The sequence below is a fragment of the Caulobacter sp. GW821-FHT09H08 genome (assembly GCF_059415885.1).
The window spans coordinates 340,389-397,398 of record NZ_JBWKOC010000005.1 but is presented as its reverse complement, the minus strand read 5'-3'; the positions used below and the strand labels follow the sequence as shown (position 1 = coordinate 397,398).

At 67.9% G+C, this 57,010-nt stretch carries 50 protein-coding genes (2 of these 50 only partly in view); 17 read left to right on the top strand and 33 right to left on the bottom strand.

Annotation, left to right across the window (positions count from 1 at the left end; translation table 11 throughout):
- The 8 genes from AC07NN_RS19705 to rhmD form a co-directional block, all read right to left on the bottom strand.
- Positions 1-673, bottom strand: the 5' portion of a protein-coding gene (locus tag AC07NN_RS19705) for an MFS transporter (protein ID WP_494644911.1). The gene continues 896 nt to the left of window position 1, outside the view; the window shows 673 of its 1,569 coding nt (coding positions 1-673); its start codon is at positions 671-673; its stop codon lies beyond the left edge, outside the window.
- A gap of 179 nt (positions 674-852) precedes the next feature.
- Positions 853-1,962, bottom strand: a complete 1,110-nt coding sequence (gene bglB / locus AC07NN_RS19700; RefSeq protein WP_494644909.1) for a beta-galactosidase BglB — start codon at positions 1,960-1,962, stop codon at positions 853-855.
- Positions 1,963-2,005: 43 nt separating this feature from the next.
- Complete coding sequence (locus tag AC07NN_RS19695; protein ID WP_494644907.1) at positions 2,006-5,770, bottom strand: beta-galactosidase; 3,765 nt, start codon at positions 5,768-5,770, stop codon at positions 2,006-2,008.
- 2 nt (positions 5,771-5,772) lie between these two features.
- Positions 5,773-6,108, bottom strand: a complete 336-nt coding sequence (gene rhaM / locus AC07NN_RS19690) for an L-rhamnose mutarotase (protein WP_494644905.1) — start codon at positions 6,106-6,108, stop codon at positions 5,773-5,775.
- Positions 6,109-6,136: 28 nt separating this feature from the next.
- Positions 6,137-7,045 (bottom strand): amidohydrolase family protein, encoded by a 909-nt coding sequence (locus AC07NN_RS19685; RefSeq protein ID WP_494644903.1) that lies wholly within the window; start codon positions 7,043-7,045, stop codon positions 6,137-6,139.
- A 15-nt stretch (positions 7,046-7,060) separates the two neighbouring features.
- Entirely contained in the window at positions 7,061-7,813 is a 753-nt protein-coding gene (locus AC07NN_RS19680) for an SDR family NAD(P)-dependent oxidoreductase (RefSeq protein WP_494644901.1), read from the bottom strand.
- Positions 7,810-8,673: a 2,4-didehydro-3-deoxy-L-rhamnonate hydrolase gene (locus AC07NN_RS19675; RefSeq protein ID WP_494644899.1), complete on the bottom strand. Its 864-nt coding sequence runs from the start codon at positions 8,671-8,673 to the stop codon at positions 7,810-7,812. The genes AC07NN_RS19680 and AC07NN_RS19675 overlap by 4 nt, the downstream gene beginning before the upstream one ends.
- 25 nt (positions 8,674-8,698) lie before the next feature.
- Positions 8,699-9,877 carry an L-rhamnonate dehydratase gene (gene rhmD / locus AC07NN_RS19670; protein ID WP_494644897.1) on the bottom strand — a complete coding sequence of 393 codons (1,179 nt, stop codon included), beginning with the start codon at positions 9,875-9,877 and terminating at the stop codon, positions 8,699-8,701.
- 232 nt (positions 9,878-10,109) lie between these two features.
- Here rhmD and AC07NN_RS19665 point away from each other — a divergent pair, with 232 nt between their 5' ends.
- The 6 genes from AC07NN_RS19665 to AC07NN_RS19640 all read left to right on the top strand — a co-directional run bounded on the left by AC07NN_RS19665 (position 10,110) and on the right by AC07NN_RS19640 (position 18,190).
- Complete coding sequence (locus AC07NN_RS19665; RefSeq protein WP_494644895.1) at positions 10,110-10,937, top strand: IclR family transcriptional regulator; 828 nt, start codon at positions 10,110-10,112, stop codon at positions 10,935-10,937.
- A 28-nt stretch (positions 10,938-10,965) separates the two neighbouring features.
- The gene (lra1, locus tag AC07NN_RS19660) at positions 10,966-11,727 is read left to right on the top strand and encodes an L-rhamnose 1-dehydrogenase Lra1 (protein WP_494644893.1); all 762 of its coding nucleotides are present in this window, start codon (positions 10,966-10,968) and stop codon (positions 11,725-11,727) included.
- Positions 11,728-11,731: 4 nt separating this feature from the next.
- Positions 11,732-12,874: an FMN-dependent L-lactate dehydrogenase LldD gene (gene lldD, locus AC07NN_RS19655; RefSeq protein WP_494644892.1), complete on the top strand. Its 1,143-nt coding sequence runs from the start codon at positions 11,732-11,734 to the stop codon at positions 12,872-12,874.
- Complete coding sequence (locus AC07NN_RS19650; protein ID WP_494644890.1) at positions 12,871-13,641, top strand: rhamnogalacturonan acetylesterase; 771 nt, start codon at positions 12,871-12,873, stop codon at positions 13,639-13,641. The genes lldD and AC07NN_RS19650 overlap by 4 nt, the downstream gene beginning before the upstream one ends.
- Positions 13,642-13,676: 35 nt before the next feature.
- Complete coding sequence (locus AC07NN_RS19645; RefSeq protein ID WP_494644888.1) at positions 13,677-14,927, top strand: SGNH/GDSL hydrolase family protein; 1,251 nt, start codon at positions 13,677-13,679, stop codon at positions 14,925-14,927.
- A gap of 224 nt (positions 14,928-15,151) precedes the next feature.
- A complete protein-coding gene (locus AC07NN_RS19640; RefSeq protein ID WP_494644886.1) occupies positions 15,152-18,190 on the top strand; it encodes a DUF4982 domain-containing protein in 3,039 nt (1,012 codons plus the stop codon).
- Positions 18,191-18,456: 266 nt separating this feature from the next.
- Here the strand turns inward: AC07NN_RS19640 and AC07NN_RS19635 are convergent, their stop codons facing one another.
- Complete coding sequence (locus AC07NN_RS19635; RefSeq protein WP_494644884.1) at positions 18,457-19,797, bottom strand: oligogalacturonate lyase family protein; 1,341 nt, start codon at positions 19,795-19,797, stop codon at positions 18,457-18,459.
- On the bottom strand, positions 19,794-21,761 hold the full coding sequence (locus AC07NN_RS19630; RefSeq protein WP_494644882.1) for a rhamnogalacturonan lyase: 1,968 nt from the start codon (positions 21,759-21,761) through the stop codon (positions 19,794-19,796). Before AC07NN_RS19630 ends, AC07NN_RS19635 begins: the two co-directional genes overlap by 4 nt.
- 301 nt (positions 21,762-22,062) lie before the next feature.
- Between AC07NN_RS19630 and AC07NN_RS19625 the strand changes: the two genes are divergently transcribed.
- The gene (locus tag AC07NN_RS19625) at positions 22,063-25,710 is read left to right on the top strand and encodes a TonB-dependent receptor (protein ID WP_494644880.1); all 3,648 of its coding nucleotides are present in this window, start codon (positions 22,063-22,065) and stop codon (positions 25,708-25,710) included.
- A 118-nt stretch (positions 25,711-25,828) separates the two neighbouring features.
- Here AC07NN_RS19625 and AC07NN_RS19620 read toward each other — a convergent pair whose 3' ends face one another.
- The 9 genes from AC07NN_RS19620 to AC07NN_RS19580 all read right to left on the bottom strand — a co-directional run bounded on the left by AC07NN_RS19620 (position 25,829) and on the right by AC07NN_RS19580 (position 34,581).
- Complete coding sequence (locus tag AC07NN_RS19620) at positions 25,829-26,506, bottom strand: DUF6250 domain-containing protein (RefSeq protein WP_494644878.1); 678 nt, start codon at positions 26,504-26,506, stop codon at positions 25,829-25,831.
- On the bottom strand, positions 26,503-27,894 hold the full coding sequence (locus AC07NN_RS19615; protein ID WP_494644876.1) for a rhamnogalacturonidase: 1,392 nt from the start codon (positions 27,892-27,894) through the stop codon (positions 26,503-26,505). The genes AC07NN_RS19620 and AC07NN_RS19615 overlap by 4 nt, the downstream gene beginning before the upstream one ends.
- Positions 27,891-28,853 (bottom strand): alpha/beta hydrolase, encoded by a 963-nt coding sequence (locus AC07NN_RS19610; protein ID WP_494644874.1) that lies wholly within the window; start codon positions 28,851-28,853, stop codon positions 27,891-27,893. The genes AC07NN_RS19615 and AC07NN_RS19610 overlap by 4 nt, the downstream gene beginning before the upstream one ends.
- Positions 28,843-30,066: a rhamnogalacturonan acetylesterase gene (locus tag AC07NN_RS19605; protein ID WP_494644872.1), complete on the bottom strand. Its 1,224-nt coding sequence runs from the start codon at positions 30,064-30,066 to the stop codon at positions 28,843-28,845. The genes AC07NN_RS19610 and AC07NN_RS19605 overlap by 11 nt, the downstream gene beginning before the upstream one ends.
- A gap of 95 nt (positions 30,067-30,161) precedes the next feature.
- On the bottom strand, positions 30,162-30,995 hold the full coding sequence (locus tag AC07NN_RS19600; protein ID WP_494644870.1) for a helix-turn-helix transcriptional regulator: 834 nt from the start codon (positions 30,993-30,995) through the stop codon (positions 30,162-30,164).
- Positions 30,996-31,002: 7 nt separating this feature from the next.
- A complete protein-coding gene (locus tag AC07NN_RS19595) occupies positions 31,003-31,974 on the bottom strand; it encodes an alpha/beta fold hydrolase (protein ID WP_494644868.1) in 972 nt (323 codons plus the stop codon).
- 18 nt (positions 31,975-31,992) lie between these two features.
- Positions 31,993-32,145, bottom strand: a complete 153-nt coding sequence (locus AC07NN_RS19590) for a hypothetical protein (protein ID WP_494644866.1) — start codon at positions 32,143-32,145, stop codon at positions 31,993-31,995.
- Between the two features lie 232 nt (positions 32,146-32,377).
- Positions 32,378-33,382: a flippase-like domain-containing protein gene (locus tag AC07NN_RS19585; RefSeq protein WP_494644864.1), complete on the bottom strand. Its 1,005-nt coding sequence runs from the start codon at positions 33,380-33,382 to the stop codon at positions 32,378-32,380.
- On the bottom strand, positions 33,379-34,581 hold the full coding sequence (locus AC07NN_RS19580; protein ID WP_494644862.1) for a glycosyltransferase family 4 protein: 1,203 nt from the start codon (positions 34,579-34,581) through the stop codon (positions 33,379-33,381). The genes AC07NN_RS19585 and AC07NN_RS19580 overlap by 4 nt, the downstream gene beginning before the upstream one ends.
- A 385-nt stretch (positions 34,582-34,966) precedes the next feature.
- Between AC07NN_RS19580 and AC07NN_RS19575 the strand changes: the two genes are divergently transcribed.
- The 3 genes from AC07NN_RS19575 to AC07NN_RS19565 are packed head-to-tail and all read left to right on the top strand — an operon-like array spanning position 34,967 to position 36,276.
- Positions 34,967-35,728: a phosphocholine cytidylyltransferase family protein gene (locus tag AC07NN_RS19575; protein WP_494644860.1), complete on the top strand. Its 762-nt coding sequence runs from the start codon at positions 34,967-34,969 to the stop codon at positions 35,726-35,728.
- A gap of 42 nt (positions 35,729-35,770) precedes the next feature.
- Positions 35,771-36,025: a type II toxin-antitoxin system Phd/YefM family antitoxin gene (locus tag AC07NN_RS19570; RefSeq protein WP_494644858.1), complete on the top strand. Its 255-nt coding sequence runs from the start codon at positions 35,771-35,773 to the stop codon at positions 36,023-36,025.
- The gene (locus tag AC07NN_RS19565) at positions 36,022-36,276 is read left to right on the top strand and encodes a Txe/YoeB family addiction module toxin (protein WP_494644856.1); all 255 of its coding nucleotides are present in this window, start codon (positions 36,022-36,024) and stop codon (positions 36,274-36,276) included. The genes AC07NN_RS19570 and AC07NN_RS19565 overlap by 4 nt, the downstream gene beginning before the upstream one ends.
- A gap of 3 nt (positions 36,277-36,279) precedes the next feature.
- On the opposite strand, the gene AC07NN_RS19560 is transcribed toward AC07NN_RS19565, so the two are convergent.
- From AC07NN_RS19560 to AC07NN_RS19540, 5 genes are read right to left on the bottom strand one after another with little or no spacing between them, the layout of a single operon-like run.
- Complete coding sequence (locus AC07NN_RS19560; protein ID WP_494644854.1) at positions 36,280-37,152, bottom strand: nucleotidyltransferase family protein; 873 nt, start codon at positions 37,150-37,152, stop codon at positions 36,280-36,282.
- On the bottom strand, positions 37,056-38,210 hold the full coding sequence (bcerS, locus tag AC07NN_RS19555) for a ceramide synthase (RefSeq protein WP_494644852.1): 1,155 nt from the start codon (positions 38,208-38,210) through the stop codon (positions 37,056-37,058). Before bcerS ends, AC07NN_RS19560 begins: the two co-directional genes overlap by 97 nt.
- Positions 38,210-39,271 carry an LptF/LptG family permease gene (locus AC07NN_RS19550; protein ID WP_494644851.1) on the bottom strand — a complete coding sequence of 354 codons (1,062 nt, stop codon included), beginning with the start codon at positions 39,269-39,271 and terminating at the stop codon, positions 38,210-38,212. Before AC07NN_RS19550 ends, bcerS begins: the two co-directional genes overlap by 1 nt.
- On the bottom strand, positions 39,268-40,488 hold the full coding sequence (locus tag AC07NN_RS19545; protein ID WP_494644849.1) for an LptF/LptG family permease: 1,221 nt from the start codon (positions 40,486-40,488) through the stop codon (positions 39,268-39,270). Before AC07NN_RS19545 ends, AC07NN_RS19550 begins: the two co-directional genes overlap by 4 nt.
- The gene (locus AC07NN_RS19540) at positions 40,485-40,922 is read right to left on the bottom strand and encodes an HIT family protein (protein WP_494644847.1); all 438 of its coding nucleotides are present in this window, start codon (positions 40,920-40,922) and stop codon (positions 40,485-40,487) included. Before AC07NN_RS19540 ends, AC07NN_RS19545 begins: the two co-directional genes overlap by 4 nt.
- Positions 40,923-41,151: 229 nt before the next feature.
- Between AC07NN_RS19540 and AC07NN_RS19535 the strand changes: the two genes are divergently transcribed.
- A complete protein-coding gene (locus AC07NN_RS19535; protein WP_494644846.1) occupies positions 41,152-41,601 on the top strand; it encodes a DUF2141 domain-containing protein in 450 nt (149 codons plus the stop codon).
- On the opposite strand, the gene AC07NN_RS19530 is transcribed toward AC07NN_RS19535, so the two are convergent.
- On the bottom strand, positions 41,594-42,493 hold the full coding sequence (locus AC07NN_RS19530) for a metallophosphoesterase family protein (RefSeq protein ID WP_494644844.1): 900 nt from the start codon (positions 42,491-42,493) through the stop codon (positions 41,594-41,596). The genes AC07NN_RS19535 and AC07NN_RS19530 overlap by 8 nt on opposite strands.
- 77 nt (positions 42,494-42,570) lie before the next feature.
- Here AC07NN_RS19530 and AC07NN_RS19525 point away from each other — a divergent pair, with 77 nt between their 5' ends.
- The 3 genes from AC07NN_RS19525 to AC07NN_RS19515 are packed head-to-tail and all read left to right on the top strand — an operon-like array spanning position 42,571 to position 45,487.
- Positions 42,571-43,698 (top strand): CDP-alcohol phosphatidyltransferase family protein, encoded by a 1,128-nt coding sequence (locus tag AC07NN_RS19525; protein WP_494644843.1) that lies wholly within the window; start codon positions 42,571-42,573, stop codon positions 43,696-43,698.
- A complete protein-coding gene (locus AC07NN_RS19520; protein ID WP_494644842.1) occupies positions 43,617-44,609 on the top strand; it encodes a diacylglycerol/lipid kinase family protein in 993 nt (330 codons plus the stop codon). The genes AC07NN_RS19525 and AC07NN_RS19520 overlap by 82 nt, the downstream gene beginning before the upstream one ends.
- A complete protein-coding gene (locus AC07NN_RS19515; RefSeq protein ID WP_494644840.1) occupies positions 44,606-45,487 on the top strand; it encodes a hypothetical protein in 882 nt (293 codons plus the stop codon). The genes AC07NN_RS19520 and AC07NN_RS19515 overlap by 4 nt, the downstream gene beginning before the upstream one ends.
- A gap of 66 nt (positions 45,488-45,553) precedes the next feature.
- Here the strand turns inward: AC07NN_RS19515 and spt are convergent, their stop codons facing one another.
- The 7 genes from spt to lptC all read right to left on the bottom strand — a co-directional run bounded on the left by spt (position 45,554) and on the right by lptC (position 52,853).
- A complete protein-coding gene (gene spt, locus AC07NN_RS19510) occupies positions 45,554-46,768 on the bottom strand; it encodes a serine palmitoyltransferase (protein WP_494644838.1) in 1,215 nt (404 codons plus the stop codon).
- Positions 46,769-46,771: 3 nt separating this feature from the next.
- Positions 46,772-47,023, bottom strand: coding sequence for an acyl carrier protein (locus AC07NN_RS19505; protein WP_494644835.1), 252 nt, complete (start codon positions 47,021-47,023; stop codon positions 46,772-46,774).
- Between the two features lie 77 nt (positions 47,024-47,100).
- Positions 47,101-48,042 carry a ceramide reductase gene (cerR, locus tag AC07NN_RS19500; RefSeq protein WP_494644833.1) on the bottom strand — a complete coding sequence of 314 codons (942 nt, stop codon included), beginning with the start codon at positions 48,040-48,042 and terminating at the stop codon, positions 47,101-47,103.
- Between the two features lies 1 nt (position 48,043).
- A complete protein-coding gene (locus tag AC07NN_RS19495) occupies positions 48,044-49,762 on the bottom strand; it encodes a fatty acyl-AMP ligase (protein ID WP_494644831.1) in 1,719 nt (572 codons plus the stop codon).
- Positions 49,725-51,098: a lipopolysaccharide biosynthesis protein gene (locus AC07NN_RS19490; RefSeq protein WP_494644829.1), complete on the bottom strand. Its 1,374-nt coding sequence runs from the start codon at positions 51,096-51,098 to the stop codon at positions 49,725-49,727. Before AC07NN_RS19490 ends, AC07NN_RS19495 begins: the two co-directional genes overlap by 38 nt.
- A complete protein-coding gene (locus AC07NN_RS19485; protein ID WP_494644827.1) occupies positions 51,095-52,219 on the bottom strand; it encodes a glycerophosphotransferase in 1,125 nt (374 codons plus the stop codon). Before AC07NN_RS19485 ends, AC07NN_RS19490 begins: the two co-directional genes overlap by 4 nt.
- A gap of 1 nt (position 52,220) precedes the next feature.
- Positions 52,221-52,853, bottom strand: a complete 633-nt coding sequence (gene lptC, locus AC07NN_RS19480; protein WP_494644825.1) for an LPS export ABC transporter periplasmic protein LptC — start codon at positions 52,851-52,853, stop codon at positions 52,221-52,223.
- 268 nt (positions 52,854-53,121) lie between these two features.
- Between lptC and AC07NN_RS19475 the strand changes: the two genes are divergently transcribed.
- Genes AC07NN_RS19475 through AC07NN_RS19465 form a run of 3 tightly spaced genes read left to right on the top strand, consistent with a single transcriptional unit; the run spans position 53,122 to position 56,149 of the window.
- Entirely contained in the window at positions 53,122-54,186 is a 1,065-nt protein-coding gene (locus tag AC07NN_RS19475; RefSeq protein WP_494644823.1) for an LLM class flavin-dependent oxidoreductase, read from the top strand.
- 2 nt (positions 54,187-54,188) lie between these two features.
- The gene (locus AC07NN_RS19470) at positions 54,189-54,818 is read left to right on the top strand and encodes a cysteine hydrolase family protein (protein WP_494645035.1); all 630 of its coding nucleotides are present in this window, start codon (positions 54,189-54,191) and stop codon (positions 54,816-54,818) included.
- Positions 54,818-56,149: a zinc-binding metallopeptidase family protein gene (locus AC07NN_RS19465; RefSeq protein ID WP_494644820.1), complete on the top strand. Its 1,332-nt coding sequence runs from the start codon at positions 54,818-54,820 to the stop codon at positions 56,147-56,149. Before AC07NN_RS19470 ends, AC07NN_RS19465 begins: the two co-directional genes overlap by 1 nt.
- Here AC07NN_RS19465 and AC07NN_RS19460 read toward each other — a convergent pair.
- A protein-coding gene (locus AC07NN_RS19460) for a DsbA family protein (RefSeq protein WP_494645034.1) crosses the window boundary here: on the bottom strand, positions 56,146-57,010 show its 3' portion. Its footprint extends 443 nt past the window's final position; the window shows 865 of its 1,308 coding nt (coding positions 444-1,308); its start codon lies off the right edge, out of view; the stop codon is at positions 56,146-56,148. The genes AC07NN_RS19465 and AC07NN_RS19460 overlap by 4 nt on opposite strands.

Below are 57,010 nucleotides of genomic sequence, written 5' to 3'. Positions count from 1 at the left end.
AGTCCATGGGCTCGGGCTGGATCAGCTTCTCGGCCTCGGTGTAGGGGCGCTCCCACGACAGCAGCACCACGATCGTCACGACGATGCTGAACAGCACGCCGAAGATGGCGGCCATGATGAAGAAGGTGTTGGGCGAGTCCTTGCCGCCGAAGTGGCTGATGATCAGGGTCGGCAGGTACGAGGCCAGGATCGCCGAGGTCTGGGCGATCAGCATGCGCGCGCCGGCGAACTTGGCCTTCTCCTTGTAATCCTTCGTCATTTCCGCCGCGAGGGTTTCCCACGGGATCAGGAACATCGTGTAGACGAACTCGAAGAAGATGAAGGTCGTCAGGTAGTAGGCGAAGGTTTGGCCCGTCACGAAGATCAGGGCGAAGGCCGGCAGCAGAGGGATGGTGATGATCAGGAAGATCTTCCGCCGCCCGATCTTCCGCCCCACCCAGGTGTGGCGCAGGTTGTCGGAGATGTAGCCGATCAGCGGGCAGGTGATGGCTTCCAGTAGGCGCGGCAGGCCCAGGATCAGGCCCGTCTCCACCGGCGACAGCCCGCAGAAGGTGATGAAGAAATAAGCCAGCCAGCCGGTGATCACGGCTTGCGCGCCTGCCCCCAGCATGTCGCCGGAGCCCCAGCCCCAATAGCTGACCCAGGAGGGTTTGCGGATGTCCGGCGTGGCCATGGTCGTCTTTCGTCCCTGAATTTCGAAGGGCCTCTTCCGGGCCTTTGATGTGTTGGTTCCGATCCCGCCATCCGCTCATCCCCGCGAAGGCGGGGATCCAAGCCGAGTTTCCAGAAATGGTTCTGAGCGTCAGCTTGGGTCCCCGCCTTCGCGGGGATGAGCGGTGAAAGAAAACCTCGTTAGATGAAGGCGCGCTGGAACTCGCCGAGCGCCAGCATGGCCAGCGACTGGCCGTACGGCATCGAGGTCAACGGGATGTCCTTGTAGCCCTGGATCGTGTCGAACACCGGGGTGCCGAACGAGACCTGCTGCAGCTCGCCCTTGTCGTCGATATTGGCCAGCACGCCCTTGATCGCGCGGATGGCGACGGCCTCGTATTCCTTGCCGATGTAGCGCTTGCGCACGGCCTTCAGGATCCCGTAGGCGAAGCCAGCCGTGGCCGAGGCTTCCAGGTACGAGGTCTTGTCGTTGATGATCGTGTGCCAGAGGCCGGTCTCGGCGTCCTGATATTCGGTCAGGGCCTTGATCTGGGCTTCCAGCGCATCGATCAGGAAGGCGCGCAGACCGTCGCCCGGCTTGAGGTCCAGGAGCTCGATGAACTCGGGGATGGCGATCGTCACCCAGCAGTTCCCGCGCGCCCACAGGGCGTCGGCGAAGTTGTGGCGGCCCAGGAACGTCCAGCCGTGGAACCACAGGCCGGTCTTGCGATCGGCCAGGTACTTGATGTGGACCATGAACTGGCGCTTGGCCTCCTCGACGAAGTCGGGGCGGTCGAGCAGCAGGCCGATCTTGGCAAGCGGCAGCACGCTCATCATCAGCGTGTCGTCCCACAGCTGCTGCGGGTTCTCGCTGTTGAAGACGATGTGCTGGAAGCCGCCTTCCTCGGTGCGCGGACCCTCGTACATGACGTAGTCGGCCCAGGTCTCGAGATAGGGGATGTAGGTGTGGTCGCCCGTGGCCTCGTACAGATAGGCCAGGGTCAGGAACGGCGAGACCGTGTTGATGTTCTTGGTCGGGGTGCCGGCCTCGAAGCGGTCGGCGAACCACTGGGTCATGATGTCGAAGGCGCGCTCGTCGCCGTGCATCTCGTACTGCTTCCACAGGCCGTAGAGGCCGACGCCGTGGGTCCACTCCCAGTCGTTCCAACCCTTGGTGTCGATCACCCGGCCGTCGTCGAGGCGCAGCAGGAACTCGCCGGTCTCGTCGGTGATGTCGACGATGTTGCTGATCAGCGAGGCGATCTTGGCCTTGATGTCCTTGGCGTCGAGGCCGTGGGCGAGATTGGGCACGGGAGTCTCCAGTCGTAGTCGGGATCGGCGGGGAGGCCGGTCTTTAGGGTTTGAAATCGGGCGCCGGGACGCGGGCGATGGGAATACCGCCGCGCACGCTGCGCAGGTTGACGAGCTTGACCGCCTCCAGCGCGTCGCCGGGGGCGCCGTCGCTGGTCACCGCCAGGGCGAGCGTGTTCTTGCCCTGCAGATCAACGATACCGCTGGGCAGGACGAACGTCCGCTGCGGGCCGACATGGGCGATGAACTGACCCATGTTCCAGCCGTTGACGAAGATCAGCACGCGGTAGCGCTTGTTCGACGAGCGCGGCTTGTCCGGATCGCCGATGGTCAGGCCGAGCGTCGTGTCCTGGTCCTTGGGCAGGGCCAGGTCGAAGCTGGTGCGGTACCAGGTCGTGCCCGTGTAGGGCTGGGTCGCGGCCATGTCGGCCTTGGCCCAAGCGGCGTCGGGGAAGCCCGGCAGGTGCCAGCCTTCGCGCTCGCCGAACTGGCCGCCGTTATTGGCGTTGCCGCGCACCGGGTCCTGGATGTCCTCGCCGCCCTTGTTGCCCTGGATCTTCCAGGCGATAGGCACGGCGAAGCTGTAGGTCCCCGGACCCGACAGCGAGGCCGAGACCAGGCCTCGGGCTTCCTTGTGGAAGTCGTCGGCGTCGAGGTCCCAGTTGTGGCCGTTGTTGCGGACCATGACCGAGATCAGGTGCTCGCCAGTCCCACGGAGGTCTTCGGGCAGCTTGAAGGTCGCCACGCCGGTGGTGATCGGGCGGGGCAGGCCGCCGTCCAGTTCGTGTTCGCCCAGGAAGCGGCCGTCCAGCCAGACCTGCATCATCCCCGCGCCGCCGGCGCCGTAGTGCAGGGTCAGGGTGTCGATATCGGCCTGGCCCTTGTAGCGGCCGCGATACCAGACGTCGCCCTGGTGGAAGCCGTAGGCGCTCATGTCCAGCGCCGGTTGGCCGGTGGGGCCGCGCACCGTCGAGCCGCTGCGGCGGCCTTCGGTCTTGGGCCAGGCGCTGTCGTCGAACTTCGGATCGGCCTCGGGCGTGCCGGGGGCGGTCTTCCAGGTCAGTTTGGTCAGGTCGGGCAGAGTGATCGCGCCCGGACCGGCCAGAGCCCTGTCGGCCAGCAGGCTGCCCGAGGCGGTGGCCTTGGCGGCGACCTTGGCGCCGTTCCAGCGGATCGACGTCACGGTCTTGGGCGCGAAGACTTCCAGCGGGCTGTCGGCTTCGGTGTCGCCAGTCAGGCTCAGCACGCCGCCCTTGGTCGCGTCGCTGCGGACCAGGCCCGGACCCCGGATCAAGACGTTCTCGCGCTTCCAGAAGGTCTGGCCGGTCTCGGCGTCAGCCAGCAGCAGGATCAGGGGCGGGCGGTTGCCGCCAGTGATCCGCGCGCGGGCCAGGCCTTTGTGCGTGTAGGTCAGTTTCAGGTCGCCCTTGGCCGTGTCGAAGGCCGAAGCGACCTCGCCTTCCAGCACCTCGACCTTCGGCGCGGACCCGTAGCGCAGCACCGTCTCGCCCGCCTCGCCGGCGCGGCCGTAGAGCAGGGCGACGTCGCCGCCGTCCTGCTTCAGATGCGTCTGGATTTCGGACGTCGAATAGACCAGCCGCTGGCCGCCCAGGTCGTAGCTGGCCATCAGCATCTTGCTGTCCTGGCCCTTGATCCGCGAGGGGACCACATACTCGCCGTCGCGGGTCTTCAGCTTGAAGGTGAAGGCCTCGTCGCCGGTGGCGCTGCTGGGATTGTGGACCACCACATAGAGGTGGCTGCCGGTCTCGGCGTTGACGTTGTGATAGACGCGGACCTTGTCGTTCGACGGGACGACGGCCTCGCCCTTGTCCATGCGGGTCAGGTCGGGAACGGCGGCGATGAACTCGCCCATCTGCTTGATCGAGCGGATCTTGTCGCGCAGGCCGCGCGCCTCGTCGATGGCCGAGCCGTAGTCGTACGAGCTGAACACCACCGGGGCCGGCAGCCAGCCCCAGCTGGTGCCGCCATAGGTCATGTAGAAGCTTTGCAGCGTGATGCCGTTGGCGATGTTGGTCGCGTAGAACACCCGCTGATAGCCGACGCCGCGATGGATGGCGGTGCAGTCGTAGTCGCCGTTGCTGCCCCAATAGTCGAACCAGCCGCCGCCGAACTCGGCCACGAAGCCGGGCGTGTTCGGGCTGGCCGAGGCCCCGCCCTTGGCGCCACCGGGACCGTAGAGACCCCAGTCCGGCGCGACGCCGGGGCTGGAAGGCTTGGAGTCCACGCGGCAGCTGCCGCCGGGATAACCGTCGAAGGCGTAGAGGTCGTTGGGGCCTTCCACCGTGCCCGGCACGTCCGAGCCCTTGGGGACCCAGTAGCCGTTGCGGCCCTTGTCGTTGTGGAAGATCGGGACGGTGATCCCGTCGGCCTTGGCCTTGTCGGCCAGCCATTTCATGTAGCGCTGCTGCGGGGCGCCGACGACATCGAGCTCGTTCTCGATCTGGTGAGCGATGACCGTGCCCTGGCCGGTGGTCAGCTGGTGGCGGGCGATGACGGCGTTGATCTGGGTCAGCCATTCATCGGCCGCCTGGATATATTCCGGCGCGTCGGTGCGAGCGCGAGCCTGCTGGTTGACCAGCCAGCCCGGGAATCCGCCGCGGGTCAGCTCGGCGTTCACGTAGGGCCCGGCGCGGGTGATGACGTAGAGGCCTTCTTCCTTGGCCATGGTCAGCACGCGATCCATGTCGCGCACGCCCTGGAAGTCGTAGACCCCCTGTTTGGGCGAGTGGTAGCCCCAGTCGAAATAGATCGCGACCGTGTTGTAGCCGCTGGCCTTCATCTTCTGGAGGATGTCCCGCCACAGATCCGGATTGGGCGTGCGGAACGGGTGGAACTCGCCGCCCCACGAGAAGAGGCGCTGGCCGTCGACCTTCAGGGAGTACTTGTCCCAGGTGATCTTGTGGGCTTCCGTGGGCTTGGCCGAGACCGCCTGGTCGCCGCCTTCCTTCAGCACCGTGAAGTGGCGAACCGTGCCGGAAAGCTCAGGCAGTTCAGCCTTCTGGCTCCAGGTCCTGAAGCCGTCCTTGCTGTCAGAGTACCAATAGCGCTTGGCCATGTACTCGTCGAAATAGATCCGCCACGCGCCCTCAGGCGTGCGGGCCATGGCCGGGCCTTCCAGGAAGCGGCCCCAACCGGCCCAGTCGCCCGTGCCCTTGGCCTGCCACGGCCCGTCCAGCGATGGGGCCGTGTAGAGCTCGATGAACTTGGTCGTCTCGTTCTTGGCGAAGGCTTGATAGAGCCCGTCCTGGCGCACGACGAAGGTGTCGATGAAGTTGGGTCCCAGGCCCGACAGCGGTTTTGGCGCGCTCCAGTCGGCCAGCGCGGCGTCGCTGGCGACGATGCGATAGGGCTGGAACTGGCCGGCGATGCCCGTCGTCGAGACCGACAGGATCAGGTTCACAGAGCCGTCCTGATCGACGAACCACTCCGGCGCCCAGCTGTTGGTCGCGCCCGGGATGGCGATCTTCACGTCGCGCAGGAAGGTCCAGTCGACCATGTCCTTGCTGCGGGCCAGGCCGATCGTGTCGCCGGTCCAGCCGGTGGTGTAGGCGACGTAGTACCAGCCGTCCGTATGCTTCATCACGCTGGGATCGCGGATGAGGCCCTTGGGCGGTGTGTAGGCCAGGGGCTTTTTGAGGGTGAAGCGCGTGCCGTCGGCCGAGTCGTACACGCTCATGTTCGACTGGCTGGCGTTGGTGAACGCCGTCATCGTGTAGCGGACAGGCTCGGCGAGAGCCGTGGTCGCCATCAACGCGGCGGCCAGTCCCAGGACAGGGGCGAAACGCATTCTCAGCCCTCGAAGTAGAAGACGGGCTTCAGCGGCCACTCGACGGGCTTGTTGTCCGGATGGACCTCCATCAGGTCCGCCATGAAGTCCCACCAGCGCTTCATCACGGGCTGCAGCGGCAGGGCGTCCTTCTTGTTGTCGGGGCGCAGGCGCAGCACGGCGAAGAGGCTCATGGTCTCCTCGTCCAGAAAGATCGAATAGTCGTGGATGCCCGCGTCGTGCAGGGCTTCGGCGAGATCGGGCCACAGCTCGTCGTGGCGGCGCTCGTACTCGGCGGCGACGCCTTGCTTCAGCTGCATGCGGAAGGCGAGGGGGCGGCTTTCCGTCGTCGTGCTCATCGTCTTCCTCCCGGAATTCTTTTTCTTGTTAGTTCGACAGCCGGTAGACCCGCCGGGCGTTGCCGGCGAACAGCGCTTCGCGCTCGTCGTGGCTGAAGTCGGCCGTGATCGCGTCATAGGCCGCGTAGAAGGCGCCGAAGCTTCCGTACGGCCGCTCGACCGGGAAGTTGCTGGCGAATAGGCAGCGCTCGATCCCGAAAGCCTCGATGACCCGCAGGATGAAGGGCCTGAAGCTGGCGCTGGTCCACGACCGGTCGACCATGGCCAGGCCCGAGATCTTGCACGAGACGTTCGGACGCTGGGCCAGGGTCGCCAGGCCTTCGCGCCAGGCGGCCAGGCCCGCCTCGTCGCGATCGGTCGGCATGCCGGCGTGGTTGACGATCAAGGGGATGTCCGGATGGGCGTCCGCCAGTTGGGCGGCCGTCGCCATCTGCGAGGCGTAGAGCTGCAGGTCGAACGACAGGCCGTACTTGGCCAGCAGGGCAAAGCCCTTTTGCCATTGCGGGTCCTGCAGCTTGTCGGTCGGGCCGTAGGTCTTGGCCGGGTCGACGTGCCAGTTGACGATCTGGCGGATGCCTCGGACGTTCTTGCGTGAGGCGTGGGCCGCCAGCATCGCCTCGACGTCGGGGTCATCCAGATTGGCCCCGGCGACGATGCCGCCGATCACGCCGCGCTGGTCGGCGATCGATTGCAGCCAGTCAGTCTCGGACAGCTGGTCCTTGGGCGGCAGGCCGCATTCGACATGCACGACCTGGACGACGTTCCAGCCCTTGGCGTTGGCCAGATAGTCGTCCAGTCCATAAGACTTGTAGGCGATCGAGGACATGTCGCCGGCCGGATTGTTCGGCAGCGGCGTGTCCTGGAGCCAGGCGTAATAGTGCCGATCGAGGTCCCACAGATGCATGTGGGGATCGACGATGGGGCCCGTGTACGCCATGGCCTCAAGCTCTCCCTAGAACGTGGTCCGGCCGCCGGAGGTGTCGAAGGTCGCGGCGGTGGTGAAGCTGCACTCCTCCGACGCCATGAAGCAGACCATGGCGGCGCTCTCGTGGATTTCGCCGAGGCGACCCATCGGGATCTTGCCGCGCATGTAGTCGACCTGGCTCTGGGGCAGTTGCTCCAGGATCGGGCTCTCGAAGGTGGCCGGGGTGATGCTGTTGGCGATCACGCCCTTGGTTGCCAGTTCCTTGCCCAGCGACTTGGTCAGGCCGATCACCGCCGCCTTCGACGCCGAATAGGCGCCGGCGTTGGGATTGCCTTCCTTGCCGGCCACCGAGGCGACGTTGACGATGCGGCCGTAGCCCTGGGCGATCATGAACGGCGCCAGGGACTTGCAGCAGTAGAAGACGCCGTTGACGTTGATGTCGAAGACGCGCTTCCAGCTGTCGGTCGGGTATTCGTAGACCGTCGCCGTGGCGCCGGTGATGCCGGCCGAGGCGATCAGAATGTCGATGCCGCCGAGGGCCGCGTTGGCGGCCTGGCCCGCGGCCATGACGGCATTCTCGTCCGAGACGTCCAGGGCGACCGTATGGGCCGCGCCGACTTCCTCGGCCGCGGCCTTCAGGCCGTCGGCGTCCAGGTCCCACAGCGAGACCTGGCCGCCTTCGGCGACGATACGCGCGGCGACCGCGCGGCCCAGGCCCGAGGCCCCGCCAGTGATCACCGCGCGGCGGTTTGCGAAACGGTTGGAATAGGGAGTGCTCACGCGACGCCTTCCTTGGTCCAGGCGATGACGTTCTGGCGCTGGCTGCCCAGCTTCTCGATGCCCAGCTCCATGACGTCGCCGGCCTTCAGGAAGATCTTGTCGGGCTTCTGGCCTTCGCCCACGCCGGGCGGGGTGCCGGTGGTCAGGATGTCGCCCGGCTCCAGGGTCACGAAGCGGCTCATATAGGCGATCAGTTCGGCGACGCCGAAGATCATCGTCTTGCTGTTGCCGGTCTGCATGCGCTTGCCGTTCAGGTCGAGCCACATGTCCAGGTCCTGGCAGTCGCCGACCTCGTCCGGGGTGACCAGCCACGGGCCGACCGGACCGAAGGTGTCGCAGCCTTTCCCCTTGTCCCACTGGGTGCCAAGTTCCTTCTGGAAGGCGCGTTCCGAGACGTCATTCACCAGCACGTAGCCGGCGACGTAGTCCAGAGCTTCGGCCTGCTCGACATAGCGGGCGCGCTTGCCGATCACGACGCCCAGCTCGACTTCCCAGTCACCCTTCAGGGCGTCCTTGGGCAGCATGACGTCGTCGTTCGGACCGTTCAGGCAGCTGATGGCCTTGGTGAAGAAGATCGGCTCGGGCGGCGGCTCCAGGCCGGCTTCCTTGGCGTGGTCGGCGAAGTTCAGGCCGATGGCCAGGAACTTGCCGACGCTGCCGACCGGAACGCCATAGCGCGGCGAGCCTTCGACGACGGGCAGGGTGGTCGGGTCGATCTTGGCCAGTTCAGCCAGCTTCTCGGGCGACAGGACAGCGCCGGTGATGTCGGCCACGTGGCCCGACAGGTCGCGGATCTTGCCCTCGGCGTCGAGGAGGCCGGGCTTCTCGGAGCCCTTGGGGCCGTAGCGGAGCAGTTTCATAGGTCTTGATGCCTTGGGAGGAGGTCTAGCGGGCGTAAGGACGGTGGAGACCGACCTCGCGATTGAGTTCGACGCCGAAGCCGGGCGCGTCGGAGAGCTTGAGCTTGCCGTTCACCGGCACGGGTTCGCCGATCAGCTGCGGGTGGAACATCGGCACCACCTCGTCGGCCTTCGGGGCCATCATCAGGAACTCGGCGAACGGGCTGTTATGGCGCGTGATGACGAAGTGGTAGCTGTACACAGACGAGCCGTGCGGGATCATCATCACGCCCTTGCTGTCGGCCAGGTTGGCGATCTTGATCAGTTCGGTGACGCCGCCGCACCAGCCCACGTCCGGCTGGATGATGTCGCAGCACTCCATCTCCAGCAGCATGCGGAAGCCCCAGCGGGTGGCTTCGTGCTCGCCGGTGGTGACCAGCATGCCGGTCGGGGCGTTCTTCTTCAGGTCGCGATAGCCCCAGTAGTCGTCGGGGCTCAGGGCTTCCTCGATCCACTTCAGGCCATACTCGTGGGCCTTGCGGGCCAGCTTGGTGGCGTAGTTGAGGTCCAGCGACATCCAGCAGTCGAACATGAGCCAGAAGTCGTCGCCGCAGCGCTCGCGCATCGTGGCGAGCTCTTCGATGTTCTTGCGCAGGCCTTCCTCGCCCTCGGCCGGGCCGTGGTGCAGGGGCATCTTGCCGCCGATGAAGCCCATCTGCTTGGCCAGGTCCGGGCGCGCGCCCGTGGCGTAGAAGGTCAGCTCGTCGCGGACCTTGCCGCCCAGCAGGGCGTAGACCGGCTCCTGGCGCAGCTTGCCCAGCAGGTCGTAGAGCGCCAGGTCGACGCCCGAGATGGCGTTCACGACCAGGCCCTTGCGGCCGTAGTACTGGGTGGAGAAGTACATCTGGTCCCAGATCTTCTCGACCTCGGTCGGGTCGCGACCTTCCAGGAAGCGGGCCAGGTGCTTCTCGACGATATAGGCGGCCGGTTCGCCGCCGGTGGTCACTGCGAAACCGATCGTGCCGTCGGCGGCCTCGATCTCGACGACCAGCGTGCCCAGCACGTTGATGCCGAACGACTGGCGGCTCTGGCGATATTCAGGATAGCGCGACATCGGGGTCGCGATGTGGTCGTCGATCCAGTGGCCGTCGCCCTGGTCGTGATAGTCGGCGCCGCCGCCACGAACCACGAAAGCGCGTACATGCTTGATGACCGGAAACGCCATGGGCGACGAGGCTCCAACCTTCTTTGGGGCGCGTCCCTAGACGGCGCCCGAGACGAGGAAGGCGCGCCCGCCGGACCCTCTCCGACAAGCCCCTGGCGAAGCCTTTCGGCGCCGCCTACCTCCCCAACACAACGTGTGACACGCTATCGGTTCGCGAGGTCCGGCGCGCTCGAGAGAGTCGCCGTTGTTCCGCTTGCCTTGCGTTCCACAATATGAGAGGTAGTGCTACAAAATGAAACCAGCGTCAAGGGGAGCGGAACCGGTGGCGGCGGATGAAAACGCGACGACCAAGACCCCGAGCGGCAGCCAAACCCTGTTCCGGGGCCTGGATCTGCTGGATGTGGTGGCCGAGTCCGGCACCATCGCTTTGCCAGCCCTGGCCAAGCAGTTGGGCCTGACCCGCAGCACGACTCACCGCCTGGCCACGGCCCTGGTGGAACGCCGTCTGCTCTCGCAGGCGCCGCGCGAAGGCTACAGCCTCGGCTCCAAGCTCCTGGAACTCGGCTATCTGGCCAGCCAGCAGATGGATCTGCCACGCATCGCGCGCCCGCATCTGGAACAGCTGTGGGAAGACACCGAGGACACGGTCCACCTGGGCGTGCTCGACGCCGACCGCGCCCTCTATCTCGACAAGCTGACCGGCCGTCGCCGCATCAACATCAGCTCGCGCGTGGGCGATCGCCAGCCGATCCGCTCGACGGGCCTGGGCAAGGCCCTGGTGCTGGACGATGGCGAGGACCGCTGGCGCTCGCTGTACCAGTCCGAAGGCCCGCCCGCGCCGGGCGCTCCGGACGAGAAGCAGTGGATCGACTGGATGAAGGACTATTCCAAGCGGGGCATCGCCTTCGACTTGGAAGAAAACGAAGACCGCATCCGCTGCGTCGCCGCGCCGATCCGTGGGGCCTCGGGCCTGATCGTCGGCGCCATCAGCGTCTCGGGCGCGGCTCAGTACATGGACGACGAGCGCATGAAGACGCTGGTCGACGACGTTCGCGACACGGCCAACGCCATCGGGCGTGACCTGGGCTGGAACGGCAAGAGGACGGCCGCCAAGACTTAAAAAGGGCGGCAAGCGTGAGGGAACGACGATGCTTCTGAAGGACAAGGTGGTGCTGGTGACCGGCGCCTCGCAGGGGATCGGCAAGGCCGCTGCGATCGGCTGCGCCCAGCACGGCGCGGACGTGGCGATCAATTACCACTCCGACGAGGCCGGGGCCGCTGACGCCGTGGCGCAGATCGAGGCCCTAGGCCGCCGCGCCATCGCCCTCAAGGGCGACGTGGCCGACCCGGCCACCGCCAAGTCCTTCGTGCAGGCCGCGGTCGACGCGTTCGGCAAGGTCGACGTGTTCGTCAACAACGCCGGCATTTGCCCGTTCCACGCCTTCCTCGACATGCCGCCCGAGGTCCTGGAGCGGACCATGAAGGTCAATCTGCACGGCGCCTACTACATGGTGCAGGCGGCGGCCAACCAGATGGTCAAGCAAGGCCACGGCGGCGCGATTGTCGCCGTCAGTTCGATCAGCGCCCTGGTCGGCGGCGGCATGCAGACGCACTACACTCCGACCAAGGCCGGCGTGCACAGCCTGATGCAGTCCACGGCCATCGCCCTGGGTAAGTACGACATCCGCTGCAACTCGGTGCTGCCGGGTACGATCGAGACCGCCATCAACCGCGACGACCTCGCCGACGTCGCCAAGCGCGAATACATGTCGGGCCGCATCCCGCTGGGCCGCCTGGGCGAGCCCGACGACCTGGCCGGCCCGATCGTGTTCCTGGCCTCGGACCTGGCCAAGTACGTGACCGGCGCGGCCCTGCTGGTCGACGGCGGCGCGTTCGTGAACCTGCAGTAGCGTCATGATCGTCTCGTCGACGACGGACTTTCGCGAGGCGGCGCGGCGCAAGCTGCCGCGCTTCCTGTTCGACTATATCGACGGCGGCGCCTATGCCGAGCGGACGCTGGGTCGCAACGTCTCGGACCTGGCCGACATCGCCCTGCGTCAGCGGGTGCTGAAGGACGTCTCGGCCGCCGATCCCTCGACCACGCTGTTCGGCGTCAAGCAGGCCCTGCCGGTGGCCCTGGCCCCGGTTGGGCTGACGGGCATGTACGCTCGGCGCGGCGAGTGCCAGGCGGCGCGCGCCGCCGCCAAGAAGGGCGTGCCGTTCTGCCTGTCGACGGTGTCGGTCTGCGACGTCGATGAGGTCTCCAAGGCCTCGTCCGCGCCGATCTGGTTCCAGCTCTATGTGCTGCGCGACCGGGCCTTCATGCGCGACCTGCTGGCCCGCGCCAGCGCGGCCGGCGCCACGGCCCTGGTGTTCACGGTCGACATGCCCGTGCCCGGCGCGCGCTATCGCGACGCGCACTCCGGCATGAGCGGTCCGAACGCCGCCGCCCGGCGCATGGTCCAGGCGATGTTCAAGCCGCAATGGGCCTGGGACGTCGGGGTGATGGGCCATCCCCATACCCTGGGCAACGTCGCGCCGGTGCTGGGCAAGAATTCAGGCCTTGAGGACTTCATGGGCTGGCTGGGGGCGAACTTCGATCCCTCCATCCAGTGGAAGGACCTGGAGTGGATCCGCGACCTCTGGAAGGGCCCACTGATCATCAAGGGCGTGCTCGACCCCGAGGACGCCAAGGCCGCCGCCGACATCGGCGCGGACGGGGTGGTGGTGTCGAACCACGGCGGTCGCCAGCTGGACGGCGTGCTGTCTTCGGCCCGCGCGCTTCCGGCCATCGCCGAGGCGGTGGGCGATCGACTGACGGTGCTCGCCGACAGCGGAGTCCGGTCTGGCCTCGACGTGGTGCGGATGCTGGCCCTGGGCGCCAAGGGCGTCCTTCTGGGCCGGGCCTTCGTCTACGCCCTCGCGGCGCGTGGCGAGATGGGCGTGACCCAGCTGCTGGATCTCATGGAGAAGGAGATGCGCGTGGCCATGGCCCTGACCGGCGTGCGCGACGTCGCCAGTATCGACCGATCCATCCTCGCGGAGCTGAAGTCGTGATCGCCGCGCTCGCCCTGGCCGCCGCAGTCGCGGCCACTCCGCCGCGCATCGTCATCGCCAGCGACTCCACCGCCGCCAACTACGGCGCGTCCCAGTACCCGCAGATGGGTTGGGGCATGGTGCTGAAGTGCTCGCTGGACCCCAAGGTCGAGGTCGTGAACCTGGCTCGGGGCGGTCGCTCGACCAAGACCTTCATCGAGGAGGGCCTCTGGGACCAGCTTCTGGCCCAGCTCAAGCCCGGCGACACCGTCCTGATCCAGTTCGGCCACAACGACGCCGACACCAAGAAGATCGTCCGCTTCACCGACCCGAACGGCGCCTATGACGTCAATCTGCGCCGCTTCGTGGCCGACGTGCGGGCCAAGGGCGGCAAGCCGGTGTTGGTCACGCCCATCGCTCGCTGGATGTGGGCGGATGGCGAACCCAAGGACGCCCACGGTCCGTACGCCGCTACGATCCACCGCGTGGCGACCGACCTGAAGGTCCCGCTGGTCGACCTGGGCGGCGACATGATGGCGGCGCTGAAGGCGAGGGGGCCGTTGGCCTCGCAAAGGCTGTACATGCAGTACAAGCCCTACGACCACATCGCCCGCTATCCTGACGGGCTCAGCGACGACACCCACATCAACGAGCAGGGCGCGCGCCTGGCCGCCGCCCTGGTGGCGACGCGTCTGGCCAGCTTGAAACTGCCGATCTCGAAGAGCGTGCATCCGGCCTCGACCGCCGGACAGCCGAACCTGGGCGGCCCGACCTGCCCCTCTTCTTGACGTTTTAGGGGCAGCATTCCTTGAGGGAGGAACGCATGAAGCTTTCGCGCGCGAGCTTGCTCGCCTTCGCCACCAGCATGGCCCTTGGGGCCGCCATCTCGGGCTCGCCAGCGCTTTCAGCTCCCAAGCCGAAGCCGGTTGTCGCTGCCGCGCCGCTGTCGACCTGGTCGGGCGCCTGGGGCATCGCCCCGATCGCCTCGCAGGCCGTGGCCCGGCCGAACGAGGTGCGGGCCTTCAGCGACGTCACCACCCGGCAGGTCATGCGCCTCAATCTCGGCGGCGAGGCCCTGCGGTTGCGCCTGACCAACGAGATGGGCGACCGGCCTCTGAAGGTCGGCGCCATGTCCGTCGCCCTGGCCGGCCCGGACGGCAAGCCGCTGGGCGCGCCGATCCGGGTGACCTTCTGCGGCAAGGGTGAGGCCCTGATCCCGCCGGGCGGGCCGCTGCTCAGCGATCCCGTCGTCCTGCCGGTCAAGGCGATGGACCGCATCTCGGTCTCGACCTTCTTCGTCGAGCCGACCGCGCCGGCCGGCCACCGCGTGCGCCTGTTCGTCTCGCCGCAGGGCAACCACACCGTCAAGACCGACACGCCTGGTGAGCAGGCCCTGCGTGGTCCCGGCCTGATCTCCGGCGTCGACGTGCGTGGCGCGGCCCAACGGCCGGTGCTGGTGACCATCGGTGACTCGATCACCGAGGGCGCGGGCTCGACCGCCAACGCAGACATGGGCTGGCCCGAGCAACTGGCGGCTCGCATCTCCGCGCGGGGTGGTGACACCAGCGTCGTCAACGTAGGCATCAGCGGCGGCCGGGTGCTGCGCGAAGGCTCCGGCCCCAGCGCCCTGTCGCGCTTCGATCGTGACGTGCTGTCCGTGCCCGGCGTGACGACGGTGGTCGTTCTCGAAGGCATCAACGACATCGGCCGCGCCGCGCAGCCAGGCTATGCCAGCGAAGCGGTTACGGCCGACGAGGTCATCGCCGGCTATCGCCAGCTGATCGCCCGCGCCCATGCGCGCGGCGTCAAGATCTGGGGCGGGGTGATCCTGCCGTTCGAAGGCGCGATGTACTATCACGCGGCCGGCGAAACGACGCGCCAGGCGGTCAACGCCTGGATCCGCACCAGCGGCGAGTTCGACGGCGTCATCGACTTCGAGGCCGTCATGAAAGATCCCGCCAAGCCCGGCCAGATGCTGGACGGCCTGCACAGCGGGGATCACCTGCACCCCGGCGACGCCGGCTACGCCAGGATGGCCGAGGCGGCCGACAAGGCGCTGTTCGGAACCCAGTAGACAAGAAAAATGGAGCGCCGGAAGGGGCGCTCCATCGACCCGCACGGGGGAGAAGGCGGGTTCTGAAAGTGTCGAGCGGCATGCTGGGGAAGCAAGCGCACGGTCTGAATGATTCCCAAATTATGAGATATCATCCGATATAATGAGATTGCTTGACACGAGGTAGGCTGTCAAGCCACACGTGCTTTCGGGCTGAAAGTGGCCTGACCAATCCGAGGCGTGCGATGTCGAGTTTCTCCCCGGTCGTTCCCTTCGTTCTCGCCGCCCTGGCGGCCGTCGCGCCCGCGCAGGTTCATGCCCAGCGCGCCGAGTACACGTTCAACGACGGCTGGCGCATGGCGACCGGCGAGATCGCCGGCGCCGAGAAGCCCGAGTTCGACGATGCGGCCTGGAAGGCCGTCACCCTGCCGCGCGCCTTCAACGAGGACGAGGCCTTCAAGGTCGATATCCACGACCTGAAGGGTGGCATCACCTGGTACCGCAAGCGCTTCGTCGCGCCGGCGGGCTTCCAGCCCGGCGGCAAGGCGTTCCTGGAGTTCGAGGGCGTCCGCCAGGCCGGCGACGTCTATATCAACGGCGTGCTGGCCGGCGGCCACGAGAACGGCGTCACGGCCTTCGGCGTCGACGCCTCCAAGCTGCTGCGGCCGGCGCCGTTCGTGAACGTCGTGGCCGTCCGCGTCGACAGCGACTGGAAGTACAAGGAAAAGGCCACCGGCAGCGGCTTCCAGTGGAACAACAACAACTTCAATGTGAACTACGGCGGCATCCACCGCGCGGTGCGGCTGCACGTGACGGGCGGTCTGCACCAGACCCTGCCGCTATATTCCAGCCTCGGCACGACCGGGGTCTATGTCTGGGCCGACGGCTTCGACATCAAGGGCAGGGCGGCCCTCGTCCACGCCGAGTCCGAAGTCCGTAACGACACCGACCGCCCGCACACCTTCAGCTACCGCGTCGCCCTGCGCGACAAGGACGGCAAGCCGGCCGGTGAGTTCGTCGGCCCGACCGTGACCCTGGCGCCCGGCGAGACCCGCGTCGTCTCGGCCAAGGGCAAGGTCGGCGGCCTGAACTTCTGGAGCTGGGGCTACGGCTATCTCTACGCCGTCAGTACGGCGCTGATGGAGGACGGCAAGGCGGTGGACGAGGTCGTCACCCGCACGGGCTTCCGCAAGACCGCTTTCGGCCAGGGCATGGTCCGGCTGAACGACCGGGTGATTCAGGTCCACGGCTATGCCCAGCGCACCAGCAACGAGTGGCCGGCCCTGGGCACGGACCTGCCGCCGTGGATCAGCGACGTCTCCAACGCCCTGCTGGTCGAGAGCGGCGGCAACCTAGTGCGCTGGATGCACATCACCCCGGCCCGCCAGGACGTGACCTCGGCCGATCGCGTGGGCCTTATGCAGGCCATGCCCGCCGGCGACGCCGAGAGCGACGTCGAGGGGCGCCGCTGGGACCAGCGCAAGGAGGCCATGGCCGACGCCATCGTCCGCTTCCGCAACAACCCTTCGATCGTCTTCTACGAGGGCGGCAACGAGAACATCAGCGACGCGCACATGGCCGAGCTGAAGGCGATCCGCGACCGCTTCGACCCGCACGGCGGCCGCGCCATCGGCTCGCGCGAGATGCTGTCCAGCAAGGTCGCCGAGTACGGCGGCGAGATGCTCTACATCAACAAGAGCGCCACCAAGCCCGTCTGGGCCATGGAATATTCCCGCGACGAGGGCGCGCGGAAGTTCCAGGACGACTTCACCCCGCCGTTCCACAAGGACAGCCCCGACTACAACCGCAACCAGGACAGCCATGCGGTCGAGAACGTCCGCCGCTGGTACGACTACTGGCGCATCCGGCCGGGCAGTGGCGAGCGGGTCAGCTCGGGCGGCGTGAACATCATCTTCTCGGACAGCAACACCCACTTCCGCGGCGACAACAACTACCGTCGCAGCGGCGAGGTGGACGCCATGCGTCTGCCGAAGGAGGGCTTCTACGCCCACCAGGTGATGTGGGACGGCTGGGTCGATGTCGAGCGGCCTCGGACCCACGTGATCGGCCACTGGAACTATCCGGCCGGCACGGTGAAGGACGTGCTGGTGGTCTCCAGCGCCGAGAAGGTCGAGCTGAAGTTGAACGGCCGCTCGCTGGGCTTCGGCAAGCCGAGCGACGGCTTCCTGTTCACCTTCGCCAAGGTCGCCTGGGCGGCCGGCAAGCTGGAAGCGCTTGGTTACGACGCCAAGGGCAAGCTGGTGTCACGGGGCGAGGTGGTCACCACCGGCGCGCCCGCCGCGCTGCGCTTGACGCCGCGCACGGGGCCAGGCGGCTGGAAGGCCGACGGTTCGGATCTCGCCTTGGTCGATGTGGAGGTCGTCGACAAGGACGGCCGTCGTGTGCCGACGGCGCTGAACACCATCGGCTTCTCGACGACGGGACCGGTCGAATGGCGCGGCGGCATCGCCCAGGGCGACAGCCTGGGCCGCAAGCCCGCGCCTCCGGCGGCCGGTGAGACGAAGGCGGCCGGCGCCGATCAGGTGACCAGCTTCCCCGGCGCGGCGCGCTCGGATGACAACTTCATCCTGTCCAAGACCCTGCCGGTCGAGGCGGGGATCAACCGCGTGTCGCTGCGCTCGACCCTGGAGGCGGGGAAGGTGACCGTCACAGCCCAGGCCGAGGGTTTGCCGGCGACCAGCATCACCCTGGATGTCGCCGCGCCGGCCAAGGCCGACGGGCGCTGGCCCGTGGGCGACGACGCCTTGCCGGTAAGTCTTGCCCGTGGCCCGACGCCCGCGACGCCGTCGTTCAAGCCCTGGCGAGCGACGATCAAGCCGGCCGCGACCATCGCCGGCTCGAACGCGGCCGACGTGAAACTCGCTGGCGACGACGACGAGATGACCCACTGGGCCAGCGACGGACAGCTGGTCAACGCCTGGGTCGAGTACCGCCTCGACAAGCCTCAGGTGGTCGATGACGTGGAGCTGAAACTGATCGGCTGGCGCCTGCGCTCGTACCCGTTGCGCATCACCATGGACGGCAAGGTCGTCTTCGAGGGCGAGGCGCCCAAGAGCCTGGGCTATGTGACGCTGCCGCTGAAGCCGGTGAAGGGAACGCACCTGCGGATCGCCTTGACCGCGCCGACGGTGGATCGCGACGGGTTCGGCAAGATCGTCGAGGTGAATGGGGCGCGGGCCGGGCTGGATACGGGCGCCGAGAAGGTGGCAACCGGCGGGCGGCTCGGGATCGTGGAGGCGGAGCTGCATCGGCGGTTGCCGTAGGAAGCCTCAAATCCCTCTCTCTGTGAGAGAGGGAGGGGCCCGCCGCCGAAGGTGGTGGGAGGGTGAGAGGTTTCACCGCTGGCCGGAAAACCCCGGACCTCTCACCACCTATCCACAGGCGAGCCGACACTTTGGTCTTGGGTGCGAACGTCTAGCCTCGTCGGTCTGAGCCAGGGCTCTATTCTGGGAGGGTGTAACCTCTCACCCTCCCACCACCTTCGGCGGCGGGTCCCTCCCTCTCTCTATGAGAGAGGGATTTCATAGGCCTACTGCGCCTTCGCCACCTCGACCGCGTACACCTGACTAGCCCCGTGCATGTTCGAGCGGAACACCAGCCACTTGGCATCCGGCGTGAAGGTCACGTTCGGCTCGAGCCGATAGTCATGCGCCCGCATATCGACCAGGCGCTCGGAATCCAGCACGCCCGGCGCGATCAGGTGCTCGGCGCCCGGCGCGTGGATGCCCGCGACGTCCGGCACGGTGCGCGGCTTCAGCAGCACGATCCACTTCCCGTCCGGCGCGTGGGCGACCATCTCGCTGTCGCCGCCGTCGCCGGCGAACAGCTTGCCGTCCGGCGAGGAGTTGAAGTGCACCGACCAGTCGTTGCGCTGGACGTGCAGCCAGTTGCGCTTGCCGGTGGCGATCTCGTAGCCGGCGACCCAGAAGTCCTCGCCGCGCGGGGTCTGCAGGTCGTACCAGACGGTCTTGCCGTCGGCGCTGAACCACTCGTGGCCCGCGATCTCCATGTTCATGGTGCGGGTGTGGATCTTCACGGGTGTATCGCCGGCCTTGTCGACGCGGGTCAGCCACAGGCGATCGACCTTGTGCCAGGGACCCTCGTGGCAGAACATCAAGAGGCCCGGATCGGTCGGCGAGAACTGCAGGTGGTTCAGCCAATCGGTGGCCTGGTGGACGATCTTGCGCTCGCCGGTCACGGTGTTGATCGTGAAGATCTCCATCGGGATGCGGCTGTCGAGACGCGCATTCAGCTGCACCTCGCGGCCCTCGGCGTAGGAGAGCTCGCGACCGTCGGCGCTCTTCACGTCGTCGGGGTTCCTGGGGAGGGAGTCGGCCATGTTGGCCGGGATCGGCACGTCGCTGCGCACGGCGACGCCGGCCAGCAGGGTCTCGTCGGCGTTGATGGTCTGCAGGGAGCCGCGATCCATGACCGCCACCTGGCGCGTGGCCTTGGTGTAGGGATCGGTGGCCATCACGGCCTTCGGTCCCATCGGATTATCGGTCAGGGCCTTCTCATAATAGACCGCGCCGGTCTTGCGGCCGACATAGAGCAGCCGGACCTTGCCCTCGACGATCTTGGTCAGGGCCCGGGTCTTCAGGTCCATGGCCGTGATCCCGTTCGGCGACGAGAACACCAGCCGGTCGCCCTTGGGCGTGTAGCCGTTGTAGTTGAAGTACAGGCTGGAGCTGCCGCCCTCGCGCGACAGGCGCACGATCCGGTGGCCGGTGGTCTTGTCCACCCACTCCAGCGGCGGCTCGGGCGCGCCGGGCTTGGCGGCGGTCATCATGTCCTGGGCCGACACGTTGCCGACCAGGAGCAGGGCGGTGAGGCCGCCAATCACCAAGGACTTCATCGAGGGCGACTTCATTTCGAGGCCTTCCGGGTTTCGATGGCGACTGGCGAGGGCTGCTTCATGCCTTCACCGAGGTGGAAGCCGACGTGCGGCGGCTGGTTGTAGGCCGTGTTCTGCCAGGCGATCGACACGCGGTACTGCGGGTCGTGCATCAGCGTCACCAGGCGGCGCTCGGTGGGGTAGGGGGTGGCGTAGATGCGCAGGGATTTGTTGTCCTCTGCCCGCCAGATCACTTCCTCGCGCCAGTCGCCCAGCAGATCGGCCGACAGGGTCGGCGTAGCCTTGGTGCCGTTGTTCGAGGTCATGCCCTCGGCGGTCAGCAGCGGCGTGGCCTGGCCGGCCTTCCAGTCCCACTTGCTGATCTGGTTGCGGTCCAGCAACTCGCGCAGGTCATCGCCATCCCACCAGATCGCGAAGTTCGTTTGGCGAGGATGCTTCACGCCTTCCACGACCTTTCCCTGGGCGGTGTAGAGGGCGTCCTGGTTCGTGCCCCAGGCCTCGTCGCCGGGGAAGCGCGGATCGATGTCGGCGGCCAGGCCTCGGCCGGTGTCCTTGTCGGTCGGCGTGCTCCACAGGAGCTTGCCGGTCTTGGCGTCCAGCATGGCCGCGCCGATCCCGCCGTTCATGCGCGGGCTCTCGTGGACGCCGAACTTCTCCAGGCCCGGATGGGTGGGATCCAGGTCGCCGACGTGCATGGCGTCGCCGTGGAAGAGGCGGGCGCTCCACAGGCCCTTGCCGTCGTCGTCCACGGCCATCGAGCCATAGATGATCTCGTCGCGGCCATCGCCATCGACGTCGGCGACGCTGAGCTGGTGATTGCCCTGACCGCCGAAGGCTTCGTTGCCCGGCGCGGCGCTGTCGAACAGCCAGCGCTGGGTCAGCTTGCCGTCCCGGAAGTCCCAGGCCGCCAGGGTCGAGCGGCCGTAATAGCCGCGCGCCATGACGATGCTGGGCCGCTGGCCGTCCAGATAGGCCGTACCGGCCAGGAAGCGGTCGGAGCGGTTGGCGTAGCCGTCGCCCCAGATCTCGGTCATCTGCTCGACCGTGGGGGCGTCGGTGCGCGGATCGCGCGGGGGCGAGTAGGGGGCGCTGGCCAGGGCCTTGCCGGTGGCGCCTTCGAAGACGGTCAGATATTCGGGTCCCTTGAGCAGGCGGCCCTGGACCTTGGCGACCTTGGTGCCGTCCGGCTGGACGAAGGCGCCGGTGCGGTCGGCCTGGGGCCGTTCGCCGCCGCTCTCGCGCCAGTCGACATTGGGATCGCCCAGCACCTTGCCGGTCCCGTCGATCGTGCCGTCGCTGGTGCGGATGGCGATCTCGGCCTTGCCGTCGCCGTCATAGTCGAAGACCTGGAACTGGGTGTAGTGCGCCCCGGCCCGGATGTTGCGGCCCAGGTCGATGCGCCACAGGCGCTTGCCCTCAAGCGTGTAGGCGTCGATGAAGGCGTCGCCCGTGTAGCCGCCGAAGGCGTTGTCCTTCGAGTTGGTCGGATCCCACTTCAGGATGATCTCGTAGCGGCCGTCGCCGTCCACGTCGCCGACGCTCGCGTCGTTGGCCGTGTAGGTATAGGCCTCGCCGGCCGGGGTCGTGCCGCCGGGCGGGGGGTCGATCGGGATCGAGAGATAGCCGTTCGTCCAGACGCTGGCGGCGCTGCTGGGCGCGCCTTCCTTGCCCTTGGCCACCAGGCGCACCGTGTAGGCGCCCGCGCCGTCGGTCTTGTCGACGAAGTCCGTGCCGCCCTTCAGCGGCTTGGCGTTCAGCTTCTTGCCGTCCTTGTAGAGGTTGAAGGTCGCGCCGGCGGGGTCGTCGCCCAGCAGTCGCCAGCTGACCAGGACGCCGCCGTCCTTGGCCGGAACGGCGACGACGCCGCGGTCCAGCGATTCCATCCAACGGGGCGCGGCGCAGGCCGCGCCGGCGCTCGCCGCCAACAGTGCGGCCGCGCAGGCCGTTGCGCCGAGTCGCTTGTCTCTATGCGTGAACATGGGCGTTGCGCCCTCCCTGAAAGCCTTGTGAGACCCCGGTCCGCATCGATGCGGCTTCTGTCCGTGCGCTCGCGCGAGGCGCCGTCAGGATCGCTGTGGGTTACATCACGAAACCTAAGTTCTGTCTTCCCACAAATTGCGTTGACATCTCAACATATGGCACTAGTCTATTTGTACGAAGAATGAGCCGGAGTGCGCGAATCTCTGAGGTCAAAACCTCGGGTTTCGGGCGTGCAAGGCGGTCGACCGGGCGAGCCAGGGGACGGCGCGTCAGGCCAACGAATTAAAGGGAGGGACACCCATGGAGTTCTCGAGGGCTCGCCAACGTGCGACCGCCACAGCGTCGATTCTAGCCCTGAGCGCAGGCCTCGCATTCGCGGGACATGCGTTTGGCCAGACCACGGGCGGCGCGGATGCGCCGGTCAGTACGGCTCGCAACGAACCGACCACCGTCGAGGCGATCGTCGTCGGCGCTCGCGCCTCGCAGCAGTCGGCCATCCAGCGCAAGAAGCGCAGCAAGACGGCCCAGGACTCCATCGTCGCCGACGACGTCGGCTCCTTCCCGGACAGCAACGTCAACGAAGCCATGTCGCGCATCGCCGGCGTGGCCATCGAACGTAACGGCTTCGGCGAAGGCGACGGCGTCACCATCCGCGGCAACGGCGCGGACCTGACCCGCGTCGAGCTGGACGGCATGGGCGTCGCCGCCTCGGGCTTCAGCGTCGCGGTGAACGGCGCCAACGGCGACGGCCGTTCGGCCGACATGCGCGAACTGCCGGCCGAAATGATCAAGAGCCTGGACGTCATCAAGGGCCAGACGGCCGACATGACGCCCGGCGGCCTGGGCGCCACCGTCCAGATCCAGACCCGCACCGGTCTCGATTTCAAGAAGCCCTATCTGTCGGTCCGTGGGGCCGGCGCCGCCAACACGTTGTCGAAGAAGATCGGTCCTGAGATCGGTGTCGTCGGCGCGCGCAAGTTCTTCGACGGCCGTCTGGGCTTCGTCGGGAACCTGAACTCGACCAAGCGCTACAACGACAGCCACGCGCTGAACAACGCCGGTTCGAACAACGCCCAGGGCTATACGCGCTTCGCCGACTTCGACAATTCGCCGAACAAGACCTTCGCCTACAACCCGTCGGCGGTGAATGGCATCGACGCCAACACCCCGCTCGGCACGTGGGCCCTGGCCAGCGGCACGGGCAACTTCCTGGCGCCGACGCCGCTGGAAGTGGTCACCAAGTCGGCCAACGCCAAGACCAAGGCGGAATGTCTGACGGCCTTCCCGCTGCTGACCGACGCCCAGCTGAACACCATCTCGGCCGGCTCGAACAACGCCAACCGGCAGGCCGCGCAGGCCGCGGTCATCAACTCGCAGATCAGCTGCCTGAACCAGTGGAACGATTACACGCCCAACCTGGTCCGCGACCAGAACTGGTCGCAGTATGAAGACCGTCTGGCCTGGGACCTGCGTCTCGACTACCGCGTCACCGACAACCTGACGATCTTCGGCAAGTATCAGGTCACCAACCGCAAGCAGCACGAGGACAACCGTCAGCGCACGCGCGGCGGCATCACCTCGCTGGGCGTGGCGACGCTGAACCAGGTCACCTCGCCGCTGGTCACCAACACCTTCTATCCGACGGGCACGACCAACCCGCTCTCGGCCGTCGCGAACTCCGGCTACTATATCTACAGCAGCGCCTTCCCGACGGGCGTGTCGGCGATCGACACCACGCCGGGCACGGTTGTCACCAACAACTCGTTCCCGATCTATGGCGTCGCCGCCAACATCATCCCGGGTTCGGTCAAGGTCGACGACGCTCACCACCTGACGTCGTTCGACATCACCAATGCCGCCGTCGGCATCGACCACATCGAGAACACCCAGGACTGGAAGACCAACTACATCACCTACGGCGCCGACTATGATCGGGGACCGCTGAAGGTGGAGTTCCGCGGTGGTCGCACCGACACCTCCTACACCCGTTACGACCGTCGCCTCTCGCGCAGCTACACCTATGGCAACGCCACGATGCGCGCGCTTGAGAACGGCATCTGGACGATCGACACGCCGGCCTCGTACGACGAGACCAACATGACGAACTTCGCCCAGCTGCTGGCTCCGACCGCGGCTGGCATGCCCAGCTACAGCGCGCTGTTCCGCCTGCAGTGGAACCCGCGGATCGTCGAGAGCACCGAAGACCAGTACAAGCTCGACATCAGCTATATCGTCCCGGACAAGGTGCCGTTCTTCACGCGCGTGAAGGTCGGCGGCTTCTATCGCGAAGGCGCTACCGACTCGTGGGGCGCCGGCGGCTATTCGCCGAAGGCCGGTGTCTTCGTTCCGACCCTGGCGCTGCGCAGCGACGTCCGCGCCTGCGAAAACGTCTCGACGACCTTGGCCGCCAATGCCTGCGCCTATGGCTATGCGCCGAACCCGACGACCGGCACGGCCTTCCTGTACGGTATCGAAACCGTGCCGCAGTCCAAGCTGATCTCGATCTTCCAGAACAGCCTGGAGGCCAACTCCGGCGCGTTCATGAAGGGCTTCGAAGGCACCAAGGGCCTGACGGTCTGGGACAGCATCGACGTGCCGAAGGCGTTCAGCGAGCTGGCCAGCGCGCAGAACTACAACTTCAGCTGCGTGAAGTCCTGTAAGGGCAGCGATGGCGTGGTCTACGACCAGCCGGTCAACAAGACCCTGGAGAAGAACTTCTCCTGGTACTGGATGGCCGAATGGGAACAGCGCCTGCCGTTCGACATGGAGCTGAACGGCAACCTCGGCATGCGGATGGTGAAGACCGAGGTGTCGGGTTCGGGCTATGTGGGCCTCGCGGCTACCCTGAAGAACGCCAACTTCAATCCGAACGACCCGAACAACGCCAACGGCGTGACGACGACTACCATCACCAAGCCGGTGACCATCAACCGCGAGTACACGGGCTGGATGCCTTCGTACAACGCGGCCCTGTGGGCGATCCCGGACAAGCTGGTGATCCGCTACTCGTGGGCCAAGACGATCGCCCCGCCGCCTCTCGGTCGCCTGTGGCCGGGTGGCACCTGCACCTATGACGAGCGTCGTGAAGGCCTGATCGACACCGACGGTTCCGAGCAGGACATGTCCTGCGGCACGTTCGGCAACCCCGAGCTGAAGCCCTATACGGCGACCAAGAACAACACGAGCATCGAGTGGTACCCTAACCGCGACACCTCGATCAGCCTGGCCTACTATCGCCAGAAGACGCGGATTGGCGCGCCGGTTCAGGTGCCGCTGAAGAACAACCCGATCTTCAACGGCACCGGCGAAGTCATCCCCGGCACGACCAAGCTGTTCTCGGACTACGAGTTCGGCATGACCTCGTTCCTCAATGGTCCGGGCAATGTTCAGAGCGGTTGGGAGTTTACGTCGAAGACCGCCTTCACGTTCCTGCCGTGGGTGCTCAAGCATACCGGCCTGGACTTCAACATCTCGACGACCAAGTCGGGTAACTCGGTGACCTATATCGATCCGCTGACCGCCGATGCGCTCGATCCGGCCGGCCAGTCGAAGTACTTCGCCAACCTGGGCATCTGGTACGACGACGGCGCCAACAAGATCCGGATCAGCTATCAGACCCGCGATCGCGTCCTGACCTGCATCTCGCCGTGTAACAACACGTCGGCGTCGCCGGTCCGTAACCCGCCGAACACCAACATCGGCAACTTCGTCGGCTTCCCGTACAATCCGAGCGAGCCCTACTACTCGGAAAAGTACGAATATCTGGACGCCAAGATCTCGCGGAAGATCAACAACAACTTCGAGATCTATGCCGAAGGCCGCAACATGCTGAACGCCGCTCGCCTGACCGTCGGTTCGGACCGGGCCGGCTTCTCGGGCCGCGCCAACCCGTGGTCGGCGCAGTTCGGCGGCGCCCGCGTCGCCGTGGGCTTCGTCTACAAGAACTAGCTGGGGAGCGGGAGCGTCGGGTTTCGGCCCGCCGCTTCCCGCCGCCCACGACGAAAACAATGACGGCCAGGTCTGCTCTCGCGGACCTGGCCGTTGTCGTTTCAGGACGGGCGAGCGGCTAGCGCAGCGCGTAGACGGCGAAGTTTCGGATCCGCAGGTGGCTCAGGGTCGTACGCAGGCCGAACCAGCCGCGCGTGTAAGGCTCCGGATCGCTGTGCTCGAACAGGCGACGCCCGTCGCTCCAGTATTCGATGCGCTCGCCGTCGGCGATCAACCGCACAGACGTACAGTGGTTGGGCGTCAGCATCTCGTCGGCGGCGGCGTGGTCGTGCTGCGGCAGCAGTGGCCGGTCGCCGGGCTTGCCGATGTAGCGGCGGAAGCGCGTGGTCGTGTTGCCGTTGCCGCCCTGGCCCACATAGTAGGTCTTCAGCGTGTCGTAGTCGGCGAAGGCCCCCGAACGCGGCCGGGCCAGCGGCGAGCCGCCGTCGACCTCGCGCGCCATCCAGAAGGCGTTGAGGTCGCTGACCCTGTCGAACGGCCCGCCCGCCGAGACCGCCTGGGCCTCGTAGGTGATGGCGATCGGCCCGATCAGTTCCGGCTTGAACCAGGCCGTGAAGCCAGCCGGGGCGACGATGTCGAGCACGCCGTTCTTGGCTGTCACGGTCGCCGGCTTCTCGGCCTCGAACGCCCAGCGCTTCAGGCCACGACGGAAGTCGTCGGCGTGGAGGCGTTTGCCCAGACCCGCGAACGGCGTGGCGGCCAGGCCGGCCAAGAGGGCGCGGCGGTCGAGGATCATTCGGAGATCTCGCGGACATTCTCGAACAGGCGCTCGGGGCGCGCGTCCGGCGTCGTGGTCTCGATGGTCAGGTTCTCGATCCTGAGGCCCTCCACGTGCCGCGCCCACAGGCCATGGACGGGCGAGAGGCCGAACATGCTGGGCTCGGGATAGGCCTCGGGCAGATCGCCCGGCCGCCGCTGCGCCCACTCGGCATGGCCGCCGCCGCGATAGGAGAGGTGGATGTTCGACAGGGTCACGTTCTGGATCGGCGAGTCCGGCAGGCCGGCGATAGTCGCCGCGTAGTCGGGCAGGATGTCGAAGGCCTCGACGTCGCGCAGCACGATGTTGCGCATGGCCCCCAGCGGGGTGCCCTCCGGTCCCCGCCGCCGGTCGCCGACGCGCAGGAAGATCGGGGCGGTGGTCACCTCGGAGAGGTGCAGGCGCTCGCAGACCACGTTCTCCATCGTCCCGCCGTCCACGACCTCCAGGGCCAGGCCGCGCGAGCGGACGAAGCGGCAGTCGCGGATCGTAATGTCCTTGAACCCGCCGTTGGACTCCGTGCCCAGCTTGATGCGGCCGGTGACGCGGTCCTGGTCGGGCGAGACCAGCTGGGTCCGGCCGAAGGTCCCGTCCAGCATGGTGCCGGGATCGAACCCGCTGACTTCGCAGTGCTCGATGACCACGTTCTGCGTCTGGATCAGTTCGCCGAGCGCCAGGGAGCTCTTCAGCACGATGGCGTCATCATTGGGGGTGTTCACGCGGCAACCGCTGACAAGCACCCTTCGGCAGGCGTCGATGTCCAACCCGTCGCGGTTGGTATCGACCACCAGGTCGCGCAGGACCAAGTCCTCGCAGCCCGTCGCCAGCACCGCGAAGTGGCCGCCCTGGAAGATCGTCAGGCCCTCGATCCGCGCCCGCTTGGCGCGCTTCAGGGCGATGGCCTTGTTGCCCAGGCCCGCCATGGCCTCGACCTGCGGCGACAGCTCGGCCATCGCTTCAGCCGAAAGCGCGGCCATGCTGAGCGGGAACTCGCCGGCCTGCTTCTTCCAGCGCGAGCCGGGGCCTTCGCGGGTCAGGCCCGCGCCGTCGATGCGGCCGGGGCCCAGGATGGCGACGTCCTCGACGTCCTCGCCCCAGATCAGGCTGTTGCGCCAGTGGCTGTGGCCGAAGTCCTGCCAGAGGTCGTGGGGGTTGGGTTCGGCCGGATCGTAGGCGCCGTCATGGATCGCGGGATCGGCCGCCTCCAGCACGCAGCCTTCATCCAGCTTCAGCGTGACGCCGCTGAGCAGGCGGATCGAGAACGACAGATGCCGGCCGGCCGGGACCACGACCTCGCCACCGCCCCGCGCGTGCGCATGGATGATGGCGGCGTTGATCGCGTCCGTGGCCAGCTTCTGGCCGCTCACGCGTAGAGGCCGTGGCGCTTGAAGAAGGCGTCCAGCGCGAGCGCCACCGGAGCGACCTGGCCGCTACGATCCTTGAGGCCGAAGCCGTGGCCACCGACCTCGTTCAGGTGCATCTCAACGGGGACCTTCCTGGCCCGGAGCGCTTGCCACATCAGCATGCTGTTCTCGACCGGGACCGTCTTGTCGTCGGCCGCCGCGGCGATGAACACCGGCGGGGTATCGGCCGGGGTGTTCAGCTCGACCGAGATCGCCTGGCGCTGAGCCTCCGTCGGGTTCGCGCCCAGGAGCTGCTTCAGGGACTGGCCGTGGGCGTAGGGGAGCGTGCCGGTGATCACCGGATAGAACAGGCCCGCCGCGAACGGCCGGGTCGGCAGCTTGTCGGCCTCGTCGACGGGGGCGTAGGTCTCGCGGCCGAACTGGGTGGCCAGGCGCGCGGCGACGTGGCCGCCGGCTGAGAAGCCGATCGCCGCCACCTTGGCCGGATCGACGCCCAGCGACGGGGCGCGGGCGCGGATCAGGCGCATGGCCCGCTGGGCGTCCTGCAGGGCGACATCGGGGCCGGCCGCCCAGCCGTCGGCGGGCAGGCGGTAGTCCATGACGAAGGCGGTGATGCCCAGGCTGGCCAGCCAGGCGTCGATCGACCCGCCTTTCTTGCCCACCGCCACGCGGACATAGCCGCCGCCGGGGATCATCAGCACCGCCGCGCCGTTCGGCTTGGCCGGCCGGCGCATGGTCAGCCAGGGCCTGGTCACGTTCAGGAAGGCGGTGTCGTTCGGATCACCGCCCGGCGTGCGCAGGATCACGCTCTCGGTGACAGTGACCTTCTCGCCGCCCGGCGCCGGGCCAGGCCACAGGTCGACGGTCTCGACGGGCGAAGGCGTGTCGGCCGCACGGGCGAAGGCGGGCAGGGCGGTCAGGCCGGCGGCGAGACCCAGAAGGGCGCGACGGTCAGTTTCCACGAGGCTGTTCCTTGCTGATCGACGCGCTGGCCGGCAGGGCGAAGGTGTCGGGAGAGGGCGGGTGGGCCGGATCGAAGGGGCCGAAGTCGCTGGCCAGATGCGCGGCCAGGCTGGGCACGCCGGCGCGGATGCCCTCGACCACGCAGCGCGCCAGCTGGTAGGCGCCATAGTTGTTGTGGTGGGTAGCGTCCTTCCCGCCGTCGCTGAACGCCTTCCAGGCCTGCTCGGGGCCCAGCGCCTCGTAGAAGGCCGCGCTCATGGCGTGCAGGTCGATCAGCGGAACGCCAAGCTCCTTGGCCGTGTCGCGCACCGCCTGCGGATAGTCGCCGTGGGTGTTCACGATCTTGCCGGCCGCGTCGAACTTGCGCCGGTGCATCGAGGTCACGAGCACGGGCGTCGCGCCCCGCCGCCGAGCTTCGCCGACATAGGCGCGCAGATAGTCGCGATAGGTTGTGGCGGCCTCGACATAGGTCTGGGGCCAGTTGGCCTTCTGGTCGTTGTGGCCGAACTGGATCAGCAGCCAGTCGCCGGCCTTCATGCCGCTGAGCAGCTTGTCCAGCCGGTGCTCGAACAGGAAGGACTTCATGGTCTCGCCGGACTCGGCGTGGTTGGCGACCGACAGGTCCGGCTTGAAGAAGCGCGGCAGCATCTGGCCCCAGCCGGCCCCGGGCTCGGCGCGCTGGTCGGTGACGGTGGAGTCGCCGGCCACGAACACGGTCGGGACCTTGACCGGCTCGATCTTCAGCCGGCGTACGGCGGCGGTCGGGCCACAGAACTCCAGGGTCAGCTTGTCGTCCCAGGCGTAGCTGCCGTCCTCGCGCGGATTGAGCAGCACCCGCGTGCCACCGGGCGCATTGGTCGGCGGCGGGGCGAGGTCGGGGCGGCGGACATTGACGATGATGGTCCGGGTCTCGGTCTTCTTGGCCGCGACGCGGACGGTCTCCAGCATCAGCCGGCGGGCCTCGGCCTTCACGGTCGTCTCGGAGGGCTTATCGCCGCCCAGGTCCAGGGTCACGCGGTAGTCGCCCTCGGGCACGCGCACCGAGAACAGCTTGCCCGCCACGGGCTCGAACCCGTGGCCGGCGGCCGGGTCGTACGGCGTGGCAGGCGAAGTGGTGAAATCGAAGGTCCACACGGGGGCGTCCTCCCTGGCCAGCGCAAGGCTTGGCGTCAGGGCGAGGCCCATCATCAGCATACGCCGATCCAGGATCATGCCGCCTCCCTACGCGCAGAGTCCGTGATCTTGGTAGACCCGCGCGGGGAGGGTTTCAATGTCAAAATACAGGATAATATCCTGCAATATGGGATTTATACAGCGCGGACCGAGCGCTGGAATTCCGCCGGCGTGCGGTCGTAAGCCTGCTTGAACGCGGCGCTGAAATGGCTGTGGCTGGAGAAGCCCAGGTCCAGGGCCAGATTGGTCAGGTGGTCGTAGCTGTCCAGAAGATCCAGCGCCCGGGCCAGGCGCAGGCGCAGCTGGTAGCGATAGAGCGGCACGCCCTCGACCTGCTGGAACACCTGGGTCAGGTAGACGGGCGAGACCCCGACCTCGGCGGCGATGTCGGCCAGGGTCCAGCGGCGGCCCAGGTCCGAGGCCAGGACCAGCTTGGCGCGGTCGACCAGCTTTGTCCGGCTCCAGCTTGCGGACGAGGCGTGGGAGGTCCGCTCGCCCAGGGCGCGGCGCACCAGGGTCAGGCTCAGGGTCTCGGCCTCGAGGGTCTCGATCGTTCCGCGCGAAAGGCTGTGCTTGAGCAAGGCGACCAGGGCCTGGGCGCGGGGATCGATGCGCCGCTGTTGCCGCTCGAAGGCGACCTCGGGCCCGCCGCGCTGCTGATCCTTCGGCGTCAGCTCCGCCAACATCTCCGGGCTCAGCGACATCGACAGGCAGGCGTCTCCGCCCTCGACCGGATGGCTGATCCGGAAGCCTTCCTCGCCATTGAAGAACATCACCTGATTGGGCTCGGCCACCGCGTCGCGATCGCCGCCCAAGTGGTGCATGAAGACGCCGCGATAGGGGAAGACGAGGTGCGCGCCATGGGCGCATTCCTCGCCGCTCCGGTGCCGGCACGCGCCGTCGCAGACCACGTCGTACAGCGACACGGTCGGCGTATCGAGCAGTTGCTGGACGGCGTATCCGCTCATTGGTCCTCTAGGCGATGCGCCACAAGCGCCGCGCTTCCTCAGCGACGATATGGGGATACTCCTCGGGGAAGAACAGCTTGGCTTCCGGAATTCTGCGCACGCCTTCCACGCGCGGCAGCACCTTGGCCAGGTAGTCCGGGTTCTCCTTGGCGAAGATGTCGTCGCTCATGCCCCAGATCACGCGCACGGGGATGTCCAGCTTGCGCAAAGACGCCTCGACACCCGCCAGGGGATTGGGCTTCAGGCCCAGGGCGTAACGGTTGGCCAAGTCCTTGCGCTCGACCGATTGCAGGATCGGACCGAGATACTGCTCGATGGCCGCGTCAGTCGGGTGGGCCGGGTTGGCGAAGCACATGCCGCCCAGGCCGTCCGGCGCGCGGCACTTGGCCTTGTCCTTCAGCCACGGCGCCAGCCAGGCGTCGGGCCAGATGCCCATCTCGGCCAGCTCGAACACCGGCGTCAGGGCCGGCGGCGGGCTATCGGGCTCGACGTCGCAATTGGTCAGCAGCAGCGTTCGCACGCGCTGCGGATGGCGCGTGGCCAGCAACTGGGCCACGGCCCCACCGCTGTCGTTGGCCACCAGATCGAAGGTGTCGATGTGCAGGGCGTCCAGGAAGGCGATCAGCATCTTCACCTGGTCGTCGGGCGTCACCGACTTGCCCGGCAGCACCTCGGTGAAGCCCAGGCCCATGGAGTCGGGCGCCAGGCATCGGCGGTGCGGCGAGAGCCGGTCGATGGCGCCGCGCCACTGGAAGCTGCTCAGCGGGAAGCCGTGCAGGAACAGGGCGACGCGGCCGGTTCCGCGGTCGATATAGGCGGTGCGGCCGTAGGGCGTGGCCTGGAAACGTCGCTCGCGGGTCCAGCGCTCGGCGGCGCGGGCGTCGTTCTCGGCGTCGCTATCCTGAGCGCGGGCGACGCCGCCCAACAGGGCCGTGGCGGCGAGGCCGGTCGTGGCGGTCAGCCAACGGCGGCGGGTCATGTCGATGGCCATGGTGTCTTACGCTTCCGGTCCGGTGATGGCGGCCTGGGCCTCGCCCAGCGCCAGGGCGCATTCCTCGCAGCAGACCTCGACGGTCCGGCCGCCGATGGTGACGGTGATGACGTCGGTCTCGAGTTCGCAGTCGCACGCGGCGCAGGTCTTGGCGTCCATGGAGTGGCTCCTTGGCTTGGGTCTTCGGGGGATGTCTTGAAAGGACGTGACCGGGGCGACGGACGCGGAACGGCCGGGGCGATCGCGATCCCGCCCAGCCCGGCTCCAGCCGCTCCGCTTCGTCGCCGCTAGGGTCGCGTCTCCCGCTTCAGCGGAAGGCGATGCGGTGAAGTGTCGTGAGGAGAAGTGCGCATGGCCATCCGGCGGGTGTTGTTGACCCGCCCGATAGACCTCAGGCGGGGGCCGCTTCGCTGTCGGATTCTTTAGCGATCGCGACGGGCGCCGGAGGCGTCGTGCGCCACAGCAGCAGGCCGACGCCGCCCAGCACCAGCTCGCGCAGGCGGCGCAGCAGCGACAAGGCCAGGGCTTGGTCGGGCGCTAGGCCAAGAGCGCCGCCCATCAGCAGATAGCCGCCCTCCTGTACGCCCAGGGCGCCGGGAATGGCGAAGCCGACGACCTTGGCGGTCTGCGCCAGGCCCTCGACGATGAAGGCCTGCACCAGGGTCGGCTGCAGGCCCAGGGCCCACATGGCGACATAGGTCTCGAACGCGCCGGCCAGCCAGGCGGCCAGATGCCAGGCCCACGATGCGAAGATGTTTGCGCGCTGGCGTCCAATCCCTCGGAAGGCCTCGCCCAGCTCGCCGACGCGATGGGCGAGGGCGCTCCAGCGCCGCGAAAGCTGGCCCAGACGCCGACCGACGCCGGCCTTGTGGGCGATGAACAAGGCAGCGCCGATCGCGACGACGATGCCGACCAGGGCGAGACCCGCCTGGGCCAGGCGCGGGTCATGCAACGTGACCATGGCCACGAGCAGGCTGGCCAGGAGGAAGACGACCAGGCTGGCGGTGCCGGCCAGGACGTCGATGACGCAGCTGGCCGTCGACTCGGCCAAGGTCAGGCCGTTGCGAGCCGTCAGCTTGGCGCGCACGACGTCCCCGCCGATCTGGGCGACCGGCAGCAGGGCGTTGACCGCCTCCTTGATGAAGCGGACGCGGAACAGGAAGGTCGAGGACGGCCGGCGGTCCGGCGGCAGCAGCACCTCCCAACTGACCATGGCCAGATAGGTGACGGGAAGGTGGGCGGCGATCACCGGGATCGCCTGCCAGCCGACCTGATGTATGATCTGGCGCACCGCGCCGACGCCATGCGTCGCCAGCAGGATGGCCAGCAAGGCGATCCCAAGCGTCAGAAGTCCGGCTCTCCAGGGCGAAGACTCACCCTCGGTCTTATTCGTCATGCGGCGGAAAGTGCCCGCGAAGAGGGGGCGGCGCCAAGCTCGCGATAAACATTCAACACCGAGCCGCAGATTTCACGCCAATCATACCGAGCGCTGGTGGCGCGGGCGGCCCGGGCCAGGCGCAGGCGGCGCATGGGCTCGCCGACCAGGCTCTGGATCGCGGCGGCGTAGGTTTCGGCGTCCGGCTGCCGGACCAGCACGCCGTCCTGGCCGTCGGCGATCAGGGCGCTGGTGCTGGGGGCGTGGGGGCACAGGACGGCCAGGCCTGCCGCCATGCCCTCGAGCGTGGCGTTGCCAAAGGCCTCGGTCAGGCTGGGATTGAACAGGATGTCGGCGCTGGAGACCGCGCGGCCCAGGGCGTCGCCTTCAAGCTGGCCGGTGAACACGGCCTCGGGGAGGCGTTCCTGGAGATAGGCTCGGGCGGGACCTTCGCCAATGATCAGCGGACGGATCGGCTGGCCGCGCAGGCGGATCAGGGTTTCGGACAGCACGTCCAGGCCCTTCTCCATCACCAGGCGGCCCAGGAAGGCCACGGCGATCTCGTTGTCGGCGATGCCCATCGACTGGCGCCAGGCGCTGTCGCGGCGAGCGGGGGTGAAGCGGTCGCGGTCGACGCCTCGACCCCAGACCCGGACGCGCTCGCCCATGCCTTGCTCGCGCAGGAGGTCGGCGATCGGCGCATTGGGGGCCAGGATGCGGTCGCAGCCTCGATAGAAGCGGTCGAGATAGCGTTCGACGCGCGGACGCAGCCAGTCGAGGCCGTAGTAGGAGAGATAGGTCTCGAACCGTGTGTGCAGGCTGGCGACCACTGGCAAGCCCATGCGACGACCCCAGCGTCCCGCCTGGAAGCCCAGCAAGTCGGGAGCAGAGAGATGGACGGCGGTGGGCTGGAAGCGGGCGAGGTCGGCGCGCAGGGCGCGGGTCAGGCCCACGGCCAGGCGGTACTCGCCACGACCGGGAATGGCCACCGACGGGGCGGAGACCAGCTGGCCCGCCGGTTCGAACGCGGGGGTGTCCGTGGTCGGCGAGTAGACCCGCACCTGGGCGCCGGCGTCGATCAGATAGGCGGCGAGGCGGTTCAGGGCCTGGTTCGAGCCGTCGCGGGTGTAGTTGTAGTTCCCGGAAAACAGCGCCAGGCGCAGGCCGACGGCCGATTTTTCCTCAGAGGGCTGACGAATGGATCTTTGCGCGAACTGCACGACGCCTCCGTTTGTTACGCTCGAGGCCCCCGCCCAATCCTCCGTATGACAATGGCCATATGGTGGAATGGTTCAGTTTCCGGAAGAGGGGCGGCCGGCTCCGGGGCGGACAATCTTCGGGTCAAGCTGAACCGAAGCTGAACCGTGGGTCGCATCGACCATGCTCGTCCAGGAGGTCTCGCCGCCGTCACCTTTTGGGCGCGCTGTGCGAAAATCCGCGCCAGGGGCTTGCGCCGCGACGTCATGACCCGCTTTTGGCGCTCCGAGCGCCCTTGCCGAGAGGCGGGTTCGTGCTCAGTTATGCGCTTCGCGCCCGTCAGGCGCGCGATCCTACGATTCCCTGGGGGTGAAGAAGGCCCCCAATCCAGCGAGATCTCGAAACGTCATGCAGCCGGTCAAGACCCTCATCCTCAGCGCCGGTCAGGGCAAGCGGCTGTCGCCGCTGACGGACGACCGTCCCAAGTGCCTGGTCGAGCTGGCCGGGCGCTCGGTGCTGGAATGGCAGTTGCGCCACCTGCATCAGGCGGGCGTGACCGAGGCCGTGGTGGTCACCGGCTTCCGCGCCGATCTGGTCGAGGCCGAAGTGGCGCGCCTGAAGCTGCCGGGCATGGCGATCCGCACGCTTTTCAACCCGTTCTACAGCGTCACCGACAACCTCGCGACCTGCTGGCTGGCTCGTGACGAGATGCGCGGCGGGCCGTTCATGATCCTCAACGGCGACACCCTGTTCGAGCCGGCGATCGCCGAGCGCCTGATCAGCGCTCCGTCCGCCCCGATCACGGTGACGGTGGACCGCAAGCTCAGCGGCTATGACGCAGACGACATGAAGGTGCTGACCGACGGCGACGCCCTGCGCGCCATCGGCAAGACGATCGCCGAGTACGACGCCGAGTCGATCGGCTTCCTGCGCTTCGACGCCGAAGGCGCCGAGCTGTTCGTGAAAACGCTGGAAGCGATCATGCGCACGCCGGAAGGGCTCAAGCGCTGGTACCTCAGCGTGATCAACGAGATCGCCCACCAGCACGACGTCGTGCGCGTGCGCTCGATCGAGGGCCTGGACTGGGCCGAGATGGACTTCCCCGAAGACCTGGTCCGCAACCGCGCCCTGACAGCGGAATGGGCGGCGAAGGAAGCCGAGACGGTCTGAGCGTTTGCTTTCGCTCTTGTACGTGTTGATGTACAAGAGCGTATGCGCACCACGTCCTATAGCGATCTCCGCAAGAACCTCGCCGCGATGATCGACGCCGTGACCAACGATCACGAGCCGATCGTCATCACGCGCGACAAGGGTCGTCCGGCGGCGGTGCTGATGTCGGTCGAGGACTTCGCCTCCTACGAGGAAACCCGCTACCTCCTCCGTAGTCCCGCCAACGCCGAACGCTTGATGCAATCCGTCAGCGCGCTCGAAGGCGGCGGCGGAAGTGTGCGCGATCTGGCTGAATGAAGCTGATCTTCAGCGAGCAGGCGTGGGAGGACTACCTGTATTGGCAGTCCCAGGACGCCAAGCTCGTGGCCCGTATCAACGGCCTGATCAAGGAATGTTCTCGCACGCCCTTCCAGGGTACGGGCAAACCCGAGCCGTTGCGGGGGCCGTTGGCTGGCTGGTGGTCGCGCAGGATCAACCAGGAACACCGACTGATTTACCGCCCCACCGAGGACGGGCTCCTGATCGCGCAGTGCCGCTACCACTACTAGGCGCTATCGAGGCGCCGTTTCGCCCACCAGTTCCCGCACTAGATCCAGGTCCGACGGCTTGTCGACATCGACGGCCGCCAGGCCGTCGTGCGCTCGCACGGCGGCGGCCTTGACGTTCGCCAGCTTGCCCAGCCGCTCCACGGCCTGGTCCAGGGTCAGCAGGCCCAGGGCGTAGCGGATCAGGAAGCTGGGACCCAGCATCGCCGCGATCTTCCAGGGCTGCTTGCGCAGCGCCTCGACCTGTCGCCAGACGGTGATGACGTTCAGCGCGGTCTCGTTGCGCAGCAGGAAGAGATTGCAGCCTGAGTAGCGCCCGTCGCGGAACTTCAGATAGGTCCGCTTGGTCTGCGGCGCGGCGGCCTGCACGCGCGCCTCAGGGGCGAGCAGCACGGCGACATCGGCCGAAGCCGGGGTGTCGGCGACGAACTGGGTGATCCATTCGGGCTTGAGCAGGGCGTGATCGACCGTGGTGACCACTAGTGGGAAGCCCAACGTGCTCGCGCCCTCGGCGACGCTCTGGCTGGGGCCGGCGGCGGGCGGCAGGACGACGGCCTTTGCGCCGGCCAGGGCCGAACGGATCGCCTCGTCATTGGCCGAGACGCCGATGGTCCGCGCGCCAGAGGCCTCGACCGCTCCCAGCACTCGCGCCAGCAGGGTCTTGCCCTGCAGGAGGATCAGGCCCTTGTGGCTGACCCCCGCATAGGCGGCGGCCGGATCGACCTCGCCCGGGCGTGAGCCGGCCAGGATCAGCGCGTTGAAGGGGCTCCCAGGAGCTGGGTTCACAGCGCCTTCTCGTAGATGCGGTAGGTCTTGTAGTGCGTGCCGCCCACGTTCTCGGCGATGTGGCACATGGCCTTGTTGGCCTCCAGCACCCACGAGATCTCGTAGCGATTGTAGCCGAGGCTCATCGCCATATCGCGGCTGGCCTTCATCATCCAGAACGGCAGCATGCGGCCGCGCTGGGTCGAGGAGAACTTCTTCTTCACACCCATCAGCGGGATGCGGGCCGACTTCACGCCCTTGACCTTCAGGCGCCACAAGAGCTTGGCCCAGCCGAACGGCAGGAGCTTGCCCTTCAGGTCGGCGATGGCCTCGTTGACGTTGGGCAGGAAGACCACGACGCCGGCGGCCTCGCCGTCGATCTCGGCGAACCAGATCAGGCGCTTGTCGAGCACCTGCTTGAGCGCCTTGCCCAGCTGGCGGGTCTCGGCCTCGGTGGTGGGGGTGAAGCCCCAGTTTTCCTTCCAGGCGTCGTTGAGGATGTCCGTCAGCGTCTGGACCTCCTCTTCATAGCGCTTCATGTCCAGCTGGCGCAGGACGACGCCCGAGGGCAGGCCGCGCTTGACCCGTCGCTGAGCGATCTCGGGAATGTCGCCGGTCTCGTCGGCGCGATAGGCGAAGACGTCCTGGGCCTTGGCGTAGCCCTGTTCCTCGACGCGCTTGCCGGCATAGGCCGGGTCGTGGCCCATCATGATCATCGGCGGGGTGTCGAAGCCCTCGACCAGCAGGCCGACCTCCTCGTTGATCGAGAGGTTGAACGGACCGACCACATGCGTGCGGCCGCGCGCGGTGAGCCAGTCTTCGGCGGCGCGGAACAGGACGTGGAAGACCGCCTGATCGTCCTCGGCGGCGATCATGCCGAAGTGGCCGTCCAGGCGGCCGGGCGTCGGCTGAGGCGTCAGGCGGTCGATCTGGGCGCTGATCCGGCCCACGTCGCGGCCGCCGCGCGTGGCCAGGAACAGCTGGACCTCGGCGTGCTCGAAGAACGGGTTGGTCTTTGGCGTCAGGGCCTCGGTGCGTTCCATAAACAGCGGGGTGATCCAGTTCGGATCCTTGGCGTTCAGGCGGGCGGGCAGGGCGATGAAGCGCTTCAGCTCCTCCGGCGTCTTGACCGGGATGACCGTCAGGTCGGCATTCGCGGAGTCGAAAGGCATCACCCCTCCAGGGCCAAGAAGGTTCGCAACGCCAGGGCGCCGAAGATCGCGGGCGCGGCCCAGACCGCCAGGAACGGCGACAGGGCGCCGGACTCGCCCAGGGCGGTCAGCATGCCGTTGGCGACGAGGAAAACCAGACCGGCGGCCAGCCCGGCCGTGAGCAGGACAGCCCCCTGACCGCTGCGGAAGTTGGCAAGGGCCACGGGGGCGCTGAGCAGCAGCATCACCAGCGCCACGAACGGACTGGCGAAGGCGGCCTGGAAGTGCGTGGCGTAGAAGCTCTCCGGCCGGTCCGAGCCGCCGTTTTCAAGCGCGCGCCGCGCGGAGGCGGCGGTGGGCATGGCGTCCTCGCCGAACAGGCCCTGCACGTCCTGCGGCGTCAGCCGGGTGGGCCACGAGGTCGAGGCCGCCTCCGAGGTCTGGGCCAGGTCGCCGTTGAAGCGCGTGGTCTTGGGCTGTTGCAGGGTCCAGGTCGTTCCGTCGAAACGCGCCTTGGGGGCCTCGACCTTCTCGATCAGGATGCCCTTGGCGTCCCGGCGGAAGATGGTCAGCGTGTCGATCTCGCGGCCGTCGGCCGTGGCGTCGGCGCCGATGACGAGGTCGCCGCCGGCTCGGAAGGTGCGCGGGGCGGGGACCTTGCGCTCGGCGACGGGCGTGTTGTTGCGCCACCAGTCGGCCAGGGTCGGATCGGCGCGCGGGGCCAGGACCTGGCCGCACAGGGCGTCCAGCAGCATCACCACCACGGCGGCCGGTGCGGCCATGGCGATGATGCGATAGCCTGAGATGCCGCTGGCGCGCATGGCGACGACGGCGCTGTCGCGGGCCAGTTGCGAGAACGCGAACAGGCCGCCGGCCAGGACGGCGATCGGCGCGACCTGTTCGAACAGGCGCGGCACGCGCAGCGCGGCGTAGTAGGCCACGCCCGAGAGGCCGAGGCCCCGCTCGAGGATGTCCGGCGTGACGTCCAGCAGATCCAGCATCTGCAGGATCGACATCAGGATGATCGCCGCGACCAGGATCCGGGTGGAGATGGTTCGCAGGACGTAGAGCTGCAGCTTCATGCGGGGCGCCGCTTCTTAGGCTTGGGCAGGGCGCGGATCAGGCGCGCGATCAGGTTGTTGATGCGGCGGACCAGGCGCGAGACCGGCGTGTCGCCGGGACGCGTGCGGCTGCCGACGAACAGCCAGACCGCGAAGGTCGAGAAGGCCGTGAACGGCGCCCAGATCGCCACCGCCGGTGGGAGCATACCGACCTTGGCCATGCCTTGGCCCAACAGCAGCGAGTGCTGGAAGGACAGCAGCAGCAGGCCGGCCATGACCAAGCCCGGCGCGCGGTTGCCGCGCTTGGACGCCAAGCCGAAGGGGAAGGCTAGGAGCGGCAGGAACGGCAGGAAGATCGCCCGCGCCCAGCGGCCGTAGAGCTCGCTGAGCAGGGTCTCCTTGGACACCACGGGCTTGGCGGACTTGGCCTGCTCGGCCAGCTCGCCCATCGTCAGCTCACGCTCGTCGCTGCCCCGCGCACGCAGCAGCACGGCGGCGGCGGCCAATGGCGTCTGGGTGGTCAGGCTGTCGAAGGCCAGGTTGCGGTACGCGCCGGTGGCGTCGTGAGCGATCCGGCGACCGTCGCGCAAGTCCATGGTGATGGTCTTGCCGTCCTCGTTGATCTTCAGATCGGCCGAGGCGGCGGTGATGATCTCTTCCTGGCCGCGCGCGTCCATCCGGCGGATGAAGACTCGGGTCAGGCGCTGGCCGGCGATGTCGGCGCTGTCGGCCGTCAGCAGCGAGCCCTTGTCGTCGATGAAGGCGCCGCCCGCCAGGCGTCCGTTCCAGCCGGCGTTGATGGCCGCGTGCATGACCGCGCGGAAGGTGTAGCGGCTGTAGGGCTGCATGTAGCCGAAGACGACGATGCTGAAGACCATCAGGAACACGCCGACGGCCAGGAACGGCGCGGCGATGCGCTCCAGCGACTGGCCGCTGGCCAGCAGGGCGTCGATCTCGGAGCCGTCCGACAGCTTGGCGATGACGATGAACAGCGCCACGAAGAACGCGACCGGCAAAGCCAGGCCGATATAGTGCGGCACCAGATTGGCGGCCAGCTGCGCCACATAGCCGAACCGGGCGCTGCTCTGGGACAGGGTGTCCAGCAGGCGCAGGGTGCGCTCGAGCTCCAGGGCGACCACGGTCACGCCCAGGCAGGCCACCAGCGGCCAGAACAGCAGCCGCAGCAGGTAGCGGTCGATCAGGCGGAAGCCGCCGACTTGCAGGTCCTTGGCGCTCACGCTTGGCCCCAGGCTTGGGCGAAGCGGGTCGCGAGGCGCTCGACGGCCTCGGTCGACAGCTCCACGGCGGCGCCCAGCGCGGGCGCGGCGGGCCAACCGGTGTCAGGGAAAGACACGCCTTCGTGCTCGCGCGTTCCCGCATAGCGCGGGAGAACGTGGAAATGGACGTCTTTGTCGACCATCATCAGCATCAGGTAGTTGATCTTCTCATAGTCGACAGCGGCCTTGAGCAGGCGTTCAATCCCCGCCACGGCGACCTGGAGGTCGGCGAAGGCCGCGGGACTCACTTCGGAGAACGCCTGAACAGCTTCCTTGCACACCAGGACCAAAGACCCAAATGTCGGCTGCTTGGGACGGACGAGAATGAGCCAGTGATCGGTCTCGGCGACTTTCGAGCCGGGATAGCCGAACGCCGATGCGGTAGGGTTGGTCATGAGAAAGCCGGAACTTCAGGCTGATGTCGGCCCGGAGCCAGTCAAGCTCGGATGATCCCATCCGAGCTTGACTGGCTCCAGAGTCAAAGTTTGGAGCGCGCCCAGGCGCGCTCTGCGTAACAATAGGGATGCGGCCTTTTACATGGAAGCACGATCCGTCCTTGTTGGTGCGATCTTGGTAGCGCTCTCGGCGACGGCCGGAGCCCATGCCCAGAAGGCGAAACGCGTCGTGACCGCGCCCCAGAGCGCGGCGCGTTCGCTGACGGACAAGGAGTGCGTGGGCCGCAAGAGCGAGATCCGCCTGAACGTCCAGGTCGGGGCGCTGCGCTCGAACGCTGGCAATGTGATCATCACGGTCTACGGCGGCGACCCCAGTCGCTTCATGGCTCCGCGCGGCAAGCTGGCGCGACAGCGGGTCACGACCTCGGCCCCGATGAGCCAGGCCTGCTTCTGGTTACCGTCGGCGACCGACGCCTACGCCGTGTTCGTCTATCACGACGCCGATGGCGACAAGGAGCTGGACCGCAGCCCGTCGGGCATGCCGATCGAGGGCTATGGCTTCTCGAACGACGCACCGACCAAGTTCGGCACGCCGTCGTTCGATGCAGTGCGCTTCGGCGTGAAGCCAGTCGGCGAGACGACTATCCGGGTCAAGGTGCGCTACCCCTCGACTAGATGATGTCGCTCAGGTTGTAGCGGCCCAGTTCAGCCAGGCCTTCACGCCCGGCCTCGATCCCGCGCGCCACGATCCGCACATGGCGGCCGCCATCGGGCCGGGTCTCCAGCTCGATGGCGTGCCAGCGGGCGGGGGAGTGGCCCGTCGGCTGGGCCGAGGCGGACGGCACGCCCAGCACCGGGATCGTCGCGCCGTTGGGACCCGGCACCGAGCCGACCAACGATTCATGGGCATGGCCGTGCAGGACCAGATCGGCGCCGTGCTTGGCCAGGATCGCGCGCAGGGCCTCCTGGTCTTCCAGGGCCTTGCGCTTGGCGACGGCGCCCTTCTGCGGCGGATGGTGCAGCACCACGATGCGGAAGAAGCCGGCATGGGCCGGGTCGGCCAGCAGGGCGTCCAGGCGCTTCAGCTGGTCCTCGCCCAGACGGCCCGTCGCCAGATGCGGCGCGGTCCGCACCGCCGAGCAGAGATTGAAGATGGCCACCGGGCCGCGCACGCGCACCTGCGGGAAGCTGGTCTGGTCGTTGTCGCCCAGCCACGGCGTCCAGGCGGCGAAGCGCTCGTCGCCGCCCGCGCCCGCCAGGGCGTCGTGGTTGCCGGGGCTGACGGTGAAGTCGGCCGGATCGCCCAAGGACTCCAGCCAGCGGCGCGCCGCGGCGATCTCCGTACGCGAAGCAAAGTTGGTGAGGTCGCCGCTGATCACTACATGGTCGGGCGCGGCGGCCTTCACGTCGGCGATCAGCGTCGCCAGCACGTCAGGCCGATGGACCTTGGACTTGCGGCGCCAGGCGATGCGGCTGAGCAGGCGTTTGGTGAAGACGTCCATGAACCCGAACGCCCCCGGAGGCGGCGGCAAGTGGGGGTCGGACAGATGCGCGATGCGGTATATGGACAAGACGGCTCGGGTCGTTCTGGTCGAAGCAGGCGAAGCTGCTTATCACTCGACTTGGGATTCAAGGGATATATCTGTCTTTGAGTGGTGAAATTCAAAACGCGCCAAGAGCGGTGACTGTCGGCGAGGCTGGCGGCCGGATCTGGGGCATGAGCTCGCCGGAGCGGCTGACGCGCATCTACGGCCGCGTCGGCCTGGTCGAGACGCCGATGGCCGACCTGTCGCGCGCGGTGGTCGCGGTCGACGCTGGCTGGGTGTTCGACGAGTCGCTGATCAAGGCGCTGGCGGACCGCGAGGGCGCGGTGCTGGTGGATGACGCCGGCCGCGCCGTGGCCGTGCACGCGCCGGCCGAACTGGCCCAAGCCGCCACGGACGCGCTGTCGGCCGGACAAGACCCGTCGAACCTGGACCCGCGCCTGACCCGCCTGTCGGCGCTGGAACTCGGCTCGGCGTACAACAGCGCGCTGCGCAAGCGTGAGCCGCCGGTGCTGGAGCGCCTGACGCCGGAAACCGTGCGGGCCGTCGAGAAGCGTCTGTTCCAGGGTTCGTACAAGGGCGTCACCGACCTCGTCACCAAGTACGTCTGGCCGACCCCGGCGCGGATCGTCACCCGCTGGGCGGCGATCGCCAGGATGACGCCGAACCAGGTGACCTTCATCGGCTTCCTGCTGACCTTGGCCGCCACCTGGCTGTTCTGGCAGGGCCAGTTCGGCTGGGGCCTGGTCTGCGCCTGGATCATGACCTTCCTCGACACGGTCGACGGCAAGCTGGCTCGGGTGACGCTGACCTCATCCAAGTGGGGCAACGTCTTCGACCACGGCATCGACCTGCTGCACCCGCCGTTCTGGTGGTGGGCCTGGTTCGTCGGGGTCTACGCCGTCGGGCAATCGATCCCCTATGCCGGCCTCAGCCTGGCCATCGTCGTCGGCGGCTATATCGCTCAGCGGGTGGAGGAGGGGATCTTCCTGAGCCTCTTCAAGTTGGAGATGCACGCCTGGCGGCCGTTCGACAGCTTCTTCCGCCTGATCACGGCGCGCCGGAACCCGAACCTGATCCTTATGACCGCCTGCGTCTTCGTCGGACGTCCGGACGTCGGCTTCACCCTGGTGGCGATTTGGACCGCCGTGTGCTTGGTGGTGCACGCCGTCCAGATTCTACAGGGCTTGGCCGCGCCGAAGGGCTCTATCCAGTCATGGCTGTCGAAGTGACGCGCATCGGGGTCGTTCGCAATCCCAAGAGCCACGGGAACCAGGCCCGCCCGCCCGGGCCGCCGCCCGAGGGCGTGCGCCTGGTCGAACCCCATGGGCGCGAGGCCCTGAGGGCGGCGTTGAACGAATTTGCTCGGGACGGCCTCGACCTGCTGATCATCGACGGCGGCGACGGCACGGTCCGCGACGTGATCAGCCTGCTGCCCCACACCTTCGGCGAGACATTGCCAATGCTGGCGGTCCTGCCGTCGGGCAAGACCAACGTCCTGGCCATCGACCTGGGCACGCCCAAGGATTGGCGGCTGGAGGAAGCCCTGATCGCCGCGCGCCAGGTGCAGCAGACGGTCAAGACGCGCCCGCCGCTGCGGATCAGCTGGGCCGACGGCCGTCCCTGCCTGCAAGGTTTCTTCTTCGGGATCGGCGCACCGGTGAAGGCCACCAATCTGGCGCAGAAGGCTCACCAGGTCGGGTTCTTCCATAACCTGGCCGTGGCCGTGACCATCGTGACGGCGACCTTCGGCGCCCTGTTCGGCGGCGCGCGCGACGAGTGGCGCGAGGGCGTGCCGGCCAAGCTGACCCTGGACGGCGAAGCCCAACCCGGCGACGAACGCTTCGCGATCGTGGCCACGGCGCTGAAGCGCCTGCCGTTCGGTCTCAAGCCCTTCGGCGCGCCGCGCGAGGGGTTGAAGCTGCTGGACGTCGACGCCCCGCCGCGTCGCCTTCTGAAGGCCGTGCCGATGGTGCTCAGCGGCAAGGCCGAGCCGACGCTCGAGGGGATGGGCTATCGCCGTCGCGATCCCGCGCTGATCGGCTTGGGCGGCGGCGCGCCGTTCGTGTTGGACGGCGAGATGTTCGAGGGCGGCGAGCTGACCATCGGTCTTGGACCGCCCCTGCGGTTCCTGGTCGGATGAGCAGCCTTCGCGACCTCGTCGCGGCCGAGCTCTCCACGCCGACCCCCGCGCCGATCACCGCCTTCGCCGAGCATCTGACGACGGTTTTTCCCGGCGCTCGGGCGGTGCTGTTCTACGGCTCGATCCTGCGGACGGGCGACCTCTCCGGGGTGCTCGACTACTACGTCCTGACCGAGGCGCCGCCGCCCGGCTGGCGGGGCTTCTTCACGCGCATCCTGTGGCCCGACGTCAGCTATCACGAGCTGAAACACGACGGCGAAGTCCTGCGGGCTAAGGTCGCCTCGATGACCCTGGCCCAGTTCCAGCGCGCCACCAGCGGGGCGGGGGCCGACACCACCATCTGGGCCCGCTTCGTCCAGCCCAGCGCCCTGATCTGGGTCGACCAGGACGCGCGCGAGACGGTGGTCGACGCTGTCATCGACGCCTGTCGCACGGCCGCCCGCTTCGCCCAGGCGCTGGGACCGGTCGACGGCGCGCCGCAGGCGCTGTGGACGGCGCTGTTCCAGGAGACCTACAAGGCCGAGCTGCGGGTCGAGAAGGCCGGTCGCGAGGTCTCGATCCTGACCTTCGATCCCCAGCGCTACGATCGCGTCATGGAGGCCGTTCAGCACGATCAGGGCGGGGTTCTGGCCGAGGGCGAGCGGAAGGCCCTGAGAAAGGCCTGGGGGCCGCGCAGGCTGGCCGGTAAGCCGTTGAACGTGGCGCGGCTCATGAAGGCCGCTTTCACCTTCCAGGGCGCGGCGCGCTACGCCGCCTGGAAGATCCAGCGCCATACCGGCGTCGAGGTCGAGGTCACGCCCTGGCGGGAGCGGCATCCGATCCTCTCGGCCCCGGGGGTGCTGCTAAAGGTCTGGAAGGGGCGGCGCAGAGCCGCCTAGTACAGCAGGCAAACAAAAACGCCCGGGCGCGAGCCCGGGCGTCTTCGTTTCAGCGAGGCGTAAGCCTTAGGCGCGGGCGCGCTTCAGGGGCTCGATGACGCCCAGGGCCGCGCCGATTTCGGCGAAGGCGCTGAGGACGGCGTCGATCTGCTCGTCGGTGTGGGCGGCGCTGACGCTGGCGCGCAGCAGCGGACGGCTGTCCGGCGTGGCGGGCGGTAGGGCCAGGTTCAGGTAGACGCCGGCCTGCAGCAGACCGTTCCACATGGCGATGGCGCGTTCCTGGTCCGGGATGGTCGTGGCGACCACCGGGCTGGCCGTCGGGCCGGTGTGGAAGCCCATAGCCGTCAGGCCGTCGTACAGGCGCTTGGCGTTGCGGTTCAGGCGGTCGCGCAGCTCGGGCTGCTCGACCATGCGGCGCAGGGCGGTCACGGTCGAGGCGACCACGGCCGGCGGCAGCGAGGCGGTGAACATGTACGGGCGGCAAACGACGCGCATGACGTCGAAGTCGTCCAGGTTCGAGACGCAGAAGCCGCCGATGGCGCCCAGGCTCTTGGAGAAGGTGCCGACGATGAAGTCGACGTCGTCTTCCACGCCGGCCGCTTCGGCCAGGCCGCGGCCCGTCGCGCCGAGCACGCCCATCGAGTGGGCTTCGTCGACCAGCAGGTAGCCGCCCAGCTCGCGCTTCACGGCCGCGATTTCCTTCAGCGGCGCGACGTCGCCGATCATCGAGTAGACGCCTTCGACGACGATCAGGCGCTCGCCCGGCGCATCGCCCAGACGACGCAGGCGCTTGGCCAGATCCTCAGGGTCGTTGTGGCGGAAGCGGATGACCTCGGCGTGGCCGAGACGTGAGCCGTCATAGATCGAGGCGTGGCTGTCGGCGTCGAGGATCAGGTGGTCGCCGCGGCCGACCAGGGTCGACAGCACGCCCAGATTGGCCTGGTAGCCGGTCGTGAAGACCATGGCGTGCTTGCGGCCATAGAACTTGGCCAGTTCGGTCTCGAGCTCGACGTGAGCCTCGAAGCTGCCGTTGGCGATGCGCGAGCCGGTCGTGCCGGTGCCGCGCTCCTGGACGGCCTTCACCGAGGCGTCGATCGCCTCCTGGTCGAAGGTCAGGCCCAGATAGTTGTTGGTGCCCAGCAGGATCGTCGGACGGCCCTCGACGACGCCTTCGGTCGGCGAGGTCACGGCATCGAAGCGAACCTTGAACGGGTCGGCGCCCGCGCTCTGGATGGCCTTGTACGCATCGCGATAGGCCAGGTGCTTATCAAACAGCCCCATTAGTTAAGCCCTAGTCCGGAGATCATTGATCAGTTTGGAGAGGTCGCCCGCGGTCTCGACAGAGGCCAGACGGTCGAGAGGAATGGAGATGTCGAAGGTGTCTTCGAGCTCCATGATGATGTTCATGAGGGCTAGGGAGTCCACGGCGAGGTCACGACCGATATGCGACTCTGCACGCACCTCGACGGCCCGTCCCAGAACCTTGCTCGTCGCCACCCCGATCTCGCGCAAGCTGAGATCCGTAACCGTTTCCATTCTAAACCAAACCTCCGGGAGCCCCACCCGTGACACTACTGTAACGGCGAGTCTGTCAGATTTCCGCCATATTTGAACTAGGCGACGATATTTTTGGGCAGCCAGCCCTCTTCACGGTACCAATCGACAGTGTGCGCGAACCCGTCTTTCAGACCGAAGACGCTGGGTACTCCCTCCGACATCGGAGCGCTAGATAGGGTCCAATCAGTGTGAAGCAACTCCCGAGCTTTGCCCGAGCCGAACACCATAGGGGTTTTTGAGGCCAAAGACCAAGCGTCCGCAAGGGTTCCGGCGAGTAGCAAAGCCTTGTCGGGCAACCTTATCAGGCGCGGAGAACGGTTCATCACCGCCCCGGCGGCGCTCATGATTTCTGCCCAACTGTAACCGTCACGCCGCACATCCGAGAGCTCCACGAGGCCCAAAACGGGTCTGCGGCAGTAGGCGACGAGCTTCGCCACGGCGTCCTGGACGTGAATCATCGCGATCCGCGTGGTCGGAGACAGCACCGGCAGGACCGGACTCCAGGCCGCCAGTTCGAAGAAGGCGAGGGTCTCGGTGTCGCCGGGGCCGTAGATCGCCGGTGGCCGCACGATCAGGGCGTCGGGCGAGATTTCGCGGACGGCGTCCTCGCCGGCGCGCTTGCTGGCGCCGTAGTTCGACAGCTGTGGTTCGCGGGCCGTCAGGCTGGAAACCAGGATGAACCGGGCGCCGGCGGCCTTGGCGGCCAGGGCGGTGGCGCGGGCGCCGTCGCGGTTCACGGCGTTGAAGTCCTCCAGGGACGCGGCCTTGATCAGGCCGGCCACGTGGATCACCACCTCCGCGCCCTTGCACAGGCGGTCGAGCGCGCCGGGCGTCTTCAGGTCGCCGGTGACGACCTCGACCTCGATGTCGCGCCAGAGAGGGTGGATCGGGTCGCGGCGCACCAGCACCCGGGGCGTCCAGCCGTCCAGGGCCAGGGCGCGGACCAGGTGACGGCCCAGGAAGCCCGTGGCTCCAGTGACGGCGACGACTCCCGGCATTTTACTCGCCGTAGGTCCCGGCCTGATAGGCGGCCTTGGCCTTCGAGCGGCTGAGCTTGCCCGACGAGGTCTGTGGCAGGGCGTGGGCGCCGACCAGTTTCACCTTGGCGTCGACGCCGTGACGGGTGCGCAGCAGGGTCGAAACCTGTTCCACCAGGGCCGCGCGGCTGTCGGCGTCGCCGCCGCGCGCCTGGACCAGGACCACGATCTGGTCTTCCGGCTCGGCGGGGATGGCGAAGGCGCAGACGTCGCCGCTGCGCAGGCCGTCGATCTCGTGATCGGCCGTCCATTCAAGGTCTTGCGGCCAGATGTTGCGGCCGTTGAGGATGATCAGGTCCTTGGCGCGGCCGGTGATGACGATCTCGCCTTCGATGACGAAGCCGATGTCGCCCGTGTCCAGCCAGCCGTCGGCCGACAGCACGCGAGCGCTCTCTTCCGGATTGGCGAAGTAGCCGCTCATCACCGAGGGGCCCTTGGCGAAGATGCGGCCCACGCCGCGCTCGGGCAGGACGGCGCCGTCGTCGCCGCGCACTTCTAGGAAGTGGTCGGGCAGGGCAGGGCCGCAGCGGGCGAAGTCGCGGGCGCGTTCCGAGCCTTCCGGCGCATCGACGGCCAGGTTGTCACGCTCCAGGCGCTCGACATCCAGGGTCTCGGCGCGCAGGCCCTTGCCCAGCGGCGCCATGGAGAGGGCCAGGGTCGCCTCGGCCATGCCGTAGCTGGCCACGAAGGCCTCGGGCGAGAAACCGGCCGGCCCGAAGGCTTCCACGAAGGCCTTCAGCGGCGGCATGCGGATCATGTCGCCGCCCAGGCCGGCGTTGCGCCAGCGCGAGAGGTCGTAGGCGTCCAGCGGCTGGCCCTGCACGCGGCGGGCGCACAGCTCGTAGCCGAAGGTCGGGCTGTAGGCGATCGTCGCGCCGTTGCGGCCGATCAGGTCGATCCACAGCAGCGGGCGGCGCACGAAGGCGCCGGTGGGCAGCAGGTCGACCGTCATCTGGCAGGACAGCGGGGCCAGCAGGAAGCCGATCAGGCCCATGTCGTGATAGAGCGGCAGCCACGAGATGGCGCGGTCTTCGGCCTTCACCTGCAAGCCGTCGCGGGTGATCGCCACGCAATTGGCCATCAGCGCCTTGTGACGGACCAGGACGCCAGTCGGGGTGCGGGTGCTGCCCGACGAGAACTGCAGATAGCAGGGGTCTTCCGGGGTGATCGTGGGAAGCTCGGCGCCGCCGTCTTCCGGCAGGTCGGCCAGCACGCCGGCGAAGGCCAAGCCCGCGGCCTCGCCGATCTCGGCCACCCAGTCCTTCAGGCCCACCGGGCCGATCAGGATCTTGGCCTTGGCCGAGGTGGCCAGGTTCTTGATCTGCTCGATATAGGCCGCGCGGCCGCCGAGCGGGGTCGGCAGGGCCATCGGCGCGGGCAGCAGGCCGGCATACTGGCAGGCGAAGAAGGCGCGCACGAAGTCGGCGTCGGTCTCGGCCAACAGCGCCACGCTGTCGCCGACCTGGGCGCCCGTCGCCAGCAGGCGGCGGGCCAGCACCAGGGCGTCCTCGCGCAGCTTGGCGTAGGGGATGGCCTCCACTAGTTCGCCACGCAGCGAATAGAGGTTCACCCCCGTCTCGCCGGTCGCGGCGAAGTCGAGGGCCTGCGTCAAGGTCGGAAAGTCGGCGAACCGAACGGTGCGGTCAGACGCCGTGGGCGTGATCATAACTAGGGCCTTCATCGTCTTTAGTCGTGCGGGCGGAGCAGTCCTCCGCCGCGAGTCGGGCGAGCCGGCGGCGCGCCATGAAATACATGCCAATGGCCATGGCCAAAGCGGCCGCAACCAGAGCGGCGCCCGCCCCGGTCAGGCCGAACGTCGAGATCAGCGGTACAAGCGCTGTCAGATAGGCGATAACGACCACGAGGCGCACCGCCAAGGCCGAACCCGCCGCGCGCATCGAAACCAGCATCGGTTCCAGGGGCAGGGTCATGACGCCGATGGCCGCCGCGGCCACCTGCCAGTTCATCACGCCCGCCGCCGCGCCGTAGGCATGGCCCATCACCGTCTCGAGAATCCAGCGCCCCGCCAGCAGGCTGACCAGCAGCAGGACGCCGGCCGCCGCGCCGCCGATCAGGGCGATCTGCAAGGCCAGCTTGCTCATGGCCTGCTGGCCGCCCGAGGCCCGCATCTTGGCCAGTTCGGGATAGAGGGCGGGCACCATCAGCCGCGCGGGCTTGGCCATGCCGTCGGCCACCTGCTTGCCGATCCGCCAGAAGGCGGCCTGGGCCGGGCCGAGCAGCGCGCCGACGGCCATGGTCAGCACGTGGGTGAAGCCGACATCCAGCGTGCCGGAGAAGTTGGTCGCCAGGGCGAAGCGCCAGACGCCAGGAATGCCCCGGCTGGTCGGCCCGACCAAGGTGAAGCCCTTCAGCAGGCCGCGCTTGTTCAGGTCCCAGATGGCGATCGAGGCGATGTAGGCGAACGAGGCGAACGTCCCCAGCGCCCAGGCCAGCAGGAAGTAGGGCAGCGGCGCATGGGTCAGCGCGCAGATCGCGCAGCCGATCATCCGCACGAACGAGCTGATCGCCTGCTCGGCGGCCAGGAAGCGGAAGCGGTCGAACAGGCGCAGCAGGCCGACGCCGCTGGCCGAGGTCATCACCCCGATCGACAGCGCATAGAGCGCGCCATAGCCGTGCGTTCCCGCCGGCCAGCGCAGCGTTTCCCAGAAGAACCACGCGCCGAGGACGCCCAGGACGATGCCGATGACGCCGCTGATCAGGTCCAGCAGCAGCGACAGGCGCAGAACCTGCTGGAACTTGGGCCGATCGTTCTCCATCGCCGGACCGGCGCCGTAGGTGATCAGGGTCTGCCAGGATTGGAAGTGCGCCACCTCGCCCAGGAACTGGGCGAAGGCGTTGATCAGCACCAGGACGCCGAACGCCTCCTTGCCCAGGGTGCGGGCGGTCAGGGCGATATAGGCCAGGCCGACCACGGCGTTGAGCACGCGACCGCTGAGCAACTGGCCGGCATTGGCCAGGACCTTCTTGAGCGGGGAAACAGGCGCGGCGTCGGTCATGCCGCGCGCTCCAGCTTGTCGACGATGGCGCGGGCTGCGCGCACCGAAGCCGGGATGTCGCCGAGGTCGAACGTCTCCTCGACGCCCCAGACCTGGGTCTCGCGATAGTCGCCATGGCTGGCGAAGGCTTCTTCCAGGGCTTCGGGCAGGCGCTCGATGTTTTCCAGCACCGGGCCATAGAGCCAGTGGTGGAAGCTGGGATCCCCGCACCACGAGGCGCCGCTGGAATTGAGGAACAGGCACGGCTTGGGCGCGCGCAGGAACTCGTAGATCTGGCTGGACACGTCGCCCAGATAGAGGTCGGCGATCTTGGTGTAGGTCATGTCCACCGCCGCCGGCCCGCCCAGGTCGACGTGGATGCGGGGGTGTTCGGCATAGGCCTTGAACGCGGCGCGCTCCTCGGCGGAGGCGGTCTCGAACAGCCGGATATGCGGGGCGAAGATCAGGTTGTAGCGGTCGCTGGCCGCGAAGAAGTCCAGCACCTGCTTGCCCCACTTGGGCCAAGAGCCCAGCTGGCCGTGGAAGTGCGGATTGTACAGCACGACCTGCCCGGGCTGGTCGAAGCATGGGACGTCGCGTTGCGGCAGGTCGTCGACCAGGTCGAACTTGGGATAGCCGACCATGGCGCAGCTGTCTTCGGTGACCCAGCCCTCGTGCAGCATCCGGTCGCGCTGCTTGCGCCCGGCGGCCATGACCAAGTCGAAGACCTTCAGGCGGGGCTCGAACGGGCCGCCCCGGTCGCCGGCGCCGTGCTGGGTGTAGACCAGCAGCGGACGGCGCACGCCGATGCGGCGGAGCAGGGCGGTGGTGCGCTCGGGCGTGACGACGGCGTCGTAGCGGGCCAGGCGCGGAGCATTGGCGATCAGCATCGGCGCCTTGGGCGGCGCGCCCTTGCTGAGGCGTCGCAGCCAGCCGGGCGGCAGCAGCACCAGTTCGATCGGCGCGCCGCCCAGATCGGCCAGCAGGCCGGCGACGTAGTCGATCAGTTCAGGGGTGGTCGCGGCGATCTCGACCTTGATGGCCGGCCAGCGTCTGGCCATGGCGACGGCCACCGACAGGCTGTGCCAGACCTGATGGTGTTGCGCGATATAGAGGAAGCAGACGCGTTTGCCCGAGGCCACGTCAGTGTCCGGAATTCAGCCGGGTGCGGACGCGGCCCTTCAGCTGGACGCGGTCGCCCTTGTCGGTGACGCTGTAGCTGTTGGCCTGAGTGCTGCCCTTGGGGCCTTCGCCGGCGATGCCCGCGTCGCCGCTGACCTCGCCCGTGCGCATGTTGATCAGGGCGCGCGGCGCGTCGAAGGCGTAGCCCTCGCCGCTGGTGATCTTCACGTCGTCGGCCAGCAGCAGCGTGTGCTCGGTCTCGCGGTAGAGGCCGGTCTTGGCCGTCGCCTGGCTGGCGTCGGGCTGGCCATAGCCGCGGACCAGGGTCGGGGACGTCAGGCGGACCAGGTTCTGGTCCTTCTGGTCGCGTTCGGCGTGCTCGGCGGTGATCAGGAAGGCTCGGCCGTCCTTCAGCACGCCGGTGAAGCGCGGCTTGTTCAGCAGCAGCGGCGTCGAAGCGGCCTGGGTCTGAGTCTTGTTCGAAGCGAAGCTGCGCAGCGAGGCCTGGACGACCACGGCGAGGCCGACGCCGACCGCGAACACGGCCAGGACCATGCGCAGACGGCGCACGGGCTTGCGCCGGCGATTGCGGGCCCGTTCGGCGGCGGTTTCAATGTGGGGGACGGCGCTGGCGCCATCGGACTGGGTGAGCATTTGGGGAATGGATAGTCCCACGTCGGCGTTCGCCCAAGACCTTTGTTTTCCGGTGCGCGGTCCTGGCGCATGTAAGTTGCGTGCAGATGGCGTCGATTGACGCTTCGTCAAGCGCTCGCCTAGCCCGGTTGTGTGGCCGACCGAAGCGCGTGATCCTGCCTCCCATTCCCATGGCTTGAATCAAGCCATGGGAATAGACGGGTTTGTTTCTTGGCTCACGAGCCTTCCATCGGAAGGCTCGTGGGGCGGCCGTGTAAGGATCCGCGTCATGTTCCTCAGACCCTCGCAGCACAAGGATTTCGGCGTCTTCCTGCCCGTGGCCAACGGCGGCTGGATCGTCTCGAAAACCACGCCCACGCTGGACGGCCTCTATGCCCAGAACCGCGCGGCGGCCGTGGCCGCCGACGAGGTCGGCATGGATTTCGTGATGTCGATGGGCAAGTTCCGCGGCTTCGGCGGCGAGACCGATCACTGGGGGACCTCGCTCGAGTCGGTGACGCTGATGGCCGCCATCGCCGAGGCGACCAAGACCGTCCGCATCTGGGCCACCGTGCATCCGCTGCTGCAGAACCCGGCGGTGACCGCCAAGATGATCGCCACCCTGGACCATATCAGCGGCGGCCGGGCGGGCCTGAATATCGTCGCCGGCGCCTACAAGGCCGAGTTCGACCAGATGAGCGCCTGGGACGATTCGCTGTCCCACGACGATCGCTACGGCCTGGCCGAGGAGTGGACGACCATCGTCAAGCGCCTCTGGACCGAGGACAGCGTCGACTTCGCCGGCAAGTACTTCACGATGAAGGACTGCCAATCCAAGCCCAAGCCGCTGTCCAAGCCTCGCCCGGAGCTGATCTGCGCGGGCATGTCGGACCGGGGCTTCCAGTTCTCGGTGCGCGAGGCCGACGCCTGCTTCATCGGCGGCCGATCGCGGGAGGAGCATCGCGAGGCCTCTCGCCGCGCCAAGGCCTTGGCCGCCGAGCTGGGCAAGACGGTGCGCACCTACGCCATGTGCACCATCATACACGCCGAGAGCGACGCCGGGGCCGAGGCCCTGGTCAGGCGCTATGCCGAAGGCGCGGACATGGGCGCTATCCTGGCCATGCTGGCCAGTTGGGGCGTCCCCGCGGACCGGCTGCCCGCCATCGCGGAGAAGCAGGGCGCGTTCATGACCCAGACCATGGTCGGCTCGCCCGCCACCTGCCGCGAGCAGGTCGAAGGCTTCATGACCGAGTGTGAGCTGGATGGGCTGATGCTGATCTTCCCGGACTATGTCGAAGGGCTCTCGATGTTCGGGTCCGAAATCCTTCCGGGCCTGCGGTCGGTGTTCTCGTGAGCCTGCCCACGGACTTGAAGGACTGGATCGCGCCGGCCCGCACGGCGCTGCTGGTCGTGGACATGCAGGTCGATTTCGGCGCGCCCGAAGGCCTGGCCGCCCAGTGGGGGCTGGATCTCTCGACCGTTCCGGCGGCCCTGGCGGCGGCCGAGCGCCTGGCCGACGCCGCGCGGACGGCCAAGGTTCCCGTCGCCTTCGTGGGCCTGTTCACGACGCCGGAAACCGACTCCGAAGCCTGGGACGAGCGCATGCGTCGTCGTGGTCACGACCCCAAGGACGGCCCGGCGCTCTGCCGCGCCGACGCGCCGGGCAGCGACTTCGTCGGTCCCCAGCCCCAGGCGGGTGAACTTGTCCTGCGCAAAACCAAATACAGCCCCTTCTGGGATACTGACATCGATGCGCGACTGAAGGCGATGGGAGTCGACACTCTGGTGATCGCGGGCCTGACGACAGAATGCTGCGTCGCCGACACCGCCAAGGACGCCTTCAATCACGACTACCAGGTGTTCGTCGCCGCCGACGCCTGCGGGGCCTACGAGCCGGACCTGCATGCCGCGGCGCTGAAGATGCTGGACCTCAACACCGCGATCCTGACCGACACGGACAGCGTCGCCGCCGCCTGGAGCGCCTGATGGTCACGCAAGCTGATCGCGACGCGATCGCCGCCGCCATCGACATCGACGAACTGACCGAACTGGCCCTGACCCTCGGCAACATTCCCAGCCGTTCGGGCGAGGAGAAGGCGGCCGGCGATTTCGTCCACGACTGGATGGCGCGCGAGGGCTTCTCGCCGCGCAAGGTCGGCGCGACCGAGGATCGGTTCAACGTCATCGGGACCTATGGAGGGCTCGGCGCTGGCAAGAACCTGCTGTTCACCGCCCATCTGGACACCGAGAGCCCGACCCGCGATCCCGATCTCGACGTCCACAAGTACAGCCCCGCGACCCTGGCCGACCCGGAGTGGGAGCGCTGCTGGCTGGAGGATGGCGTGCTGCGCGGCTATCCGATCGCCAACGATCGCGGGCCGATGAGCTGCTTCCTGATCGCGGCCAAGGCGCTGAAGACCGCCGGCTACGGCCTGGCCGGCAAGATGTACCTGACCGCCTGTCCCGGCGAGATCGGACCCGAGCCGATCGAGGAGCACCGAGGGATCGCGTACCTCGGCAAGGACATTGGCGCCCACTACCTGTTCCACCACGGCGGCGTCGCGCCCGACTACGCCATCGCCGCCGAGGGCTGCGACTTCGGCTGGACCAGCGTCGGCTGCGGCTATGCGGTGTTCCGCTTAAGGCTCTGGGGCGAGGGGACCTTCACCCCGCTGCTGCGCCATCCGGAGGTCGCTGGCGATCACCCGAACCCGATCTATCGCGTCGGCAAGCTGACCGACGCCATCCATGCCTGGACCCGCGAGTGGGAGGCCGCCAGCCGTTACGAGAGCGCCGGCGGGATCGCCGAACCCAAGGTCCAGCTGTGCGCCATCCGGGGCGGCGTACCGTTCCAGTTTGGCGACGGGACCGAGGTGGTCAGCCTCTATCTCGAGGTCGGCCTCAATCCGCGCCAGAAGGCCGCTGACGTCCAGCACGCCCTGGAAGCCATGGTCCGCGCCGCGGGTGTCGGGCGGGTCGAGATCGAGCCTGTCGTGGTGCGCCACGGCTTCGAGGCGCAAGCGGATGAGGTCGCCCCATTGGTCCGTGCGGTCGACGTCGCCACCCAGCTAGGGCTCGGCCAGCCGGTCGCCCGCGCCAATCCGGTCTATTCGAGCATGTGGCGCGACCAAAATGTCTTCAACATGCACCGCGTTCCGGCCATCACCACGGGCTCGAAGCGCTGGCGGCCAACGCCGAAGGACCTCGCGGACAGCGCTCTGATCTATGCTTTGACCGCTCTGGCGATCTGCGGCCGCGCGGAAGCCGGCGAGGCCACGCGGGGCTCGTCCGTCTATCCGGGCAATCCGTTCGGCTAGGCTCGTGAAGGCGCCCGCGCAGGCTCCGTGGCCGCGCGGATGTCGTCCTCCAGCATCCAGAGACGGTCCTGGCCCCAGTGCGCCTCGTGGCCGGTGACCCGGAAGGTGGGCGCGCCCCAGAGGCCGGCGTCCAGCAGGGCGGCGCGGTTGGTCTCGACGCGCTGGCGCCAGCTGTCGTCGGCCAGGGCGGCGTCGACCTGGGCGTTGGTCAGGCCCGCGCGCCGGGCGGCGATCTTCAAGCCCTTGTCCTCGGCCAGGGCGATGCCGTCGGCGAAGGCGGCCTTCAGGCCCGATTCCGCGAAGTCCTCGCCGAGGCCCAGGTCGATGGCGTGATGCAGCACGGCCAGCGCACGCTCGGCGCCGGCCCCGACGGGATCGACGATCTTGCCGAAGGGCAGGGAGAGGCGCTCGGCTTCACGCTTGCAGTCGAGGGCGATGTAGAGGGTCTTCACGCGCGGCACGGCCAGGCCGCGCATGACCATCGGCAGGATCGGCCGCAGCTCCAGCCTCGCGTCGTAGGCCTTGGCCAGTTGCCGGATACGCGGCAGGAACAGCCACGAATATGGACTGCGGAACGAGAACCAGGCCTCGATGGTCGGGCCGGCGGCTGTGAGGGGCGCGCTCAGGGGCGGCTCCAGCGCGGGCGACAGCGGCGGAGAGCCGGCTTCCCGGTCCAGGCCACGGTCGGCCAGGCGGCGCTCCAGGCAGCCCAGGCGGTCGACGCCCCAGAACCACTCGCCTTCGAAATGGAACATGCCGCCGAGATAGTGGCCCAGGCGGGCGCGGCGGGCCTCGCCGGTGATCAGGATGTCGTCGACCAGGCGCGGGTCCTGACCGCTGGCCCAGGCGGCCATGCCGGCC

Bases quoted from the DNA above. Each gene is read 5' to 3' on its own strand.
- AC07NN_RS19695 (WP_494644907.1), bottom strand. From the start codon at position 5,770: ATGCGTTTCGCCCCTGTCCTGGGACTGGCCGCCGCGTTGATGGCGACC.
- rhaM (WP_494644905.1), bottom strand. From the start codon at position 6,108: ATGAGCACGACGACGGAAAGCCGCCCCCTCGCCTTCCGCATGCAGCTG.
- AC07NN_RS19685 (WP_494644903.1), bottom strand. From the start codon at position 7,045: ATGGCGTACACGGGCCCCATCGTCGATCCCCACATGCATCTGTGGGAC.
- AC07NN_RS19675 (WP_494644899.1), bottom strand. From the start codon at position 8,673: ATGAAACTGCTCCGCTACGGCCCCAAGGGCTCCGAGAAGCCCGGCCTC.
- rhmD (WP_494644897.1), bottom strand. From the start codon at position 9,877: ATGGCGTTTCCGGTCATCAAGCATGTACGCGCTTTCGTGGTTCGTGGC.
- AC07NN_RS19665 (WP_494644895.1), top strand. From the start codon at position 10,110: ATGAAACCAGCGTCAAGGGGAGCGGAACCGGTGGCGGCGGATGAAAAC.
- lra1 (WP_494644893.1), top strand. From the start codon at position 10,966: ATGCTTCTGAAGGACAAGGTGGTGCTGGTGACCGGCGCCTCGCAGGGG.
- lldD (WP_494644892.1), top strand. From the start codon at position 11,732: ATGATCGTCTCGTCGACGACGGACTTTCGCGAGGCGGCGCGGCGCAAG.
- AC07NN_RS19645 (WP_494644888.1), top strand. From the start codon at position 13,677: ATGAAGCTTTCGCGCGCGAGCTTGCTCGCCTTCGCCACCAGCATGGCC.
- AC07NN_RS19640 (WP_494644886.1), top strand. From the start codon at position 15,152: ATGTCGAGTTTCTCCCCGGTCGTTCCCTTCGTTCTCGCCGCCCTGGCG.
- AC07NN_RS19635 (WP_494644884.1), bottom strand. From the start codon at position 19,797: ATGAAGTCGCCCTCGATGAAGTCCTTGGTGATTGGCGGCCTCACCGCC.
- AC07NN_RS19630 (WP_494644882.1), bottom strand. From the start codon at position 21,761: ATGTTCACGCATAGAGACAAGCGACTCGGCGCAACGGCCTGCGCGGCC.
- AC07NN_RS19625 (WP_494644880.1), top strand. From the start codon at position 22,063: ATGGAGTTCTCGAGGGCTCGCCAACGTGCGACCGCCACAGCGTCGATT.
- AC07NN_RS19620 (WP_494644878.1), bottom strand. From the start codon at position 26,506: ATGATCCTCGACCGCCGCGCCCTCTTGGCCGGCCTGGCCGCCACGCCG.
- AC07NN_RS19605 (WP_494644872.1), bottom strand. From the start codon at position 30,066: ATGATCCTGGATCGGCGTATGCTGATGATGGGCCTCGCCCTGACGCCA.
- AC07NN_RS19600 (WP_494644870.1), bottom strand. From the start codon at position 30,995: ATGAGCGGATACGCCGTCCAGCAACTGCTCGATACGCCGACCGTGTCG.
- AC07NN_RS19595 (WP_494644868.1), bottom strand. From the start codon at position 31,974: ATGACCCGCCGCCGTTGGCTGACCGCCACGACCGGCCTCGCCGCCACG.
- AC07NN_RS19590 (WP_494644866.1), bottom strand. From the start codon at position 32,145: ATGGACGCCAAGACCTGCGCCGCGTGCGACTGCGAACTCGAGACCGAC.
- AC07NN_RS19585 (WP_494644864.1), bottom strand. From the start codon at position 33,382: ATGACGAATAAGACCGAGGGTGAGTCTTCGCCCTGGAGAGCCGGACTT.
- AC07NN_RS19575 (WP_494644860.1), top strand. From the start codon at position 34,967: ATGCAGCCGGTCAAGACCCTCATCCTCAGCGCCGGTCAGGGCAAGCGG.
- AC07NN_RS19570 (WP_494644858.1), top strand. From the start codon at position 35,771: ATGCGCACCACGTCCTATAGCGATCTCCGCAAGAACCTCGCCGCGATG.
- AC07NN_RS19565 (WP_494644856.1), top strand. From the start codon at position 36,022: ATGAAGCTGATCTTCAGCGAGCAGGCGTGGGAGGACTACCTGTATTGG.
- bcerS (WP_494644852.1), bottom strand. From the start codon at position 38,210: ATGCCTTTCGACTCCGCGAATGCCGACCTGACGGTCATCCCGGTCAAG.
- AC07NN_RS19550 (WP_494644851.1), bottom strand. From the start codon at position 39,271: ATGAAGCTGCAGCTCTACGTCCTGCGAACCATCTCCACCCGGATCCTG.
- AC07NN_RS19540 (WP_494644847.1), bottom strand. From the start codon at position 40,922: ATGACCAACCCTACCGCATCGGCGTTCGGCTATCCCGGCTCGAAAGTC.
- AC07NN_RS19515 (WP_494644840.1), top strand. From the start codon at position 44,606: ATGAGCAGCCTTCGCGACCTCGTCGCGGCCGAGCTCTCCACGCCGACC.
- spt (WP_494644838.1), bottom strand. From the start codon at position 46,768: ATGGGGCTGTTTGATAAGCACCTGGCCTATCGCGATGCGTACAAGGCC.
- AC07NN_RS19505 (WP_494644835.1), bottom strand. From the start codon at position 47,023: ATGGAAACGGTTACGGATCTCAGCTTGCGCGAGATCGGGGTGGCGACG.
- cerR (WP_494644833.1), bottom strand. From the start codon at position 48,042: ATGCCGGGAGTCGTCGCCGTCACTGGAGCCACGGGCTTCCTGGGCCGT.
- AC07NN_RS19495 (WP_494644831.1), bottom strand. From the start codon at position 49,762: ATGAAGGCCCTAGTTATGATCACGCCCACGGCGTCTGACCGCACCGTT.
- AC07NN_RS19490 (WP_494644829.1), bottom strand. From the start codon at position 51,098: ATGACCGACGCCGCGCCTGTTTCCCCGCTCAAGAAGGTCCTGGCCAAT.
- lptC (WP_494644825.1), bottom strand. From the start codon at position 52,853: ATGCTCACCCAGTCCGATGGCGCCAGCGCCGTCCCCCACATTGAAACC.
- AC07NN_RS19475 (WP_494644823.1), top strand. From the start codon at position 53,122: ATGTTCCTCAGACCCTCGCAGCACAAGGATTTCGGCGTCTTCCTGCCC.
- AC07NN_RS19465 (WP_494644820.1), top strand. From the start codon at position 54,818: ATGGTCACGCAAGCTGATCGCGACGCGATCGCCGCCGCCATCGACATC.